At 63.1% G+C, this 56250-nt stretch carries 56 protein-coding genes and 3 pseudogenes (1 of these 59 only partly in view); 24 read left to right on the top strand and 35 right to left on the bottom strand.

What is annotated here, in order from left to right:
* The 6 genes and pseudogenes from arcC to ACTIF6_RS24285 form a co-directional block, all read right to left on the bottom strand.
* Positions 1-121: the 5' portion of a carbamate kinase gene (gene arcC / locus ACTIF6_RS24310; RefSeq protein WP_439590327.1), read on the bottom strand. The gene continues 818 nt to the left of window position 1, outside the view; 121 of the gene's 939 nt are visible here — the first part of the coding sequence; it begins with the start codon at positions 119-121; its stop codon lies beyond the left edge, outside the window.
* A 1-nt stretch (position 122) separates the two neighbouring features.
* The gene (gene argF, locus ACTIF6_RS24305; protein WP_439590326.1) at positions 123-1124 is read right to left on the bottom strand and encodes an ornithine carbamoyltransferase; all 1002 of its coding nucleotides are present in this window, start codon (positions 1122-1124) and stop codon (positions 123-125) included.
* Between the two features lie 36 nt (positions 1125-1160).
* On the bottom strand, positions 1161-2408 hold the full coding sequence (arcA, locus tag ACTIF6_RS24300; protein ID WP_439590325.1) for an arginine deiminase: 1248 nt from the start codon (positions 2406-2408) through the stop codon (positions 1161-1163).
* Entirely contained in the window at positions 2405-3856 is a 1452-nt protein-coding gene (locus ACTIF6_RS24295; protein WP_439590324.1) for a YfcC family protein, read from the bottom strand. The genes arcA and ACTIF6_RS24295 overlap by 4 nt, the downstream gene beginning before the upstream one ends.
* A gap of 155 nt (positions 3857-4011) precedes the next feature.
* Positions 4012-4536: pseudogene (locus tag ACTIF6_RS24290) on the bottom strand (MBL fold metallo-hydrolase); the annotation flags it as partial.
* Positions 4482-4763, bottom strand: a complete 282-nt coding sequence (locus ACTIF6_RS24285; protein WP_439590323.1) for a hypothetical protein — start codon at positions 4761-4763, stop codon at positions 4482-4484. The gene ACTIF6_RS24285 and the pseudogene ACTIF6_RS24290, both read right to left, overlap by 55 nt.
* A gap of 151 nt (positions 4764-4914) precedes the next feature.
* Here ACTIF6_RS24285 and ACTIF6_RS24280 point away from each other — a divergent pair, with 151 nt between their 5' ends.
* Both ACTIF6_RS24280 and ACTIF6_RS24275 read left to right on the top strand, forming a co-directional pair.
* Positions 4915-5499, top strand: coding sequence for a hemerythrin domain-containing protein (locus ACTIF6_RS24280; protein WP_439590322.1), 585 nt, complete (start codon positions 4915-4917; stop codon positions 5497-5499).
* A 100-nt stretch (positions 5500-5599) separates the two neighbouring features.
* The gene (locus ACTIF6_RS24275; protein ID WP_439590321.1) at positions 5600-6205 is read left to right on the top strand and encodes a hypothetical protein; all 606 of its coding nucleotides are present in this window, start codon (positions 5600-5602) and stop codon (positions 6203-6205) included.
* A 16-nt stretch (positions 6206-6221) separates the two neighbouring features.
* On the opposite strand, the gene ACTIF6_RS24270 is transcribed toward ACTIF6_RS24275, so the two are convergent.
* The 3 genes from ACTIF6_RS24270 to ACTIF6_RS24260 all read right to left on the bottom strand — a co-directional run bounded on the left by ACTIF6_RS24270 (position 6222) and on the right by ACTIF6_RS24260 (position 7447).
* Positions 6222-6713: a CDP-archaeol synthase gene (locus ACTIF6_RS24270; protein WP_439590320.1), complete on the bottom strand. Its 492-nt coding sequence runs from the start codon at positions 6711-6713 to the stop codon at positions 6222-6224.
* A 130-nt stretch (positions 6714-6843) separates the two neighbouring features.
* Positions 6844-7290, bottom strand: a complete 447-nt coding sequence (locus ACTIF6_RS24265) for a universal stress protein (RefSeq protein ID WP_439590319.1) — start codon at positions 7288-7290, stop codon at positions 6844-6846.
* A gap of 22 nt (positions 7291-7312) precedes the next feature.
* Positions 7313-7447, bottom strand: a complete 135-nt coding sequence (locus tag ACTIF6_RS24260; protein ID WP_439590318.1) for a hypothetical protein — start codon at positions 7445-7447, stop codon at positions 7313-7315.
* Between the two features lie 55 nt (positions 7448-7502).
* Here ACTIF6_RS24260 and ACTIF6_RS24255 point away from each other — a divergent pair, with 55 nt between their 5' ends.
* Positions 7503-7814 carry a hypothetical protein gene (locus ACTIF6_RS24255; protein ID WP_439590317.1) on the top strand — a complete coding sequence of 104 codons (312 nt, stop codon included), beginning with the start codon at positions 7503-7505 and terminating at the stop codon, positions 7812-7814.
* 37 nt (positions 7815-7851) lie between these two features.
* Here ACTIF6_RS24255 and ACTIF6_RS24250 read toward each other — a convergent pair whose 3' ends face one another.
* From ACTIF6_RS24250 to ACTIF6_RS24210, 9 genes are all read right to left on the bottom strand, one after another.
* A complete protein-coding gene (locus ACTIF6_RS24250; RefSeq protein WP_439590316.1) occupies positions 7852-9042 on the bottom strand; it encodes an efflux RND transporter periplasmic adaptor subunit in 1191 nt (396 codons plus the stop codon).
* Between the two features lie 5 nt (positions 9043-9047).
* On the bottom strand, positions 9048-11411 hold the full coding sequence (locus ACTIF6_RS24245) for an ABC transporter permease (protein ID WP_439590315.1): 2364 nt from the start codon (positions 11409-11411) through the stop codon (positions 9048-9050).
* Positions 11412-11416: 5 nt separating this feature from the next.
* Positions 11417-12157: an ABC transporter ATP-binding protein gene (locus ACTIF6_RS24240; RefSeq protein ID WP_439590314.1), complete on the bottom strand. Its 741-nt coding sequence runs from the start codon at positions 12155-12157 to the stop codon at positions 11417-11419.
* A complete protein-coding gene (locus tag ACTIF6_RS24235; protein ID WP_439590313.1) occupies positions 12154-12672 on the bottom strand; it encodes an Hsp20/alpha crystallin family protein in 519 nt (172 codons plus the stop codon). Before ACTIF6_RS24235 ends, ACTIF6_RS24240 begins: the two co-directional genes overlap by 4 nt.
* A 66-nt stretch (positions 12673-12738) precedes the next feature.
* Positions 12739-13131 (bottom strand): TraR/DksA family transcriptional regulator, encoded by a 393-nt coding sequence (locus tag ACTIF6_RS24230; RefSeq protein WP_439590312.1) that lies wholly within the window; start codon positions 13129-13131, stop codon positions 12739-12741.
* Positions 13132-13245: 114 nt separating this feature from the next.
* Positions 13246-13728 (bottom strand): universal stress protein, encoded by a 483-nt coding sequence (locus ACTIF6_RS24225; protein ID WP_439590311.1) that lies wholly within the window; start codon positions 13726-13728, stop codon positions 13246-13248.
* 46 nt (positions 13729-13774) lie between these two features.
* Entirely contained in the window at positions 13775-15130 is a 1356-nt protein-coding gene (locus tag ACTIF6_RS24220; protein WP_439590310.1) for an MBL fold metallo-hydrolase, read from the bottom strand.
* Positions 15131-15250: 120 nt separating this feature from the next.
* Positions 15251-15442 (bottom strand): YgaP family membrane protein, encoded by a 192-nt coding sequence (locus ACTIF6_RS24215; RefSeq protein WP_439590309.1) that lies wholly within the window; start codon positions 15440-15442, stop codon positions 15251-15253.
* A 50-nt stretch (positions 15443-15492) separates the two neighbouring features.
* Complete coding sequence (locus ACTIF6_RS24210) at positions 15493-16374, bottom strand: MBL fold metallo-hydrolase (protein ID WP_439590308.1); 882 nt, start codon at positions 16372-16374, stop codon at positions 15493-15495.
* Between the two features lie 118 nt (positions 16375-16492).
* Here ACTIF6_RS24210 and ACTIF6_RS24205 point away from each other — a divergent pair, with 118 nt between their 5' ends.
* The 10 genes from ACTIF6_RS24205 to ACTIF6_RS24160 all read left to right on the top strand — a co-directional run bounded on the left by ACTIF6_RS24205 (position 16493) and on the right by ACTIF6_RS24160 (position 26682).
* Positions 16493-16816 carry an ArsR/SmtB family transcription factor gene (locus tag ACTIF6_RS24205; protein WP_439590307.1) on the top strand — a complete coding sequence of 108 codons (324 nt, stop codon included), beginning with the start codon at positions 16493-16495 and terminating at the stop codon, positions 16814-16816.
* Between the two features lie 3 nt (positions 16817-16819).
* A complete protein-coding gene (locus tag ACTIF6_RS24200; RefSeq protein ID WP_439590306.1) occupies positions 16820-17257 on the top strand; it encodes a YeeE/YedE family protein in 438 nt (145 codons plus the stop codon).
* 11 nt (positions 17258-17268) lie between these two features.
* Complete coding sequence (locus tag ACTIF6_RS24195) at positions 17269-17703, top strand: DUF6691 family protein (RefSeq protein WP_439590305.1); 435 nt, start codon at positions 17269-17271, stop codon at positions 17701-17703.
* 1 nt (position 17704) lies between these two features.
* The gene (locus ACTIF6_RS24190) at positions 17705-18136 is read left to right on the top strand and encodes a TIGR01244 family sulfur transferase (RefSeq protein WP_439590304.1); all 432 of its coding nucleotides are present in this window, start codon (positions 17705-17707) and stop codon (positions 18134-18136) included.
* A 28-nt stretch (positions 18137-18164) separates the two neighbouring features.
* Positions 18165-19925 (top strand): SulP family inorganic anion transporter, encoded by a 1761-nt coding sequence (locus ACTIF6_RS24185; protein WP_439590303.1) that lies wholly within the window; start codon positions 18165-18167, stop codon positions 19923-19925.
* Between the two features lie 110 nt (positions 19926-20035).
* Positions 20036-20416: an alpha-hydroxy-acid oxidizing protein gene (locus ACTIF6_RS24180; protein WP_439590340.1), complete on the top strand. Its 381-nt coding sequence runs from the start codon at positions 20036-20038 to the stop codon at positions 20414-20416.
* 209 nt (positions 20417-20625) lie between these two features.
* On the top strand, positions 20626-21207 hold the full coding sequence (locus tag ACTIF6_RS24175; RefSeq protein WP_439590302.1) for a DoxX family protein: 582 nt from the start codon (positions 20626-20628) through the stop codon (positions 21205-21207).
* Positions 21208-21292: 85 nt separating this feature from the next.
* A complete protein-coding gene (locus tag ACTIF6_RS24170; protein WP_439590301.1) occupies positions 21293-24091 on the top strand; it encodes a cation-translocating P-type ATPase in 2799 nt (932 codons plus the stop codon).
* Between the two features lies 1 nt (position 24092).
* Positions 24093-25076, top strand: coding sequence for a calcium/sodium antiporter (locus ACTIF6_RS24165; protein WP_439590300.1), 984 nt, complete (start codon positions 24093-24095; stop codon positions 25074-25076).
* 94 nt (positions 25077-25170) lie between these two features.
* Positions 25171-26682 carry an SLC13 family permease gene (locus tag ACTIF6_RS24160; protein WP_439590299.1) on the top strand — a complete coding sequence of 504 codons (1512 nt, stop codon included), beginning with the start codon at positions 25171-25173 and terminating at the stop codon, positions 26680-26682.
* Between the two features lie 166 nt (positions 26683-26848).
* On the opposite strand, the gene ACTIF6_RS24155 is transcribed toward ACTIF6_RS24160, so the two are convergent.
* Positions 26849-27004 carry a hypothetical protein gene (locus tag ACTIF6_RS24155; RefSeq protein ID WP_439590298.1) on the bottom strand — a complete coding sequence of 52 codons (156 nt, stop codon included), beginning with the start codon at positions 27002-27004 and terminating at the stop codon, positions 26849-26851.
* A gap of 57 nt (positions 27005-27061) precedes the next feature.
* Positions 27062-27961 (bottom strand): universal stress protein, encoded by a 900-nt coding sequence (locus ACTIF6_RS24150; RefSeq protein ID WP_439590297.1) that lies wholly within the window; start codon positions 27959-27961, stop codon positions 27062-27064.
* Between the two features lie 169 nt (positions 27962-28130).
* On the opposite strand from ACTIF6_RS24150, the pseudogene ACTIF6_RS24145 reads away from it, so the two are divergent.
* From ACTIF6_RS24145 to ACTIF6_RS24125, 5 genes and pseudogenes are all read left to right on the top strand, one after another.
* Positions 28131-28688 (top strand): annotated as a pseudogene (locus ACTIF6_RS24145) (IS5 family transposase); the annotation flags it as partial.
* An 8-nt stretch (positions 28689-28696) separates the two neighbouring features.
* Entirely contained in the window at positions 28697-29152 is a 456-nt protein-coding gene (locus ACTIF6_RS24140) for a hypothetical protein (protein WP_439590339.1), read from the top strand.
* A gap of 23 nt (positions 29153-29175) precedes the next feature.
* Positions 29176-29409: a YdcH family protein gene (locus tag ACTIF6_RS24135; protein ID WP_439590296.1), complete on the top strand. Its 234-nt coding sequence runs from the start codon at positions 29176-29178 to the stop codon at positions 29407-29409.
* A 38-nt stretch (positions 29410-29447) separates the two neighbouring features.
* Positions 29448-30545, top strand: a complete 1098-nt coding sequence (locus ACTIF6_RS24130; RefSeq protein ID WP_439590295.1) for an NAD(P)-dependent alcohol dehydrogenase — start codon at positions 29448-29450, stop codon at positions 30543-30545.
* A gap of 184 nt (positions 30546-30729) precedes the next feature.
* Positions 30730-31106, top strand: a pseudogene (locus ACTIF6_RS24125) (Hsp20/alpha crystallin family protein); the annotation flags it as partial.
* Positions 31107-31457: 351 nt separating this feature from the next.
* Here the strand turns inward: ACTIF6_RS24125 and ACTIF6_RS24120 are convergent.
* The 3 genes from ACTIF6_RS24120 to ACTIF6_RS24110 form a co-directional block, all read right to left on the bottom strand.
* A complete protein-coding gene (locus tag ACTIF6_RS24120) occupies positions 31458-33827 on the bottom strand; it encodes a heavy metal translocating P-type ATPase (RefSeq protein WP_439590294.1) in 2370 nt (789 codons plus the stop codon).
* A gap of 49 nt (positions 33828-33876) precedes the next feature.
* A complete protein-coding gene (gene cueR, locus ACTIF6_RS24115) occupies positions 33877-34428 on the bottom strand; it encodes a Cu(I)-responsive transcriptional regulator (protein ID WP_439590293.1) in 552 nt (183 codons plus the stop codon).
* A gap of 99 nt (positions 34429-34527) precedes the next feature.
* Entirely contained in the window at positions 34528-34719 is a 192-nt protein-coding gene (locus tag ACTIF6_RS24110) for a heavy-metal-associated domain-containing protein (protein WP_439590292.1), read from the bottom strand.
* A gap of 155 nt (positions 34720-34874) precedes the next feature.
* On the opposite strand from ACTIF6_RS24110, the gene ACTIF6_RS24105 reads away from it, so the two are divergent.
* Positions 34875-37265: a heavy metal translocating P-type ATPase gene (locus ACTIF6_RS24105; RefSeq protein WP_439590291.1), complete on the top strand. Its 2391-nt coding sequence runs from the start codon at positions 34875-34877 to the stop codon at positions 37263-37265.
* A gap of 444 nt (positions 37266-37709) precedes the next feature.
* Here ACTIF6_RS24105 and ACTIF6_RS24100 read toward each other — a convergent pair whose 3' ends face one another.
* The 8 genes from ACTIF6_RS24100 to ACTIF6_RS24065 all read right to left on the bottom strand — a co-directional run bounded on the left by ACTIF6_RS24100 (position 37710) and on the right by ACTIF6_RS24065 (position 48724).
* A complete protein-coding gene (locus tag ACTIF6_RS24100; protein ID WP_439590290.1) occupies positions 37710-38048 on the bottom strand; it encodes a DUF6527 family protein in 339 nt (112 codons plus the stop codon).
* 2 nt (positions 38049-38050) lie between these two features.
* Complete coding sequence (locus tag ACTIF6_RS24095) at positions 38051-39457, bottom strand: ThiF family adenylyltransferase (RefSeq protein WP_439590289.1); 1407 nt, start codon at positions 39455-39457, stop codon at positions 38051-38053.
* The gene (locus ACTIF6_RS24090) at positions 39457-40278 is read right to left on the bottom strand and encodes a multiubiquitin domain-containing protein (RefSeq protein ID WP_439590288.1); all 822 of its coding nucleotides are present in this window, start codon (positions 40276-40278) and stop codon (positions 39457-39459) included. The genes ACTIF6_RS24095 and ACTIF6_RS24090 overlap by 1 nt, the downstream gene beginning before the upstream one ends.
* A 200-nt stretch (positions 40279-40478) precedes the next feature.
* On the bottom strand, positions 40479-43904 hold the full coding sequence (locus ACTIF6_RS24085) for a UvrD-helicase domain-containing protein (protein ID WP_439590287.1): 3426 nt from the start codon (positions 43902-43904) through the stop codon (positions 40479-40481).
* Positions 43905-43906: 2 nt separating this feature from the next.
* The gene (locus ACTIF6_RS24080) at positions 43907-44503 is read right to left on the bottom strand and encodes a hypothetical protein (RefSeq protein ID WP_439590286.1); all 597 of its coding nucleotides are present in this window, start codon (positions 44501-44503) and stop codon (positions 43907-43909) included.
* Positions 44500-45291, bottom strand: coding sequence for an RNA polymerase sigma factor (locus ACTIF6_RS24075; RefSeq protein WP_439590285.1), 792 nt, complete (start codon positions 45289-45291; stop codon positions 44500-44502). Before ACTIF6_RS24075 ends, ACTIF6_RS24080 begins: the two co-directional genes overlap by 4 nt.
* 50 nt (positions 45292-45341) lie before the next feature.
* The gene (locus ACTIF6_RS24070) at positions 45342-47561 is read right to left on the bottom strand and encodes a S8 family peptidase (RefSeq protein ID WP_439590284.1); all 2220 of its coding nucleotides are present in this window, start codon (positions 47559-47561) and stop codon (positions 45342-45344) included.
* Positions 47558-48724, bottom strand: coding sequence for an AAA family ATPase (locus tag ACTIF6_RS24065; RefSeq protein WP_439590283.1), 1167 nt, complete (start codon positions 48722-48724; stop codon positions 47558-47560). Before ACTIF6_RS24065 ends, ACTIF6_RS24070 begins: the two co-directional genes overlap by 4 nt.
* A gap of 252 nt (positions 48725-48976) precedes the next feature.
* On the opposite strand from ACTIF6_RS24065, the gene ACTIF6_RS24060 reads away from it, so the two are divergent.
* From ACTIF6_RS24060 to ACTIF6_RS24045, 4 genes are all read left to right on the top strand, one after another.
* Positions 48977-49669, top strand: coding sequence for a hypothetical protein (locus tag ACTIF6_RS24060; RefSeq protein WP_439590282.1), 693 nt, complete (start codon positions 48977-48979; stop codon positions 49667-49669).
* A gap of 29 nt (positions 49670-49698) precedes the next feature.
* On the top strand, positions 49699-50235 hold the full coding sequence (locus tag ACTIF6_RS24055) for a HEPN domain-containing protein (protein ID WP_439590281.1): 537 nt from the start codon (positions 49699-49701) through the stop codon (positions 50233-50235).
* Positions 50236-50293: 58 nt separating this feature from the next.
* Complete coding sequence (locus tag ACTIF6_RS24050) at positions 50294-51166, top strand: hypothetical protein (RefSeq protein ID WP_439590280.1); 873 nt, start codon at positions 50294-50296, stop codon at positions 51164-51166.
* 64 nt (positions 51167-51230) lie between these two features.
* The gene (locus ACTIF6_RS24045; RefSeq protein ID WP_439590338.1) at positions 51231-51467 is read left to right on the top strand and encodes a YagK/YfjJ domain-containing protein; all 237 of its coding nucleotides are present in this window, start codon (positions 51231-51233) and stop codon (positions 51465-51467) included.
* A 124-nt stretch (positions 51468-51591) separates the two neighbouring features.
* Here ACTIF6_RS24045 and ACTIF6_RS24040 read toward each other — a convergent pair whose 3' ends face one another.
* From ACTIF6_RS24040 to ACTIF6_RS24030, 3 genes are all read right to left on the bottom strand, one after another.
* Entirely contained in the window at positions 51592-53226 is a 1635-nt protein-coding gene (locus tag ACTIF6_RS24040) for a Na/Pi cotransporter family protein (RefSeq protein ID WP_439590279.1), read from the bottom strand.
* Between the two features lie 191 nt (positions 53227-53417).
* Complete coding sequence (locus tag ACTIF6_RS24035; protein ID WP_439590278.1) at positions 53418-54443, bottom strand: hypothetical protein; 1026 nt, start codon at positions 54441-54443, stop codon at positions 53418-53420.
* Positions 54444-54454: 11 nt separating this feature from the next.
* The gene (locus ACTIF6_RS24030; RefSeq protein ID WP_439590277.1) at positions 54455-54820 is read right to left on the bottom strand and encodes a hypothetical protein; all 366 of its coding nucleotides are present in this window, start codon (positions 54818-54820) and stop codon (positions 54455-54457) included.
* Between the two features lie 64 nt (positions 54821-54884).
* Between ACTIF6_RS24030 and ACTIF6_RS24025 the strand changes: the two genes are divergently transcribed.
* On the top strand, positions 54885-55142 hold the full coding sequence (locus ACTIF6_RS24025) for a helix-turn-helix domain-containing protein (protein ID WP_439590276.1): 258 nt from the start codon (positions 54885-54887) through the stop codon (positions 55140-55142).
* 52 nt (positions 55143-55194) lie between these two features.
* Here ACTIF6_RS24025 and ACTIF6_RS24020 read toward each other — a convergent pair whose 3' ends face one another.
* The gene (locus tag ACTIF6_RS24020) at positions 55195-56217 is read right to left on the bottom strand and encodes a recombination directionality factor (RefSeq protein ID WP_439590337.1); all 1023 of its coding nucleotides are present in this window, start codon (positions 56215-56217) and stop codon (positions 55195-55197) included.
* Positions 56218-56250: the final 33 nt, after the last annotated feature.

Below are 56250 nucleotides of genomic sequence, written 5' to 3'. Positions count from 1 at the left end.
CCATGAGTTGCGCCAGCGCTTTCGCGGCATGGCGGATATTGTTCCGCTGAGTCGCCGCGCTCACCGGCTCGCCACGGCGCAACAGCGCATTGCCCCCCAGCGCGACCACGATGCGCACCATGTCAGCCTCCCAGGGTGGCCACCAGCACGGCCTTGATGGTGTGCATGCGGTTCTCGGCCTGATCGAACACGATGGACGCCGGGCTCTCGAACACCTCGTCGGTCACTTCCATCGCACTGATGCCGTGCAGCTTCTCGATCTGCGCGCCTACCTCGGTCTCGGTGTTGTGAAAGGCGGGCAGGCAATGCATGAAGCGCACACGCGGGTTGCCCGTCAGTTCCATGGCCTGCGCGTTGACCTGGTAAGGCAGCAGCAGCCGGATGCGCTCGGCCCAGACCGATTCGGGCTCTCCCATCGAGACCCAGACGTCGGTGTAGAGGAAGTCGCAATCCTTCACGCCGGCGGCCACGTCTTCGGTCAGCAGGATGCGGGAGCCGCTTTCCCGGGCCAGCGCTTGCGCCTCGTCGACGATGGCCTGGTCCGGCCACAAGGATTTCGGGCCGCACAGGCGCACATCCATGCCGAGTTTGGCGGCGCCGATCAGCAGCGAGTCGCCCATGTTGTTTCCCGTGTCGCCGAGAAAGCAGAAGGCGATCTCGCGCAAGGGCTTCTCGCAATGCTCGCGCATGGTCAGCAGGTCGGCCAGGATCTGCGTCGGGTGGAACTGGTCGGTAAGCCCGTTGTAGACAGGCACGCCAGACCACTTGGCCAGTGTCTCGACCACGGCCTGGCCAAAGCCCCGGTATTCGATGGCGTCGTACACACGCCCCAGCACGCGCGCCGTGTCCTTGATGGACTCCTTGTGGCCGATGTGGCTGCCCGACGGGCCGAGGTAGGTGACGGTGGCGCCTTGATCGTGCGCTGCCACCTCGAAGCCGACACGGGTGCGGGTGGAGTCCTTCTCGAAGATCAACGCGATCTCCTTGCCGCGCAGCATCGGCTGCTCAGTGCCGGCGTACTTGGCCGATTTCAGATCGGCGGCGAGCTTGAGCAGGAATCCGATCTCGCCCGCCGAGTAATCTCGCAGGGTCAGGAAGCTGCGGTTGCGCAAGTTGAATGCCATGGTGTGTCTTTCGTTTGTCGGGTTCTTGCAAGGCCTTTAGGCCTCTCGCCACAGTGGGCAGGTCATGCAGTGCCCACCACCACGACCACGGCCGAGTTCGCTGCCGCGAATGGTGATGACCTCGATGCCAGCCTTGCGCAACAAGGTGTTGGTGTGGGTGTTTCGGTCGTAGCCAATCACCACGCCGGGTTCAATGGCGATCACGTTGTTGCCGTCGTCCCATTGTTCGCGCGCCTGCACGTAGCCATTGCCGCCGGTGGGAATGACGCGCAGTTGCTTCAGATCAAGGCATTCCGCCACCACCTCGAACAGCGGCCTGGTCTCGCGTCGGTAATCGATACCGCCCCGTTCGTTGGGGTAAAGGCTATGGCAGATGATCTGTTCTGCCACATCCACGAAACTGGTTACTGCGTCGCGGTCACAGAATGAGAACACCGTGTCCAGGTGCATGGCCGCACGGGACTGCGGCATCTGGCACGCGACCACGCGACGGGCAGCGCCTGCGGCAAACAGGGCCTGCGCCAGCTGCCCCACGGCCTGGGGGGTGCTGCGCTCGCCCATGCCCACCAGCACCACGCCGTTGCCGATCGGCATGATGTCGCCGCCCTCCAGCGTGGCAGGGCCGTGGTTCACATCGGGGTCGCCCCACCACACCGGGATGCCGGCCTGCGCAAAAGCTGGATGAAACCTGTACACGGCTGCAGTCAACAGGGTCTCTTGCCGCCGAGCCGGCCAATGCATGGGGTTGAGTGTGACCCCCCCGTAGATCCAGGCGCTGGTGTCGCGGGTGAACATCAAGTTGGGAAGCGGCGGCAACACGAACCCGTCTGCGCCGAGATAGGGGCCGAACATGCCCGCGGGTTTGAAGGGCAGGTCGTGCACCGCCACGCCTCCGATGAGGTAGCGCGCCAGAGTCTCGCTTGGCAGCTCCCACAACCAGCCCTTGAGCTCGTCGAGCATGCCCACACCCACGTGGTCCGGTGTGATCTTGCGTTGCAGCACCCAGTCGCGCGCGGCCGGAATGGCCAGGGTCTCGCCGAGCAGTTGGCCCATCTCCAGCACCTCGACGCCGCGGTCCTGCATCTTCGAGACGAAGTCGAAGTGGTCGGTGCGCGCCTGCTGGACCCAGAACACGTCGTCGAACAACATGGCGTCGCAGTTGGCTGGCGTGAGGCGCTCGTGGGCGAGGCCCGGCGCACTGACCAGCACGCGCCGCAGCTTGCCTACCTCGGAGTACACACCCAGGCGGTTGGTGCTCGCGGCCGATGCGGAAAGCGCGCTCATAGCAGAACCGCCGCGCTCAAGGACGCCATGCTCAGCAAGGCCAGCATCAACATGAGCGGCCAGATGAAGCGAACCCACCGTTGGTAGGGCACGCGCCCAATGGCCAGCGCGCCCACCACCACGGCATACGTGGGTGTGACCAGGTTGGTGATGCCGATCGCGGTCTGGAACGCCGTCACGGCGAGATGGCGAGGGACGCCGGCGAAATCCGACAGCGGGGCTAGGATGGGCATGCTCAGCACCGCCAGCCCGGACGTGGACGGAACCAGCAGGCTGAGAAGGCCTTCGGTGGCGAAGAGCGCGTTGACGAAGGCCACGTCGGACATTCCGCCAATCCACCCCTCGAACGCGTGCAAAACCGTGTCAGTGATCTTGCCCTGGTCCATGATGACCACGATGCCGCGCGCCAGGCCAATCACCAACGCCACGCCCAGAAGCTCACGTGATCCATCGACGAACGCGGTAGTGAAGGGCTTCTCACCCATCCAGTCCACCAACCCGACGGCGATGGCAGCAGCCAGGAAGAGGGCGGACATCTCGGCCATCCACCAGCCTTGCGACGCGACACCCCAGACCATAGCGGCAAACGTGGCCCCGAACATGAGCAGGATGAGCTTTTGCCGCCCGGTGAGCACCGCGTCGCGGTGGCTTTCGCGATGGCGCAGGAAATGGGCTTCGTTGGATGTCTTGAGATCGGCCACCAGCGACGACGACGGGTCTTTGCGAACGCGCTCGGCGTAACGCATGACGTAGGCCACGCAGATCAGCCAGCCCAGTGCCAGGATGGCCAGCCGCAAGGCCATGCCTTGTGTGAAGGGAATGCCGGCGGCGTTGGACGCAATGGCGGTGGAAAACGGATTGATGGTGGAGCCCAGCACCCCGATGCCCGCGCCCACCATGATCACGGCCACGCCGGTGAGCGCGTCGTATCCCACCGCGATCATCAGTGGCAGCAGCAACACGTAGAACGCCAGCGTTTCTTCCGCCATCCCGTAGGTCGTGCCACCGGCGGCAAACAGCAGCATCAAGGCGGGGATCATCCATTTTTCGCGGCCCTTGAGGCGCAGCATCACGCGCTCGATACCGGTGTTGATGGCGCCCGTGGCGTTTACCACGCCCAAGAAGCCGCCAATGATGAGCACGAAGAGCGACACATCGATGGCGTTGGCCATGCCCGTGGCCTGGTTGTAAAAGCCCGAGATGGGTGCCATCAACACGTCGAGAACCCCTTGGTGCGCGGCTTCCACCACCTTGTAGGTGCCCGGCACCGGCGCGTCCTTGCCCAGTGCCTGGTTGGCGACGCGTTCGTACTGGCCTGCCGGCAGGATCCAGGTGAGCGCCGCCATCAGGATGATGAGGACGAAGAGGATGGTGTACGCGGTGGGGAATCGGTCTTGAAACGCGGGCGTGGGTGTCAAACCCGCTGTCGCACGTGCCTGGTTTTCCATGGTGTATGCCTCCGGTGACACCGTCGCATCCACCTCAGGATGGCAAGGGGCTTGCGCAGCATCTTTGCCTATGTTGGTCCTGATGTCGCAGGTGCACCTTGACACGCATCAAGGATCTGTAGGGCAGGGAGGCGGAACGGCCTCTTTCGTGTCGATCAAAGTGCGTTGAGCGGCACTTTCAGGTAAGCCACCCCGTTGTTTTCCTTGGGTGGCAACTCGCCGGCGCGGATGTTGATCTGCACCGATGGCCGCATCAGCGAAGGCATTTCCAGCGTGGCATCCCTTCGCGTGCGCATGCTCACGAACCCCGCTTCTCCGATGCCTTCGCGCACATGAACGTTCTTCGCCCGTTTCTCGGCCACCGTGGTTTCGAAGGCCACGTGGCGATCGATGGGCGTGTAGTCGTGGCACATGAACAGGCAAATTTGTGCCGGCAGGCTCAACAACTTTCGGGTGGACGCATACATGGCATGGGCGTTTCCACCCGGCAAATCGCAGCGCGCCGTGCCCACATTGGGCATGAACAGCGTGTCACCGACGAAGACCGCATCGCCCACGCGATAGGCGACGCAAGCGGGCGTAGGACCTGGAACGAACATCACCTGGCCTTCCAGGTCCCCCAATGTCAGTGCTTCTCCATCCGTGAACAGATGAACGAACTGCGAGCCGTCCACCTTGAACTCGACAACGCCGGCGCAGCATCGACGAGATCGTTCGCCCGCACCGGGGCAAGGCCCACCTCCACCAGCGCGCAGAGCAGCACACCGTTCTCGCCAGCGCAGCGCCCATCCACCGGGAAGCGTTCCCGGAACCGTGCGAAGCGGGCGCTGTGCTTTTCAAAACAGTCTCCGATACGAATGGCATCGAAGATACGTGTCCCTACACGGCGCGCTTTGACATTGCTCAACGCATCGGCATGCCAGGAACCGTTTGCGCAAAATCAGAGAGGGAAATTTTGCGCTGCATCAATGTTCGACCCGATGGGAGGCTCTACAGTGACCAGCCACTTGCCGAGGGAGTTCGCCCGAACACGAACGGGAATCCAGGATGGGACAGCCATGCGCCAGACAATCCGTGTTATCACCTCCGAGCACGCTGCGCTGGCAACACTGCTGCGCTCGGTGCTGGAGCTTCTGGAGCAGCACCGTGAGGCCGAATCGATGCCCGACTTCGATACGTTGCGCGCCACGCTCTTCTACCTGGACGACTTTCCCGAGAAGCAGCACCATCGCAGGGAATCGGAGATTCTCTTCCCCAAGCTTCGTGCACGTGCGCCGCAGGAACGCGAGTTGCTCGACCGGCTCGACTATGAGCACGAGCGCGGTGGTCGGAAGATCCGCGACGTCGAGCACGCCCTGCTGGCTTTCGAGATGCTGGGAACGCGGCGGCGCCGCGCATTCGAGGCTGCGATGAAGGCTTACGCCGACTTCTATGTCGAGCACATGCGTCTGGAAGAGCAGATAGTGTTGCCGCTGGCCGAGCGCGTATTGACGGAAGAGGACTGGGCCGATCTGGACGAAGCCTTCGGCAGCATTGGGCAATCTCCGATGAACGCGGCGTTGGCTGAGGACTACGGCACGCTGCTCCGGCGCATGGGCACGCGTGTGGTCAACGGAGAAATAGACGCCGAGAAGCGGTCATAGCGTTGATTCCAATACCAAGGGCCGCGATGCAGGGCCCAAGTGGGTTGCCGGGAACGTGCTTTGGCCGGCCCGGACTTGATGCTTGTCAAGGCGTCGCGCGATGAAAGTGCCTATCGTTTTTCTTTTGATGCGGAGACTTCACCAGGACTTCAAGGCCTCACTGATCGCGTGCACCGTCCTCTTCCTGGCGGGCGCCGCCTATGCGGCGTCCGACCCGGCCGCTCAAACGCCACAGCCGTCGGCCGGGCAGGCGCCTACCGCAACGCAGCCCGCTGACTCCACGCCCGCAGACGCAGGCCGGTTGCGCAAGGCCGACCTGGCTGCACAACGGATGGCCGAACACGCCAAGGCGGTTGCCGAACGCGGCAAGGCCGCCGTGGGTGACTGGTCCCAACGCACCACGCAGATGATCGTTCGGCTCGCGCACATAGCGGACGAGGCCGACGCTGCGCGGGGCGACGCGCGAGAAGAGATCCGGCGCGCTCAACAGGAAGTGGCGAACGCGGCCCATGCCTCCGGCGAAGCCCTGACGCGCGCCAGGGAGCTGGCAAAAGCCGATGTACGGAAGGGCAAGGAAGAGCCTGAAAAGGCCGCTGTCGCTGCACGTAATGCCTTCGAGAAGGCCGAGAAAACAACACGCGACGCTGCCCAGTCCGCCAAAGACGCCGCGAGCAAGGCCCTGAAGCGTTCGGGAAAGAGCGCGTAGGGAACAACGAGGATTTTCAGTAAGGCTGGTCCCTGAAGCCGATCCGATGGCTGATGCGCGCCAAGGGCGGCTCCAGGACCAGAAACAGGATGGTGACGGCCAGCACCACGAACGGCGGAACAGGCATCAGCAGTTGCACCAGCAGCAGCGGCACAAGAGCCTCAGGAATCTGGTCCAGCGCATAGGCTTTTCCGCTCGACGGAATGGCGAGCCGGCGCTTGATGAAGCTGGAGAGCGCGTCGCCTGCCATGGCACCCAAGGCCAGCAAGGCGCCAGCGCTCGCGCCGAGGCCGAGGACAGGCGCGATCAACGAACACAAAAGCAGCGCGGCCAGCACACCCCGCCACGTTTTGGAAGGACCGAGCAGTGGGTGTCCGTCCACAAACGAGCCGCCGCCGTCCAGTGGCCAGGCCCAGCGTGGTCCCAACAGGCGCTTGGCCAACAGGGGCGCCGTGTTGGCCGCGGCAAGCAACAGCAGCAGTTGAAGGCCGAGGATGAAGTCGCTCACGGGTTCGCTTGTCGTGGCGCGTGGCGGCGACAGGCAGCGTGCTCAACCCATCCCTGCCGCGGCTCCTTCACTACACCGTGGAAGCCCCCTGGTGGCACGGCCGCGCTTGCGGAAACCACGTGAGAGCACATCAGGATTTCTCGTCCCCGCGGATCACAAGCACCGGTACGGTGGTTAAACGCAGCACGCTTTCCGCGCCACTGCCCAGCAGCACACGGCTCAGGCCGCGCCTGCCATGCGTGCCGACGACGACGAGGTCCGCCCGCCAGGCGGACGACTCATCCGCCACCGCCTCGCCGAGCCGCTTGCCGGGCGTTTCCATCAGATGGGTATCTCCCTCGACGCCCGAGGACTGAACGATTGCAAGGGCGTCGTCCAGTGCCTTCTGACCCTGCTCGCGGGCGGCTTTCATCAGCTCGCCCGAGTACTCGAATCCGCTGATCAGCGCGAGTTCATCCAGAACGTGCATCACCCGCACGTGGCCGCCATTTTCGCGGGCCAGTTCGAGTGCGGCGACCAACGCTTTGTTGGACGTTGGGCTGCCATCGATGGGAATCAGGATGCGTTTATAAGACATTGTGAGTCCTTTCTAGGGGTGATCAGGGTGTTGGGGGAATCAGGCTGCGCGCTGCACCGCCCTGGCGGTTACGCTTGGCCAGCGTTTCCTCGTAGTGCCGGATGACGAGCATCGCCTCGTACATCGACAGCATCATTTTGGGATCGGGTTGCGTCATGTGCGTCTCCTGATGTGGTCAAAGCCACAATCTATACCGCGTGCAGCGACGCGATTTGACATTTCTCAACCTGTGCGCACAGTCCCGTTTCCCTGGCCAGCGCCGCGATGGATGGCGCAGCCGTGGACGCGTGGTCTTTGCGTTAAATCAAATGCAGAAGACCTGCCGTGCGCAAAAGTTGCGCCATGAAACTTCCCACGATTTTCCGCGCGCCGCCTGCTGGCCAAAAAAGGTGTTTTCGAAGGAGACCTCCATGCATCCGTTCGCAGGCAGTTGGGTTCTCTGGGCGGTGGTTGCCCTGGCCGCCGTGGCGATCATCGCGCTGATCGGATGGGGCATCGTGTGGATGTTGGCGCTGTCGGATTGAACAGTTGGTGGCACGCCCCTCTTGCGTGCGGACCGTCCTAGGAACGCACACGGACCCGGCTGCCATCTGCCACGCCCGGGGGCGGATAAACCAGGACGCGCTGACCCTGGCTAAGACCGCTGCGAACCCAGCCTACATTGCTGTTGCGCGCCGTGATCTCCACCGGCTGAAGGCGGGCGTGGCTTCCATCGAGCACGTAGACCGCCATGCCGCCGTTGCCCCGCGGGAAGAGAGCGCCCACCGGAACGAGGACGGCATCGTCGGCGCTGATCGTGATCACGCGCACGGTGACACGAAACCCGTCGCCAACGGGTAGCCAGGCGGCGGGCGGCGTGAGGATGTCGACCAGTACGTTGACGCGCTGCTCCTCGATGCCCAACGCGGAAACTTTGGTGAAAGCCGAAGGTTCGACAAGGCGCACACGGCCTTCGAGGGGCGCGCCGCCCCATCGCTCGATGGACGCCGGTGTGCCTGGCTTTGCGTTGACGGCGTCCGTCGTGAGCAGCTCGGCAACCACTTCCATTTGCATGGGATCCCCGATGTCCATCAGCGCGGCGCCGGCGTTGACGGTGGCTTCGCTTCGAAGCGGCACGCGCAGCACCACGCCCGACAGCGGTGCACGGACAAACAGAGGCTGACCTGTTGACCCGCCGTTGCGGGGCGCCTGGACCGACGCTTGCGCCAGCTCACGCTCATGTACCGCAACTTCGCGCGCGGCCTGTGCGGCCTGGAGTTCGCGGCCAGTGCCATCGAGTGCGAGCCGAACACTGTCCAGGCGCGACATGGAAACGAATCCGTCGCGTGCGAGCTTGTCGGTGCGCTGATGTTCGAGGCGCGCTTCATCCTGCGCGACGCGCGCGCGCTCCACCCGTGCGTCAGCTCCCGAGACCGCCGCCTGCGCGGCCCGGGCGCGCGCGGCGACCTCGCGGCGGCTTCTCTCGTCGAACAAGGACGGCATGACCGGCGTGAGCACCGCCACGGTGTCACCGGCCTTCACCCGATCACCTTCGCGCAGCGTCATGCGGGAGAGATGGGCCATGACCGGCGCGGAAACCATGTAGCGGTCCCGAAGACGTGTGCGCCCATCCTCTTCGATGGCATGTTCAAAATGCCCTCGTTCCACGGTGACTGTCTCCACTTCCACCGGCTGTGGGGCAAAGGCCCACCCCAGCGCAGCGATAGCCGCCAGGCCGGCTGCCGCGTACAGGGCCATTCTGAATTTCGTCATCGTTGTCATTCCCTCGTCTTCAATGCGGCCACCATGTCCAGGCGGTCGATGCGGCGGCGCACGACCAATGCGCTTGCGACGCCTGCGGCGACGACGGCGAGGCAGGCCCAGGCGTACGTGCGTGGTTGGATCACCACGGGAAACAGGAACTGGTCGGAGCGCATCAGCTCGACGACGGCGTGTGTGAGACCCAAGCCAAGTCCCATACCCAACGGCAACGCCACGGCAATGCCCAAGGCCAATTCACCCAGCAGCATGAACGACACCTCGGTTCGCGTGAAGCCCAGCACGCGCAAGCTCGCCAGCTCCCACGTGCGCTCGGCCAGGGCAATGCGCGCACTGTTGTAGACCACGCCCACCGCGATCACCACGGCAAAGACGGTGAGGATGGAACTCATGATCAGAATGTTGCGCGCGCTCACCTCCTGCATGTTACGCAGCATCGTGGCCTTGCTGAAGGCGCCAGCGATGCGTGGAAATTCGCGCGTGGCTTCCAGCACGCGCGGCAGCGCGCCGCTTTCCACGCGCAAGCTGAAGTTGTTGGCGACGTTGCCTTCGCCCAGCAGGCGCAGGAGCTCGGTGCGTTCCATGAAGCTGTTGAGGCCCATCATGTCGCGCACCGTGCGTTCGACGACCACCTGACGTTCCTGCCGCCGTCCCTCGCGCACTTGCAAGGTGACGGTATCGCCGGGTGTGACGCCCAGCTTGTCCGCCAACCGGTCCGTCATCAGCACGCCATGCGTGCCGGCGAAGGCCACTTTTCGGTCCACGTCCACCACGCGCTGCAATTGCGGGGAAGAGGCCAGTCCGTCGAGAAGGCCGTTCTCGCTGCGCGAACCGTGGATGAAGCGCACGGCCACGCGGTAGCCGGATTCCACCTGCAACACGCCAGGCAGTCGGGCCAGTTCGCGAGCGGCACCTTCATCCACCTGGTCGTTGGCCCACACGATGAGGTCGCCCCGCATCGCCAGGTCAAACTGCGTGTGGATGATGGCCTCCATGGCATCGCGGAAGAAGTTGCCCATGATAACGATGGCCACCGCGGCGGCAATGCCGCCTGTTGTGACCGCTGCGCGCAGCGGTTTGCGTTCGATGTTGCGCAGCATCATGCGCAGGGCAGGGGTGAGTCGCATCCAGGGCATGCGCTCCAGCAACGCACGCCGATAGCGCCCCGGTGCGGGCGGCTGCATGGCTTCGGCCGGTGACAGGCGCACGGTGGCGGCGATCGCCGTGAGTGTGCCCAGCACGGCCGTCAACGCCACGATGGTCAGTGCACCCGCCGCCAGAGCGAGGGGGATCCGGTGCTCGAAGCTGGGGAAGTGGAAGAACTCCGCATACAGCTTGGTCAAACCCTCACCGAGCACGTAGCCGAGCAGCAGGCCCAGAAGATACCCACCACCCACCATCGGCGCGACCAGTTTGAGGTAGTGCAGGGCAATGCGCCGGTTGGGGTAGCCCAAGGCCTTCAGAGTAGCAACCTGTTCGCGTTGCGTCGCAACGAGGCGGGCCGTGACGACATGGAGCAAGAACCCGGCGACGGCCAGAAAGATCGCGGGAAGCACCGTCCCCAGCACGCGCTGCTCCCTGATTTCGTTGTCCAGCATGGCGTGGGAAGCCTGCTCGTCGCGTCCGTGCGCGGGCGAGCCACCGAGCGGCGCCAGTTGCCGCGTGACGGCGTCGATCACCGCAGAGGGTGATGCGTCGGGAGCGAGCTTGAGCGTCACGCGCGTGAAGGCGCCAGCCATATCGAGGGCAGCGGCCAATTCGTCACGGTTGAGCCAGAAAACGCCGAAAGAGCGCAAATCTGGCACCCCCATCATTCCGCCAAAGATGTATTCCGGGGACAGCGCTGTTCCCGTGATGCGCAGCGTCCGTCGTTTGCCGTTGACCAGTGCACTGACGGTGGCCCCATGGCCGAGCTTGTGCGCCTGCGCAAAGCTTTCGGTCACGACCGTTTCCAGTTCGCCTCCTCGGGAGCCACCTTCGGCCCACCGGCCGGAGCGCAGCAGCACACGATTGAGCCGTGGTGAGCGCTGCGGATCCAGTCCGATCAGTTGGCCCATCACGGGATCGATGCTGCCGGGCACGCTCACGCGCGCCATGGCTTCCACCGTGGTCTGAACGTCAATGACGCCCGGCAGCGCCACCAGGCGCGGTTCCATCGACTCGGGCGCGCGCCGAACGGCCGCAAAGACATCCCCGAAGCGACCTTCTCTGTAGAAGTCATCACGTGCCTTCGACAGGGAGTCGACGGCAGACAACATCGCGAGGAACCCGCCAATGCCGCTGGCCACAACGAGCGCGATCGTAAGAGCCTGGCTCCAGAGCAGGCGGAGATCGCGAAAAACTTTGCGGTCCAGGGCTTTCATCGCCATCACCAGGACAGTTCGGCCGGGGTCAGCCGCCGTTGGGGAACTTCGATGCTGGCGACGCGTCCGTCGGCCAGGCGCACCACGCGGTCCGCCATACCGGCTATGGCCGCGTTGTGCGTGATGACGATGGCCGTGGTGCCCAACTCTGAATTGATGCGGGCGATGACCTCGAGCACGAGTTTTCCCGTGGCATAGTCCAGCGCGCCTGTGGGCTCGTCGCACAACAGCAATTGGGGCCGCTTGGCGATGGCACGAGCGATCGCCACGCGCTGCTGTTCCCCGCCCGACAACTGCGAGGGGAAGTGGTTTCGCCGCGGCATCAGCGCGACCAGCGCGAGCGCTTCGTCGACCGGCATGGGGTCCAGCGAGATGTCGGTCACCAGCGCCACGTTCTCGGCCACCGTGAGGCTGGGAATGAGGTTGTAGAACTGAAAGACGAATCCGACATGTTCGCGCCGGTATCGCGTGAGCGCTTCATCGCTCGCACCCGTGAGGCGCTCTCCCAGGAATTCCACCTCGCCCGAGCTGGGAAGATCCAGCCCACCCAGAATGTTCAACAGCGTCGACTTGCCACTGCCCGATGCGCCGAGCAGCACGATGAACTCACCCTGGCGCACGTCGAGGTCCACGTCCTTTAGTGCTTGTACGGCCGTCTCGCCGCTGCCGTACGTCTTGGTGAGCGCGCGGGTGAGCAGGACCGAGTTGGCTGGTCCTGCTGTCCGCCGATCACCCACGGGGGTCATTGGATTTTGATCTTGGAGGAAGGTGCTGGTGCCTTCTTCGGCAGCTCGAGTGTCAAGACGCCGTCGGCGTATTTCGCCTGCACCTTGGCCTCGTCCACGTCCTGTCCCAGGCTGAAACTGCGCGAGATGCTGCCGTAGTGCCGTTCGCTGCGCAGAACCTTGTCGCCATTTCCCTTGGTTTCCTTTTCGGACTTGGTCTCGGCGTCGATCTGCACCAGATTGCCGTCGACGCGCACGTTGATGTCTTCTTTCTTCACACCGGGAATATCGGCTTTCACAGTGAAGGAGCCATCGTTCTCGCTCACATCGATGCGCATTTTCAAAGGCGTTAGCTCGGGCTCGAACGTGGTGGGAGAAAAAAAGCGGCGAATCGCGGTTTCGAAGTTGTCCCCGAAGGTGGGGTCCAGAAGTCTCAGGTTGCTCATGATGGGCTCCGCTTCAAATGTGTGGAGAACGGCATCGACCCAGTGGCGACGATGCCAGCACAACTGTAGGCATCCTGTGCTGACGGCCATTGACTTTTCGCAAACCGAGGACCGTAGAGCTCGGCCGGTCAGCCGTGCCTCATCTTCGCGACCATGTCAGGTGCGGGAGGCTGGCCCATGCCTCTCGTCGGAACTTTCACGGTATGACTGGCAGGCCATGCAATACGGCGCCTGTGGCATGACAAGCAGACGCTGCTCAGCGATCGGCTCGCCACAGGCAGCGCAGAACCCATAGGTGCCGTCGTCAAGACGTCGCTGTGCGGCGATGACCTGCGAGAGCTCAGCGGCCGCATGGGCCGCCTGCATGTCCTCGACAGCGGCGGCAACACCGTGAGCGGCGATCTCCTTGAAATCGGTGACTTCGGTATCACCGGTGGCCGAGTGCAGCGCGCGCGCATCATCGGTTTCCAGGATGGCACGCAGTTCCACTTCGCGCTGCTGCAGCAGCGCGAACAGTTGCTGATAGAGGGAGTGTCTTGTCGCGTTCATGGAGAGTCTCGCAAGTAATGAACCCATTGTTGTTGCGGCACCGACCCGGGACTTTGATCCTTGTCAATCGCCGCGCCGAGCGCAATGCCCACATCGCCGCTTGCAGGTGCCCAGTCATGGCAGTGCCTTGGAAACCTTGGCAAGGGAAGGGGCGCTCCCACGAATCACGAGGACGGGAACCGGTGCCTGGCGGATCACCTGCTCGGCGCCGCTGCCCATCACCAGCCGATGGAAACCTTTTCGGCCGTGCGACCCGACCACGACCAGGTCCGCGTCCCAGAGTTTGGCGGCGGTGGCGACGGCCTCTCCGAGGCGAAGTCCTGGTTTGTCGAACAGCATCATGTCGGTCTCGATACCCGCCGCGCGGGCTTTGTCCATGTTCTTGTGCAGCAATTCATCGGCACCGTTGCACATCGCCTCATGAAGGCCCGCCGCTGTTCGGCCATACATGCCATAAGCCGCCAACCACAGCGGTTCATCCAGCGCGTGAACCACTCGCAGTCGCCCGCGGCAGGTCAAAGCAAGGTCAATCGCGGCGTCCAGTGCCAGAGCCGAAGTGTCGCTGCCGTCCACGGGAACGAGGATGCGTTTGAACATGAAAGACTCCGTGGTACACAGCCCGAATCTCAAACCGTGGGCCGCGCTAAGCGGAGTACGTTTCGAGGTAATCAGGAACGCAGACGTTCCAGCCCAACCCGCGCTCGATGCGCAGGCGCATCGCGTCGGCGGCGGCTGGTTCTCCATGGGTGATGAACGTGGTGGTCGGGGCGGATTTCATCCCTCTCAGCCATGCTTCGATCTCCCCGGCATCGGCGTGCGCGGAGGCGCACCCAAGCTGGTCGACCTCGCAGCGGATCGGCACATCCTGTCCGTGGATTCGCACGTGATCCGCACCCGCCGCCAGAGAAGCACCGCGTGTGCCGCCGGCCTGAAAACCGCTCAACAGGATCGTGTTGCGTTTGTCTGGCGCAAACGCCTTGATGTGGTGCAGCACCCGGCCCCCCGTGGCCATGCCGCTGCCCGCGATGATCACCATGGGCCCTCGCCGTGCATTGAGTTCCTTCGATTCTTCTGCCGACCGAACCTGGACAGCGCTCAGCGGCAACGCCCGGCATTCTTCGGGCGAAATGCGCAGTTCTTGCGGGTGGCGCACGAACACGGCGGTGGCGTCTTCGGCCATGGGGCTGTTCAGGTACACAGGCAGATGGTGAATCGTGCCCCGCTGCATCAGCACTTGAATCATATGCAGCAGGGTCTGCGCGCGTCCCACGGCGAACGCGGGCACGATGATGGCGCCACCTCGGGCGGCTGTGCGATTGATGACCTCCGCCAACTGCGCCAACGGGTCGATGACAGGATGCAGGCGATCGCCGTAGGTGGATTCGACCACCACGCGATCCGCCTGGACGATGGGGTCCGGCGCCCGCATGAGGATGTCGACAGGGCGTCCAAGGTCGCCAGAGAAGAGCAGAGACGACACGCCGTTGTCCAGCCGAACCGAGGCGGCGCCGAGTATGTGGCCCGCGCGCGACAATCTCGCTTTTACGCCAGGAATCGGCTCCCACTGCGTTCCCCACGGAACGGTCTCTATGCGCTCAAGGCTTTGGACCGCGTCCTTGCGTGTGTACAGGGGCAGCGCAGGCGCATGCTTGCTAAGGCGATGGCGATTGAGGAAATCGGCTTCTTCTTCCTGGAGTCCACCGCTGTCGGGCAGCATGATGCGACAGAGGTCGCGCGTGGCGGGTGTGCAGTACACGACGCCGCGAAACCCTTGCTTGACCAGCAGGGGAAGGTATCCGCTGTGGTCAATGTGCGCATGCGTCAACACGACCGCGTCGATCTGGGAGGGCCGAACGGGTAGTTGAGCCCAGTTGCGCAAGCGCAGCTGTTTGTACCCTTGGAACAAGCCGCAATCAATCAGCAGCCTCGCCTTACCGTGTTGCACGAGGTACTTGGAACCTGTCACTGTGCCAGTGGCACCCAGGAATTGGAGTTGCATGCCCCAGTGTAGGAAAGCCGGCGCGGGTCGGTTTGCGTTTAATCAAACCAGCTACACATCGCACCCGCATTCACTGCTTCAAGCGCGGCTAGCAGCGAGCGAGCGAGAGTGCTGTCCCGCTCACTTCTTCAGGGAGCAGGTGTTGAAACCGAGAATGGCGTAGGGTGGGCACCAGCCCATCAAACCCGTGAGCAGAGGTAGAACGCCCAGGTAGCCCCACAGGCCAATGGTGCTGGTGGCGGCGCCTGCGATGAGCGCCAATCCGAGGACGATGCGCAGGGTGCGATCAATACCGCCGACGTTCTTTGTCATGGTGATTCTCCAAAAAGGGAAGGGTGGTGGGGAGAGGGCGATGCAATCGATCAGAGTGCATTCAAGGGGATCTTCAAGTAAGCCACGCCGTTGTCTTCCTTCGGGGGGAGCTCCCCGGCGCGGATATTGATCTGGACCGAGGGCAGGATGAGCGTGGGCATCTCCAGCGTGGCGTCGCGCCTCGTACGCATCTGCACGAATTGGTCTTCGCTCACCCCGTCGTGCACATGGATATTTTTCGCGCGTTGCTCGGCCACGGTGGTTTCGAAGGCGACGGGACGATCAAGCGGCGGATAGTCGTGGCACATGAACAGCCGGGTCTGCGGGGGCAGGCTGAGCAACCTGCGTGTGGATGAGTACAGCGCACGGGCATCACCTCCGGGAAAGTCGCAGCGCGCGGTGCCTACGTCGGGCATGAACAACGTGTCGCCCACGAATACCGCGTCGCCAAAGCGGTAGGCCGCGCAGGCCGGCGTGTGGCCGGGCACGAACATGACATCGCCGGTCAATGAGCCCAGTGGAATGGCTTCTCCTTCCTGGAAGAGATGGTCGAATTGCGAGCCGTCCTGCTGGAAGCCGGGCTCCAGGTTGAAGATGCCCTTGAACACCTTCTGCACTTGGGTGATGCGTCCGCCAATGCCGATTTTTCCGCCCAGCTTGGCGCGCAAGTAGGGCGCAGCCGAGAGGTGGTCGGCGTGGGCATGGGTTTCCAGAATCCACTGCACCTTCAAGTCATGGGCACGCACATAGTCCACCACCCTGTCGGCCGAAGCGTGTCTCGTGCGACCTGATTTGGGGTCGTAGTCGAGCACCGAGTCGATGATGGCGCAGTCGCTGCCTGGGCCGCTGTGAACGATGTAGGTCACCGTCCATGTGGCGGAATCGAACAGGCCGTGGACCTCGGGCTGTGCGTTGTCAGAGAGTGTGTTCATCGGATACTCCTTTCATAAGTCTATAACAATATATTGACAAGTATTATATTTGTCAATATATTATCGATTCGAACCCGCACCGCTTTGCGCTGCGTCAATGAACAGGAAGGAAGCTCCGATGAAAAAGAACGTCTCGATGGACATGGAAGACATGCACGCGGCAGCCAGCCGGGCCTGCCGCCTGATGAAGGTGCTGTCCAACCCGGATCGCTTGTTGATCCTGTGCCAGCTCTCGCAGGGCGAGCATCGCGTGGGCGAGTTGGAGGCGTTGCTGGGCGTCGTGCAACCGACCTTGTCGCAACAGCTCACCGTGCTGCGCGACGAGGAGCTGGTGAGCACGCGTCGGGAAGGCAAGAACATCCATTACGCGCTGTCCAGCCCCGAAGCGCTGGCGGTGATGCGGGTGATGTACGAACAATTCTGTGTGAGTGAAAAGGAGTGAGTCATGACGATTGATTGGGCCAATTTCACGCCGTGGGCTTCACTGTCCGGCGGCGTCTTGCTGGGCGTTGCCTCGGCCTTCTTCATCCTGGTCAACGGTCGGGTGTTGGGCATCAGCGGCATCCTGGGTGGCCTGTTGCCACCGAAATCAGGCGACGCCGGCTGGCGCATCGCCTTTCTGTTGGGCATGCTGGCTGCGCCGCTGGTGTATGGCCTCTTGGCGCCTGAAGGATTTGTGCAGGCTCCGCGCATCGATGCGGGCTTTGCCACCATCGCCGCCGCCGGGCTGCTGGTCGGCCTGGGCACGCGCTACGGTTCGGGCTGCACCAGCGGACACGGGGTGTGCGGTCTCTCGCGCCTGTCGCCCCGTTCGCTCATCGCCACGCTCGCCTTCATGGGCGCAGGCTTTGCCATGGTCTTCGTGGTTCGCCACGTTTTGTAAGGAGCACAAAAATGCACCGCCTCATCGAATTTTTTGTGGGCCTGCTGTTCGGCCTGGGCCTGTTGCTCTCCGGCATGACCAACCCTGCCAAGGTGCTCGGCTTCCTGGACCTGTTCGGCACCTGGGATCCGTCATTGGCCCTCGTCATGGGCGGCGCCATCGCCGTGGGCTTCTTCGCCTTTGCGCTGGCCCGCAAACGCACCACGAACTTTCTGGGCGGCGCTTTGCACCTGCCCAAGTCGAACCAGATCGACAAGCGCCTGGTGCTCGGCGGGCTGACCTTCGGCGCGGGCTGGGGTCTGGCGGGCTTCTGCCCGGGGCCTGGCATCGTGTCCATGGCCTCCGGCGAGGTGAAGGCTGCGGTGTTCGTGGCGGCCATGGTCGTTGGCATGGTGGTCTTCGAGATCGCCGAGCGCACTGGTTTGCGTCAGCGCATGGGTGCCTGACATGGCATCCTTGAACGTCGTCCCCCTGTCGGTAACGCTGTCGGTCGCGGGACAGATCGCACCGGCCGACTTGCTGGAAATCGCGCGCGCCGGCTTCAAGTCCGTCATCTGCAACCGCCCGGACGGTGAGGGCTCGAGGCAGTTCAGCTCGCAAGATATGGAGGCGGCTGCCCGCCAGGCCGGCTTGACGATGGCTTACCTGCCCGTGGTCTCGGGTCAGGTCACCGAGGATGACGGACGTGCATTCGGTAGCTTGCTGAAGCAGCTGCCCACTCCTGTGCTCGCGTATTGCCGAAGCGGCATGCGTTCAGCGACGCTGTGGGCGCTGTCGCAGGCTGATCGGCAGGCATGGCCCGAGCTCGTGCAGCGCGTTGCGCGAGCTGGCTTCAACCTGAGTGGCGTGACACCACCCACACCGAATTCATCTCGCTAACGTCTACAGCCTGAAGTCACCCGCACGCATGAACCCATCGTCCACCTGGCGCCAGCTGTTGCCTTCCTTGCCCGTGTTGCAGTGGGGTCGCGCGTACAACCGAGAGACGCTGGTCAGCGATGGCATGGCCGCGCTCATCGTCACCATCATGCTACTTCCCCAGAGCCTGGCCTACGCGATGCTTGCGGGTTTGCCGCCTGAAGTCGGCCTCTATGCAAGCGTTGCCCCGCTGTTGCTCTACGCCGTCTTCGGCACCAGCCGCGTGCTGGCCGTGGGGCCGGTGGCGGTGGTCTCACTCATGACGGCGGCGGCCATCGGCCAGTACGCCGTCGCAGGCACGCCCGAATACTGGGCGGTGGCGATCACGCTGGCTTTCCTCTCGGGTCTGCTCCTGCTGGCCATGGGGTTGCTGCGCCTGGGCTTTCTCGCCAACTTTCTCAGCCACCCGGTCATCTCCGGCTTCATCTCGGCCTCGGGCCTCCTGATCGCAGCGAGCCAGCTCAAGACGCTGATGGGTGTGAAGGCCGACGGGCACACGTTCGTCGAACTGAGCTTGTCGCTGCTGACGCAGATCGGGCAGGTGCACGCATTGACGTTCGCCATTGGCGCGGCGACGGTGGCGTTCCTGTTCTGGGTGCGCAGCGGTCTCAAGCCGCTGCTGCAGAGCGCTGGCATGACCCCGCGCGGCGCCGACGTGGTGGCCAAGACCGGTCCGGTCGCGGCGATTGTGGTGACGACACTGCTCACCTGGGGCCTGGACTGGCAAGGGCAGGGCGTGAAGATTGTGGGTGCCGTGCCCCAGGGGTTGCCGCCGTTCACGCTGCCTCTGTGGGATCTCGGCCTGTGGCAGCAACTGTTGGTGCCGGCGCTGCTCATCAGCGTGGTCGGTTTCGTCGAGTCGGTGTCGGTCGGCCAGACCCTCGCCGCCAAGCGGCGCCAACGCATCGAACCCGACCAGGAACTCGTGGCGCTGGGGTCCAGCAATCTGTCGGCAGCGTTCACCGGTGGCTTCCCGGTCACTGGCGGCTTTGCGCGCTCGGTGGTCAATTTCGATGCCGGTGCCCAGACGCCGGCGGCCGGCATTTTCACCGCTGCCGGCATCACGCTGGCCTCGCTGTTTCTCACGCCGGCGCTGTACTACCTGCCACAGGCCACGCTGGCCGCGACCATTGTGGTGGCGGTGCTGTCGCTGGTGGACTTCAGCATCCTGAGCAAGACCTGGCGCTACGCCAAGACGGATTTTGTCGCGGTGCTGGCCACGCTGGTGACGACTTTGACCGTGGGGGTGGAGACTGGGCTGGTCGTGGGCGTGGGTGTATCGCTGGCGTTGTATCTCTACCGCACGAGCCGCCCCCATATGGCCGAAGTGGGTCTGGTGGCGGGCACCGAGCATTTCCGCAACGTGCAGCGCCATGCTGTGGTCGTGAGTCCGCGGATCCTGAGCCTGCGGGTGGACGAAAGCCTGTACTTCGCCAACTCGCGTGCTTTGGAAGACCGCATCAACAATGTGGTGGCCAACCGTCCCGGCCTGGAGCACGTGGTGCTGCAGTGCTCGGCTATCAACGACATCGATGCCAGTGCATTGGAAAGTCTGGAAGCTATCGACTTGCGTTTGCGCGACGCTGGCTTGCGACTGCACCTGTCTGAGGTCAAGGGGCCCGTGATGGATCGGTTGACGGGCACCGAATTCCTGCACAACCTCAGCGGACGGGTGTTCCTTACCCACTATCAAGCCATTCGTGAATTTTCGCCGAGGCCCGCGGACGAATCGATTTCTATGCGACTGTGAGACTCTCGCAGCTGCAACAGCAGTGTGATCGTCGGCCCCTCAGGACGCACGGGTGCGTGTGACAGGCCGCTTATTTCCCGGCGTGCGGTGCGCCCGCCGGCGCTGCGGCGATCCAGGTCTCCAACCACGGCGGGCGGGCGCTCGACGGCACACCGGGCGCCATCACCGTGCTGCCTTCAATAGCGGAGGTGGTCAAGGGCGACGTTCCTCTGATCATGGACAGAGGTATTCGCCGAGGCACTGATGCCGTGAAGGCGCTGGCGCTGGGCGCCAACGCAGTAGCAATCGGCCGGCCGGTCATGTTCGGCCTGACCTTGGGCGGGGCGAGCGGCGTCGACTGCGTGATCGAGTACTTGCGCCGCGAAACCGTGAACACCGTCCTGCACCTGGGTGCCAACCGCCTCGGCGCGCTCGGCAGACAGCACGTGCGCCAGTCCGCTGCGCCAGGCACGCAAGTGCCGGTGCAAGTGGGCGCGGACCACTTGGCCTGACGACCTGGCTTACGCAGAGCCAAGCGCCCAGCGGCGTCTCCCTGACCAGTGGCGAGCACGGTGTGCGGGCCATCCTGTTCGCGGGAAAGCCACTGCGCGAGCCGGTCGCCGCATCCGCTTGCATCGCCATCACGGGCAGGGCAAGGCGTTGATTTGCGTCAAAGCGCTGACATCGGTTCCCGATAGACTGAACGGAACAAGGAGTACCCATGATGGACCATCAAGCGACCGGCGCTGCATCCGCAAGGCGCATTTTCCCGTCGTTGTCGGCCTTTTACGATCGGGTCGCACAACCCTTGAGCTGGCTCGTCCTGCGGGCGTTCGTGGGCGGAGCGCTGGTCCTCGAAGGCTGGCCGAAAATCATGGCGCCATTCGCGCAAACGGGATTCGTCGAGAGCATCGGCTTTTATCCAGGCTGGCTCTGGTCGCCCCTGCTCGCCGCGATGCAGTTCTTCGGCGGGATCGCTCTCGTGATCGGTTTGCTGACGCGCCCAGTCGCACTTGCCAATGCCGTCATGCTCGCGGTCACCTGGTGGTTTCACGCCACCCATCCCTATGGCGATGCTTTTCTCACGCCGGATGGCATCGCGGCATTGAAGAACAGCGGAGCAGCCATTTTCAGTCCCGAAGGCATCAGGCGCCTTGCGGATGGCGGGGCAGCATTCCTGCACCAGGTTCAGGCCAAGGCCGAATTTCTCTCTGCGATATGGGCTGCCGCGTGCCTGGTCTTTGCCGGCCATGGTGGTGGCCCGCTATCGGTGGATCGAATGCTCCTGAAGAAGGAATTCTGATGACCCCATGCAGATGGCAATCCTCGACGCGACGCGCCCTGGTGGTGCTTGTTGAAGGCCAGGAACCGAGGCGAAACCGGGGACTATGACCATCGACACGAACCTCGAAGACCCTTCACTCCTCGATGCCGAAGTGCTTGCCAGCGCGTTGGGCACCGACCTCGAAGGCGGGCTCAGCGCGCACGAGGCCGCCGCCCGACTGGCACGCGATGGCCCGAACGAACTGCGCGCCGCTGCGTCGATACCCACCTGGCGCCGCATCCTCGGCCAATTCCAGGATCCGTTGATCTACCTGCTGCTGGCGGCGGTGGCGATCGCGCTGGCGGCCTGGCTGGTCGAAGGCAGGCAGGGCTGGCCGGTGGACGCGATCGTGATCACATTGGTCATCCTCTTGAACGCTGCGCTGGGCTATGCGCAGGAAGCCAAGGCCGACAACGCGGTGGCTGCATTGGCCAGCATGACGAGCGCCACATGCGCGGTGCTGCGCGGCGGCAAGCCGCTGCGCATTGCGAGCACGGAACTCGTTGTCGGCGACCTGCTGGTGCTCGGCGAAGGAGACCTCGTCGGCGCCGATGCGCGGCTTCTGCGCACCGCCACGCTGCGGGTGCAGGAAGCCTCGCTCACCGGCGAAAGCGAGGCGGTGCTGAAGGACGTGGCCACGCTGGCGGCGCCGACGCCGCTCGGCGACCGGCTGAACATGGTGTTCAAGGGCACGGCGGTCGCGCAGGGCACGGGCCGGGCCGTCGTCACCGCGACCGGCATGGCCACCGAGATGGGCTCGATCGCCAGCATGCTCGATGCCACCATTGAAGAGGCCACGCCCTTGCAGAAGGAGGTCAGCCGCATCGGCCGCATGCTCGGCATCGCGGTCGTGATCATCGCCGTGGTGGTGGTCGCAACGATCCTGCTGATGTCCGACATCCGCGGCCCGTCTGACCTGATCACCGTGCTGCTGCTCGGTGTGTCGCTGGCGGTGGCCGCGGTGCCCGAGGGCCTGCCGGCGATCCTGTCGGTGGTGCTGGCGATGGGCGTGCAACGCATGGCCAAGCGCAAGGCTATCGTCAAGAAACTGTCGTCGGTGGAGACGCTGGGCTCCGCTTCCGTGATCTGCTCCGACAAAACCGGCACCCTGACACGGTCCGAGATGACGATCCAGCGCGTCATGACCGCCTCCGGCGACACGCTCGTCACCGGCGTGGGCTACGCGCCCGAGGGCCAGATCGAATTCGAGGGCGCGCAGATCGAGCCCGGCGCCTTGCTGAACGAGCAGATCGTGGTGCTCAGCGGCGGCAGCCTGGCGGGCGACGCCGACTTGCGCCAGGGCGACGACGGCCGATGGGAGATCCAGGGCGACCCCACCGAAGCCGCCTTCCTCGTCGCCGAGCGCAAGCTGGGTGCAACCGAGCGGCGCGAGCGCCGCTTCGAGCGCATCGGCGAGATCCCGTTCACCTCCGAGCGCAAGATGATGTCGAGCATCGAGCGCGACCTCGAGCACGGCGGCGAGATCGTCGTCATCACCAAGGGCGCACCTGACGTGCTGCTCGAACACTGCACGCGTGTACGCGTCGGCATGGACATCGTGACGCTCGACGACGCACTGCGGTCGCGCGCCCTTGCCGACGTGGCCCGGCTCACCGACGAAGCCTTGCGCACACTCGCCGTCGCCTACCGCCCGCTGGCCCCCGGCGAGCCGGCCGAGGCTTCGCCCGATCTGGAGCGCGAGCTGATCTTCGTCGGCACCGTCGGCATCATCGACCCGCCGCGACCCGAGGCAGCAGTGGCCATTCGCGAGGCGCGTCGCGCCGGCATCCGCGTGATCATGATCACCGGCGACCACCCGCGCACGGCGGCGCGCATCGCCGCCGACCTCGGTATCGTCGAGCTCGGCGCAAAGGCGCTGACCGGGGCCGAGCTCGATGAACTCGACGCTGCCGGCCTCGCCGCAGCGGTGCGCGTGACCTCGGTCTATGCCCGCGTGGCGCCGGTGCACAAGCTGCGCATCGTCGATGCGCTGCAGGCAGACGGCAACACCGTCGCGATGACCGGCGACGGCGTCAACGACGCGCCGGCGCTGAAGTCGGCCGACATCGGCGTGGCGATGGGCATCACCGGCACCGAGGTGACCAAGCAAGCGGCGAAGATGATCCTCGTCGACGACAACTTCGCGACCATCGTCGACGCGGTGCGCGAGGGCCGCGGCATCTTCGACAACATCCGCAAGTTCCTGCGTTACCTGCTGTCGTCCAACATGGGCGAGGTGCTGACCGTGTTCCTCGGCGTCGTCGGCGCCAGCGTGATCGGCCTCACCGGCGGTGGTGAAGCCGTCGTGTTGCCGCTGCTGGCGACGCAGATTCTCTGGATCAACCTGATCACCGATTCCGGCCCAGCGCTCGCCATGGGCGTGGACCCGGAGACCGACGACGTGATGGCCCGCAAGCCGCGCAAGCCCACCGAGCGCGCCATCGACGCGCGCATGTGGTGGGGCGTGGTCTGGATCGGTCTGGTGATGGCGCTGGCGACGCTGCTGACGATCGACTACTACCTGCCTGGCGGGCTGATCGAAGGGTCGCAAAGCCTGGCCAACGCCCGAACCGCCGGCTTCACGGTGCTGGTGTTCGCCCAGCTGTTCAACTGTTTCAATGCGCGCTCGGACACCACCAGCGCCTTCCACCACCTGTTCGTCAATCCGTGGTTGTGGGGCGCCATCGCACTGTCGGCCATCCTGCAGGTGGCGGTGGTGCACATCGGCTTCCTCAACGTGGCCTTCGGCACGGTGCCGCTGAGCTTTGAGCAGTGGGCCGTGTGCCTGGCCATGGGCAGCACCGTGCTGTGGTTCGGTGAGCTGCGCAAGCTGGCGCTGCGCGCGTGGGGCAACCGAAACTGAGATGGAGCCGCATCCGGCCATCGTCTTTCTCGGCGGCTTGGTGGTCATCATCGTCGGCGCCGAGATGCTGCTGCGCGGCGCGACACGCATGGCGGCGATGCTCAACATCCAGCCGATCCTCATCGGCTTGACCGTCGTCGCCATCGGCACCAGCATGCCCGAGCTGGCGGTGGGCATCACCGCCGCCTACGAGGGCAAGGGGCCGCTGTCCGTGGGCAACATCGCCGGCGGCAACCTCTTCATCCTGCTGTTCGTGCTCGGCCTGAGCGCGCTGTACCGCCCGTTGCCGCTGCGCTTGCAGAGTATCAAGTTCGACGTGCCGGTGATGATCGCCACGTCGCTCATGCTGATCGCCATGGCCTGGGACGGCGTGCTCAGCCGCACCGAGGGTGCGATCCTGGTGGGCACGGCCGTCGCCTACTTCACGGCGCTGGTGCGCCTGAGCCGGCGCGAAAGCTCGCGGATGAAGCTCGAATTCGCGCAGGAATACAGCCAGCATGCCCTGAAGACCCGGCCCAGCCCCCGGCAGTGGGCCTGGAACGGGCTGCTGCTGGCGGCCGGCATCGCACTGACGATCGTCGGCGCCGACCTTCTGGTGGCCGGGGCCGTCGACATCGCCACGAGCTTCGGTGTGTCCGATGCGGTGATCGGTCTGACCATCGTCGCCTTCGGCACGAATGCGCCGGAGTTGACGACCACCTTGGTGGCCACGCTGAAGGACGACCGCGACGTCGCCATCGGCAACCTCATCGGCAGCAGCATCACCAACATCCTGGTCATCCTCGGCCTGATCTGCCTGGCCGCGCCGGGGGGCATAGCGGTGAGCTCGGACGTGCTGCGCATCGACCTGCCGCTGGCCGCCCTGGTGGCCCTGGTGTGCCTGCCGGTCTTCAGGAGCGGTCAGATGGTCACGCGTCGGGAGGGCGGGTTCTTCGTTGCCGCCTACATCGCCTATCTGAGCTCGCTGCTGCTGTTGCGTGCCTGAACAGCCGGCGCGGCAAATGCCTTGTCGCTTGATTTTCATCAAACCCGGGACGGAACCGGCCTCGTAGATTTGCATGCTGCAACAGAAGGACCCCATGAACGCTCCAGCCGCCACCGCACCGCCTGCCGCGCCCGCTTCCCTCGTGAAGCGGGCGGGCCTCGTCGCCGCGTTCGTGGCGCTGCTCGTCATCACCTGGTTGCCGGGCGCAGCGGGCCTGCCGCCGGCGGGGCAGGTGATGCTCGCCATCCTCGCCTTCGCGGTGATCGTGTGGATGACCGAGGCGCTCGACTACGCGGTGAGCGCCGTGGTCATCGGCGCGCTGATGATCTTCCTGCTGGCCTTTGTGCCCGACGCCGCCAAGCCCGGCAGCGCCGACATGGGCACCGGCGCCGCGCTGGGGCTGGCGCTGTCGGGCTTTTCCAGCAGCGCCGTGGCGCTGGTGGCGGCGGCCTGCTTCATCGCCGCAGCGATGACGGCCACCGGGCTGGACCGGCGCATCGCGCTGGTGGTGCTGTCCAAGGTGCAGGCGCGCACCAACCACATCGTCATCGGCGCCATGGTGGTGGGTTTCCTGCTGTCGTTCATCGTGCCGAGCACCACCGCGCGGGTGGCCTGCCTGATGCCCATCATGATGGGCTTCATCCTGGCCTTCAAGGTCGACAAGCGCAGCCGCTTTGCCGCCTTGCTGGTCATCACCGCCGCGCAGACGGCGAGCGTGTGGAACGTGGGCATCAAGACGGCGGCGGCGCAGAACATGGTGGCCGTGGGCTTCCTGGAGAAGCAGTTCGGCACCACCATTACCTGGACCGAGTGGTTCATCGCCGGCGCACCCTTCTCGGCCCTGCTGAGTGTGGCGTTGTACTTCATCATGACGCGCATGTTGAAGCCAGAGATGAGCGAGATCGCCGGCGGGCGCGCCACCATCCGCGCGCAGCTGGAGGCGATCGGCCCCATGAGCGGCAGGGAGTGGAAGCTGCTGCTGCTGGTGCTCGCGCTGCTCGGCTTCTGGTCGACCGAAAAGGTGCTGCATGACTTCGATACCTCATCAACCACCATCGCGGCGATCGCGCTGATGCTGTTGCCGCGCGTCGGCGTGATGGACTGGAAGGAATCGCAGCGCGGCTTTCCGTGGGGCACGGTGGTGCTCTTCGCCGTCGGCATTAGCGTCGGAACCGCGCTGCTCAGAACCGAAGCCGCGCCCTGGCTGGCCCGCCTGATCGTCGAGAACCTCGGTCTGCAGAACGCCAGCGCCTTCGCGATTCTGATGATCCTGTCGCTGTTCCTGATCGTCATCCACCTTGGCTTCGCCAGCGCGACGGCGCTCGCTTCGACCATGATCCCGATCGTCATCAGCGTGCTGGGCGCCGTGAGCACGCCGGGCATCAACGTCATCGGCATGACCATGCTGCTGCAGTTCGTCATCAGCTTCGGCTTCATCCTGCCGGTGAACGCGCCACAGAACATGATCGCCTACGGCACCGACACCTTCGAGGCGCGCGACTTCGTGCGCACCGGGCTGGTCATCACACTGGTCGCCATGCTGCTGCTGGTGATCTTTGCGTTGACCTATTGGCCGTGGATGGGGTACATGACGAAGCCGATCTGAGGGGGGCGACCAGGATCGGGTCAGTGTCCCGCCTTGATTCAGATCAAGTTACGTTCACAGTTTTTAGCACGCTGATTCCGCGCCATTCCAGCATCATCAGCGGGCCAGCGAAAGCAGCATGCCGGCGATGCTGATCATGTGGCTCTCAACGTCTGGCCTGAACGTGCTACGCTGCCTTGAACTCCGCCGCGAGATAGCCCGACGACGATTCAGTTCTTGGCCAGCGCGGCAATGCGGCCGAAGGTGAAGTAAGCACCAGGCAATCGGGCATGTCGGTGTCCTGCCCCACCAGCAGCGCAAAGAACAGGCTGCTCCTCAGCAACGCCAGGTTCAATTCGCCGGAAGGCAGGTGGTGGACTGCGGTGGTGGTGCGGCACGCTCAAGGCACGACCAGCACGTCGGCGGGAACGAACTGCGTCACATGTAGCGCCATGCTACCCAGCTCGCTCTGTCCGATCGTCTCGGCGTCGTGATGCCCGACCACAATGCAATCAGCCTGCAGTGTCGCAGCACCTACCAGCAGAGCGCGGGCCGGCACGTCGTCCGCGACATCGGCGCTCACAGCATGCAAAGCCTTCGTTGAGAGGCCCTGCGCCAACAGTTGAAGTTCGCGCTCTGCGTTCTGGTACATGGTCTCGTGCAGCGACTGCACTTGCTCAGCACTGATGCCGCCGGCTTCCAGGCTGCTGTCCAAGGCTGGAGAGACTGCGTACAGCATGTGGTGATGGGCCTGAGGAAACAATGCCAGTGCGGCTACCACGGCGCGCACCGAGCCATCGCGCAGGTCCACGGCCGACATCACTTGTTGGTAGGGCTTGGCGTGAGATTTGCGCACAATCAGTACAGGACACCCGGGATCGCGCAGGAGCTTCAGCACTGTGCCACCTAGACCCACCGTTGCTGGATCGAAGCGCGAGCCGAGCACCACCAGCGTCGGCCTGCGCGACTGAATGTGTTCGTTGATCACGACATGGGCCGCGCCGAAACCCAGAACGATCTCAACCGTCAGGCCCAAGCGCAGCGCCAAGGTGCTTGCCGAGTCGGCCAGGCGCTGCTGCAGTTTCGAAGTCCTTGCTTGCAGGGCAGGAACCTGACCGGGCCGCTGTAGCGAGTCCGCCAGTGCCGGTGCGCCAGCGCCGTCCAAGGAACCTACCTCCCAGGCCTGCAATAAACACAAGGCAGCGCCGTGCTCCATGGCCAACTGTGCAGCGCGTTCGACTGCGGCCAAACCGCCGGGCGAAAAGTCGGTGCATACCGTGATCGTTGGGAACATCGACATAGTAGTGATTTGTCCATGCAGGTGTCTGCGGGCGACGGCTACCGGCACGACGCGTGCACAGCATGCCCACAGCTTAGCAGGCTGAATTACCTCCGAGGCAGGCCACGCGGACAGATTGGGCGTGGCAAAGTACCAGCACCGTACTCATCAACCCGAACAGACATCACTCATGCGCGGCGCCGACACATTCACAGAAGGCTTTTTCACCCTCAAGAAGCTGGACGACTTCGTGCCGGCCAATCATCCGCTGCAGGTCCTCCGCACGATGGACAACAGGGCGCTGGCGGAGTTTGCCCGGATGTATGAAGACGACGTCAAGGGCGGTCGTCCCAGCATTGCCCCTGAGAAGTTGCTGCGCGCCATGCTGCTGCAGGTTCTGTACTCCATTCGGTCCGAACGGCAGTTGATGGAGCAGACGCAATACAACCTGCTGTTTCGCGGGTTCATCGGCCTGTTAATGGACGACGCGATCTGGGTTCCCACGGTGTTCAGCAAGAACCGGGAGCGCCTGATCGAACACGATGCAGTGCTGGCCTTCTTCAACGAAGTGCTCAAGCAGGCCGACAAGAAGAGATGACTGTCCAAGGAGCACTTCAGCGTGGACGGCACCTTGATCCAGGCCTGGGCGGGGCACAAGAGCTTCGTGCGCAAGGACGGTGACGACGATGCTGATGGGGGCGACTTCCGAGGCAAGTCGCGCAGCAACGAGACCCAAGAAGCGACAACCCTTTGGAAGTGGAAGCGTTCTTCGAGAACAAGGACATCGGTTTCGTGAAGGCCGGGCAGGAGGCCGAGGTGAAGATCGAGACCTTCCAGTACACCAAGTACGGCACGCTCGATGCCGAGGTGTCGTCGGTATCGCACGACACGATCAACGACGAGAAGCGCGGGCTGATCTACTCCAGCCGCGTGCGCATGGCCAAGACCACACTGCTGGTGGATGGCACAGAGGTCAGCCTTTCACCGGGCATGGCGGTGACGGTGGAGGTCAAGACCGGACGGCGTCGGGTCATCCCGTGTCACCCAGGGCCTGCAGCGCTTGTGCTGCTTCCGCGATCCCGGATTTGCCGCAGAGTCGCCACTGGCCTGGGCGCTGGGGCAGTGCGGCCAACGCCATCGATGTATCGCAGTTCGTGCTCATCGAACATTGATCTGGGTCAAGTGATCAGAACCCATCGGCCTGGATACTGATCGGAATGGATGGCAGGCGCTCAATGAAAGGCAATCTGATGTTCCCCGAGTACCGACATCTCATCACAAGCCTCAAACAAACCGACCCCCTTTTCGCGCGTCTGTTCGACAGGCACAACGAACTCGATCAGAAGGTCAAGAATATGGAGGACCGGATTGAGCGGGGAACCCCGACGCAAATCGAAACCCTCAAGAAGAAGAAGCTGCTGCTCAAGGATGAGCTGTACGTTCTCCTCAAGAAGGCTGGCGGCCACTGACGCCGCGAGCCTATCGTTCAACCATTCCAGGAGTTCACATGGCCGCCATGATGAAAGCTGCGGTGTTCGTCGAAAAGAACCGCATCGAAGTGGTCGACAAACGCATTCCCGATTTGGGTCCCAACGACGCGCTGATCCGCATCACCACCACGACGATCTGCGGAACCGATGTGCACATCCTCAAGGGTGAGTACCCGGTGGCCAAGGGCCTGACCATCGGCCATGAGCCGGTTGGCGTGATCGAGAAACTGGGCAGTGCAGTGCAGGGCTATGCTGAAGGTCAACGTGTCATCGCGGGAGCAATCTGTCCCAACTTCAACTCCTATGCCGCCCAAGATGGCTTCCCCTCGCAAGATGGCAGCTACCTGGTTCCCCAGGGCCTGTGCGGTTGCCACGGCTTCAAGGCCACCGCGGGCTGGCGCTTTGGCAACCTGATCGATGGTACCCAGGCCGAGTACGTGTTGGTGCCGGATGCGCAAGCCAACCTGGCACCCATCCCCGATGGCCTGACCGATGAACAGGTGCTGATGTGCCCCGACATCATGTCCACCGGTTTCAAGGGGGCAGAGAACGCCAATATCCGCATCGGCGATACGGTGGTCGTTTTCGCCCAAGGACCCATCGGCTTGTGCGCCACCGCTGGCGCGCGCTTGCTGGGCGCGTCCACCATCATCGCGGTGGACGGCAACGACCACCGCCTAGCGATCGCGAAGAAGATGGGCGCCGATCTCACGCTCAACTTCAGCCAGTGCGACGTCGTAGACGAGATCATGAAGATCACCGGTGGGCGCGGTGTGGATTCATCAATCGAGGCACTGGGCATCCAGGCCACGTTCGAGTCGGCCCTGCGCGTGCTCAAACCAGGAGGCACCCTGTCCAGCCTGGGTGTCTATTCGAGCGATCTGACCATTCCCATGTCGGCCTTTGCGGCCGGTCTGGGCGACCACAGAATCGTCACGGCGCTCTGCCCGGGTGGCAAGGAGCGCATGCGCCGGCTGATGAACGTGCTGGCCTCGGGCCGGATCGACCTCGGCCTGATGGTGACGCACCAGTACAAGCTGCAGGACATCGTTGCCGCGTACGACCTGTTTGCCCATCAGCGCGACGGCGTGCTCAAAGTCGCCATCAAGCCGTGAGCCAGATCGGGCCGCGCCTGCGCCGTAGCTCTGGGCCTGGCGTTGCGAAGCGGGCAGGCGGGATCCGTCGGTCGTCTTCGGCAGAGCACCTCTTGAAACTTCACGCTCCCGGCCTTAATTTCTCGGCCGGAAGCGCTGGAGATGCCTCCGGCGCTCTGTTCAACCCTTGAATGGAGGTTTCGCCATGTACCGATCCTTGTTCCCACGCGATCTGTCTCCCTCTATCCCCGGTTTCGCCCGCAATGGCTTTTCCGCCCTGAACGTGGGCGGCACGCCAAAACCATCGAAATCTACGTCTTTGCGCCTGGCGTCGATCCGGCCACTCTTGAGGTGCAACTGGAGCGTGGCCTTCTGAGCGTGGCGAGTGAGCGCAAGAGTTCCCTGCCCGAATCGGACGCCAAGACAGCCGTGCACATCAACGAGCGATTTGAAGGCCGCTTTCGCCGGGTGATCACGCTTCCTGAGGATGCCGATCCAGAGCAGGTCGAGGCGAAGCTGCACGACGGCGTGCTGCGCATCACCGTTCAGCGCCGAGCTTCGGCCCAGCCCCGGCGCATCGCCACCGCGCGCAAGATTGCCGTGCTGTTCTACAACGCCATGCGTTTCGGTATGAAATACGTCGATCCCGGCGTGAACTTCTACGAGGCGTGCTATCGAGAGCGGGTGGTCAAGCAACTGCATCGACGTGCTGCAAGGTTCGGCATCACACTTCAGCCGACCGAGGCCGTTTCTTAGGAAAGTCGTCCTTCGCGCGACGGGCATCCCAAACCAGCTGTATCAGCCGAGCATCACGACGAAGAACTGAGGCTGGGCCTCCTGCGGTCAACGCTTCGTTGCATTCGAGCCAGACCTTCAAGACCTTCTCTCCAGTGTTGGAGAGAAGGTCTTTTCAGTTGGATGTCTGCGCCTTTATCACTCTTCCCGGATGACAGCACCGCGCAGCCGCAGCGCGTTGCCGATCACCGAGGCCGAACTCAGGCTCATGGCCAGCGCGGCGATCATGGGTGACAGCAGCCATCCCGTGAACGGGTAGAGCAGGCCGGCAGCCAGTGGAATGCCGAGGGCGTTGTAGACGAAGGCGAAAGCCAGGTTCTGCTTCATGTTGGCCACCGTGGCCACAGAGAGCGCGCGGGCCGTGGCAATGCCACGCAGGTCGCCTTTGACGAGTGTGAGCTGGGCGCTGTTCATCGCCACGTCGGTGCCCGTGCCCATGGCAATGCCCACATCGGCGCGGGCCAGTGCCGGCGCGTCGTTGATGCCATCGCCCGCCATGGCCACCACGCGGCCTTCTGCCTGGAGTTTCTCCACGAGTTTGAGTTTGTCGGCTGGTTTCACTTCGCCGTGAATCTCGTCAATGCCCAGGCGCTGGCCGACCGAGCGCGCGGTGGTCAGGCCGTCGCCGGTGGCCATGATCACGAGGATGTTCGCCTGGCGCAGCGACGCCAGCGCATCGGCCGTGGTGGCTTTGACCGGGTCGGACACGGCCAGCAGACCGGCCAGAACCTTGTCCACCGCGAGATACATGACGCTGGCGCCCTGTGTACGCAAAGCTTCGGCCTCTGTCGCCAGAGGTGACGCGTCCACACCCAGCTGTTGCATCAGCGCCGTATTGCCCAAGGCCAGGTCCTTGCCGCTCACCACGCCCTTCACCCCGATGCCGGACTCGGAGTCGAACTGCTCGGGCTTGTCCAGCGCGAGCCCCTGTTGCTTCGCTGCAGCCACGATGGCGGCGGCCAGCGGGTGTTCGCTGCCCTGGTCCAGGCTGGCGGCGAGGCGCAAGACCTCGTCTTCGGGGAAGCTCCCGTGCCCGACGGCGCGTTCGAACGTGGGGCGGCCTTCCGTGAGCGTGCCGGTTTTGTCGACGATCAGCGTGTCGACCTTGCGCAGGTTCTCGATGGCGGCGGCATCCCGAAACAGGACCCCGTTGGTGGCACCGCGCCCGGTGGCCACCATGATGGACATGGGTGTGGCCAGGCCCAGGGCACACGGACAGGCAATGATCAACACGGCCACCGCATTGATGAGCGCATAGACCCAGCTCGGCTCGGGCCCGAACAAGCCCCAGCCAAAGAAGGTGAGCAGCGCCACCGCCACGACACCCATCACAAAGTAGCCCGCCACCTGGTCGGCCATGCGCTGCATGGGTGCGCGCGAGCGCTGTGCCATGGCGACCATCTGCACGATCTGCGAGAGCACGGTGTCCGAGCCCACGTGCTCGGAGCGCATCACCAATGCACCGCTGGTGTTGAGCGTGGCGCCGATCAGCTTGTCACCGACCCGCTTGGTCACCGGCAACGGCTCGCCCGTGAGCATGGATTCATCGAGCGCGCTGCTGCCCTCGACCACGGTGCCGTCGGTGGGCACCTTCTCGCCGGGGCGCACGCGCAGCAGATCGCCCACATGCACGTGGGCCAGTGGCACATCTTCTTCCTGGCCGTCGGCCGAGATGCGCCGCGCGGTCTTGGGCGCCAGACCCAGCAGCGAGCGGATCGCCGCCGAGGTTTGTGATCGTGCCTTGAGCTCCAGCAGTTGCCCCAGCAAGGTCAGCGAGATGATCACCGCCGCCGCTTCGAAGTACACCGACACCCGCCCCATCGAGACAAAGGAGTCGGGGAACACCTGCGGCGCCACCGTGGCCACCACGCTGTACACAAACGCCGCCCCGGTTCCCAGGCTGATCAGCGTCCACATGTTGGGGCTGCGGTTCACGATCGATTGCGCGCCGCGCACAAAGAACGGCCAGCCGGCCCACAGCACGATCGGCACGGTCAGCACCAGCTCGATCCAGCTCTGTGTGGCCATGTCGAACCAGCCGAAGTTGTGGCCGAACATCGCCAGCACGGTGACCACCACCGAGAGCGGCAAGGTCCACCAGAAGCGCCGCTGGAAATCCACCAGTTCCGGGTTCTCGTCGGCGTCCAGATCGGGCATGACCGGCTCCAGCGACATGCCGCATTTGGGACAGTTGCCCGGATGGTCCTGCTGGATCTCCGGGTGCATGGGACAGGTGTAGACCGTGCCGGGCTTGGCCTCTGGAGCGGGTGCGGGGGCCGCATGACTCCCCGCCTCGGTTTGAATAAACCGGGCCGGCTCGGCAGCAAACCGGGCCTGGCACTTCGCACTGCAGAAATAGTGGTGCCGCCCCGCGTGCTCCAGGTGGTGCGGCGACTTCTCGGTGACCGCCATCCCGCACACGGGGTCGTTCAGTCCGGCTGCGGGGTGAAGGGGTTTGGACGCACCGTGGTGGTGGCCCGCATGGTCGTGTTGTGCTTGCGTGTCCATATCTTTCCCTTCCTGGAAGTTTCGCGCCATTGGGTGGTCAGAGCGGCAATCAGCTGGTGAGTATGGGCGCTTGGTGCACGTGAACGCCGCGCATCCACGCCATGAGGTCGATGTGGTTGGACCCACCGTTGTTGGCCCCGTTGTTTTTGTGGTTGCCCTTCTTGAGCTGCGACTTGTGGTCCGGCTGGTGCTGGGCGTGGCTATGCAACGAGAGCTTGTCCAGAATGGCGCAGTGGGGCTGGTCATCGCCGTGGCAGGCATGCACCAGCACCGACAAGCCGTCCATCATCTGCTTGATCTCGCGCCGCTTCTCCTCCAGGTCCGCCAGGTGGCGCTGGGCCACGGCCTTCACTTCGCGGCTGCTGCGCTGCGAGTCGCTCCACAGGCCGACGAGCTCGGCGATCTGCGCGACCGAAAAGCCCAGGCGGCGCGACTGGCGGATAAAGCGCAGCACCGAGACCTCGCGCTCGCCATACAGGCGGTAGCCCGATTCGCTGCGCTCGGCCGCAGGCAGCAGGCCGATCTGTTCGTAGTGGCGGACCATCTTGGCCGATACGCCAGCGGCAGCAGCCGCTTCGCCGATGTTCATGAGGGGGGGCATGGTGTGCTCCGTGAGGGCAGGGATCTGAATAGGGCCAAGGATGAGTCTTGACACCGTGGGAAGGTCAAGACCCCGGGTGGGGGTCTTGACGAACGGTCGTCAGGCCGGTGGGTAGCCGGCTTCGCTGAGCGCTTCGACCAGTGCGGCGCGGTCTTCGTCGCTGCGCACGTTGACCTTGCGTTGCGACACATCGACCTGGATATCACAGGCCGGGTCGACCCGTTTGAGGGAGGCATTGACCTTGGAAGCGCAGTGGCCGCAAGTCATGGCGGGGATGAGGAACTCGTGCATGGATGACTCCAAAAAAAGTTGAGGGAGTCCGCACTTTGGGCATTGCCACGGGGGCAAGGTCAAGCGGTGCCGGTAGGTGCGATCCGCATCGGGCCTTGACCTGACCACCGTGTCAAGGCCGAGCATCCGTTGTCTCAACCCATCGGAGACCCCTCATGAACACCGCCACCCTCTCGCTCACCGAGCACCAGTTGCCCATCGAGGGTATGACCTGTGCCTCGTGCGTGGGCCGCGTCGAGAAGGCCTTGAAGGCCGTCGCCGGCGTCAGCGACGTCAGCGTGAACCTGGCCACGGAACGGGCCACCGTGAACGCAGCCGCCACCACCACGGGCGCCAGCCTGGCGGCTGCGGTGCAGAAAGCCGGTTACAGCGTGGGCGCTGAAACTTTTGAATTCGCCATCGCAGGCATGACCTGCGCTTCGTGTGTGGGCCGCGTCGAAAAGGCGCTGAAGGCCGTGCCCGGCGTGCAGGCGGCCGAGGTCAACCTGGCGACCGAACGTGCCACCGTGCGCGCGGCGGGGACGGCGCCGGGAGCCCTGGTGGCCGCGGTGGACGGGGCCGGTTACAGCGCCACGCCTTTCGAAGACGGTGGCGCGACACAGCCCGCCGCCAGCAAGGGCGAGCCCTGGTGGCCGGTGGCGCTGGCTGCCGCGCTCTCGTTGCCTCTCGTCCTTCCCATGATCGGCATGCTGTTCGGCGCCGACTGGATGATCAATGCCTGGCTGCAACTCGCGCTGGCCACGCCAGTGCAGTTCTGGCTCGGCGCACGCTTCTACAAGGCGGGCTGGAAAGCCGTGCGTGCCGGCGCCGGCAACATGGACCTGCTGGTGGCCATGGGCACGAGTGCGGGCTACGGGTTGAGCGTCTACCTGCTGTTCAAGCACGCCGAGCACGGCACGCCGCACCTGTACTTCGAGGCCTCGGCCGTGATCATCACGCTGGTGCTGCTGGGCAAGTGGCTGGAGTCGCGCGCCAAGCGCCAGACCACCGCCGCCATTGCGGCCCTCAATGCCCTCAAGCCCGAGGTGGCGCGGGTGCGCATGCCCTACGGCGATGTGGACGTGCCCGTGGCGCGCGTGAAGCTGGGTGACATCGTGGTCATCCGCCCCGGTGAGCGCATTCCGGTAGACGGAGTGGTCACCATCGGCTCCAGCCAGGTGGACGAATCGCTGATCACCGGCGAGAGCCTGCCGGTGGCCAAACACGCCGGCGACAAGGTCACCGGGGGTGCCGTCAATGCCGAGGGTTTGTTGCTGGTGGAGACCACGGCCGTGGGCGCCGAGTCCACGCTCTCGCGCATCGTGCGCATGGTCGAGTCGGCGCAGGCGAAGAAGGCCCCGATCCAGCGTGTCGTGGACCGCGTGAGCGCGGTCTTCGTGCCGGTGGTGCTGGTGATCGCGGCGATCACCTTGTTGGGTTGGGGCCTGACCACCGGCAACTGGGAGCAGGCCATCCTCAATGCTGTCGCGGTGCTGGTGATTGCGTGTCCGTGTGCCCTGGGCTTGGCGACTCCCACTGCCATCATGGCCGGCACCGGGGTGGCCGCGCGCCACGGCATCCTGATCAAGGACGCCGAAGCGCTGGAGGTGGCGCACCGCATCGACACGGTGGCCTTCGACAAGACCGGCACGCTGACCGAAGGCAAGCCACAGTTGGTGTCGGCCGTGCCAGCGGCGGGCCATGAGGCGGACCTGCTGTCGTGGAGCGCGGCCATCCAGGCTGGCAGCGAACACCCGCTGGCGCGCGCCGTGATGGACGCCGCGAAAGAGGCCAACGTGCCCACGCTCTCGGCCGCCAAGGTGAGTGCCGTGCCTGGGCGCGGCGTGTCGGCCGAGGTGCAGGGCCGCGCACTGCGCCTGGGCAGCCCGCGCTACATGCAGGAGCTGGGTGTGGACATGTCCGCACTGGCCGAGCCATCGCGCCAACTCCAGGATGAAGGGCGCACGGTGTCCTGGCTGGCCGACGTGACGGACGCCCCCGTGCTGGTGGGTATGCTCGCTTTTGGCGATGCGCCCAAGGCCAGCGCCATCACCGCGGTGAAGAGCCTGCAGGCCCTGGGTATTCGCACGGTGATGCTCACGGGTGACAACCGGGGCAGTGCTGCGGCGGTGGGCCGGGTGCTCGGCATCGACCACATCGAAGCCGAGGTGCTGCCTGCGGACAAGGCGGCGATCGTGAACCGGCTCAAAGAGGGTGACCGCTCGGTCGCCATGGTGGGCGACGGCATCAACGACGCGCCGGCCCTGGCGGCGGCCGACGTGGGCATCGCCATGTCCACCGGCACCGACGTGGCCATGCACGCCGCCGGCATCACGCTCATGCGCGGCGACCCCGCGCTGGTGGCCGACGCGATCGACATCTCGCGCCGCACCTACCGCAAGATCCGCCAGAACCTGTTCTGGGCCTTCGCGTACAACGTGATCGGTATCCCGCTGGCGGCAGCGGGTTTGCTCAACCCGGTGGTGGCTGGCGCGGCCATGGCGTTGAGCAGTGTGAGCGTGGTGAGCAATGCGCTGCTGCTGCGGGGTTGGAAAAAGAGAAGCTGAGTCCAGATGGGCGCTGCAACGAAGACCTCAGCGCCCTTTATTCACATTCTTTTGACGTCGGTGTACTCCACGCGCGCAAGATCACCGTAACATTGGACTTGCCCCATTTTTCGCCGGTACCAGCCGTGTTTGCCCGTGAGCGCTGCTTCGCACACACCCTCGCCGGAGGAGCCCCCGACCTTTTTCGTAGCGGGTCGACTAAACCAGCGCATTGCCGGATTCACGACTTGACAAAAGCCACGGTCCCGTGAGCGCTGCGCATCAGTCTTTGCCTTCGAGTTGTCGACCGACTGCATTGGGCTCTATGTACTTATGCGGTGCAGGGCGACTCGGTGACGCGATTCGCCGGTCTGCGCGTCGTGTGCTCACTTCTGGGGGTATCGTAGTGGCGCCCACGGCGCTGTGCCGTAATTTCTATGGGCGAGCTTTACCTTTTCCAAGTGCTCAAGTCTTGCACCACTCGATCAGTCCTTTCCGAATCCAAAAATGACATCGGCACATTTTCTGCTGATGGATCGAGGGTGAGACCGTGGGGCGCTGCCAAAAGTCTTTTTCAACTTCCCAACGTGGACGACGTTCGGGATTCAGCGACAGCGATATCTGCACACCGCACCCGCCTGGGCAACTTAAGCAGGCCCATTTCTTGACACGGCCGTCCACAACCAACCACAGCTCACCCGCCGGGATCTCGGCCTTGCCCGGATGTCGAGCCACTCGTTTCACGAGAAAGTTGAAGTCCAGAAGACCGAGGCGGCGCAGCATCATTGCAAAAAAGCGCGTCATAGTCACCCGATCACGCCGAGAAAGGGGTTCACGTCACCGCGGCCCCAGGTGGCCTCGGCTCCACAAACGGGGCATGTCGGAACGGGTCGACACGTCATGGAGCGATCCTCCACACGGTCGAATCGGCGAATGCGGTTATGCGCCATACCGCCTTGGCCGCGAAAGCCTGTCAACCCCTGGATCAGTTCATCCACCGCGGCGCAAGCAATGCTGGTGGTGAACGTGACCACTGCCGGGGCTGGGTCGCCGCCGCCCTCCACATACGCTTCAGCCTTGCGGCGTTCAAACTCCGCGGGATCATTGCGCTGCAGACCTTCGGCTGCAGCACGCTGGGCGTTGACGACGCCAAGACACATCAGGCAAGGGTTGCCTGGTCTGATCGTCGTGACGCGGCCCGTCATGTCGTAGTCCACCCCGCTTTTCGCCGACCGCATGCGCAATCCCACGTCGATCACGGGAATCCCGTAGTAGTGGGCAAGCCGGTTCAGCGTCAGACGGCCCTGGTTGTCATCGGTACAGTCGAAAATCACGTCGCAAGACCGTAGAACGTCACGTAGCGATGGATCGCCCACCCACGCCCGCCGGGTGACTACGTGGTTGCCCAGCCCGCACGCCTCGATTTCGCGTGCGAGGATGTCCACTTTGGTCAGCTTGGCAGGCACGTCCGCGGCGCGTGAACCGTGAACACGATTGAGGTTGGTCGTGTCGATCGTGTCGTTGTCCATCAACGCCAGGTGGCCGACACCCAGCCGGGTCAGCAGGGAAACCACTGCACTGCCGGTACCACCGCAACCGATCACGCCTACGCGCAGTGTCCTCACGATGGGGTTGAATCCTTTGCCGAACAGCGCTGCCTGCCGAGCCAGAAACTCCGTGTCTTTGCACTCAGCATCCGCGCGCCAGATCTTGATCTGGCTTCCGACCATGGAGATGGACGACGCTTGCGTGGATGCCTTGGTCGAGGTCCAGAGGCGCCCCACGATGGCATCGTGCTGACCGAAGACCATGCTGACAAGTCCCTGTGCGCCCTTGTTGAAGGTGGTGCGCGCAAGCTCAGCTTCGTTGCGATCGTCCTGGTCGGAGAAGAACGCGTTCGCGCCAGGATGCGTGTGAACCAGCCCAGGAACGAGGTTGCGGTGCTGTGCCAGGCCCAGCAGTCGCATGAATCCCTGCGTCGACCACGTCACATGCGTCGAGGAGGACGAAACCATCTCGTCTGACGTGATCGGTACCACCTCGTGAGAGATCAGGCGGATGCGCGGCTGGTTGGACCATGGGTCTGCTGCGATTTCGGCCTTGCCGAACAGCACATAGGCCGCTGCCTCCGAGCCGTTCTCCCGATGAAGCAGCGCACGCAGCGCCACTTCATGGGATTCCAGCAAGATGATGTCCATCGCTGCGGCCGACATCACTTGGCCTCCGCCAGTGCGTGCTCGATGCGCTTGATCATCGTGTGCAAGCCATCGACACCCGGCCGCCAGTTGGTGTTGTGGCGAGACCAGCGTTGCCAGTTGCGGCTCATGAAGGCGTGCGGCTGATCCGCACATGTCGGGTAGCGACCAGCGGACACCAGCGTCAACCAGGGGTCGCAGAAGAACATGTCCGGCGCCACGTCGGGATAGCCGGGCGGCAGAATCACCAGCACGTCGGCAGCCGGGTGGTTGAACTTGCCCTGCGGCAGCTGCATCTGCTTCAGCACAACGCCCGTGTGCGTGCCGTCACCAACCACTTCCACGGCGAAGCCGTGGCTGTCCAGATAGCGCTGATCGGCCTCCGGCAGCGCCGCCAGTCCTTCCGTCGTGTCGCGGATGAGCGTGATGAAGCGCTCGATGCCCGGCTTGCTGAGGTCGATCAAGTCGGCGTCACGGATGAGAACATCCTGGCCGCCGCCACGCACTTCGAGGTAGACGTCATAGGTGTCGGTCGGAACGCCGGCCAACGCCTTCAAGATATTGCCGCTGATCGAGGGCTTGCCCCATTCCATTTGGCGATCGTCGATCGTGAACTTGAATGCGCGGTCCGTCTGGAAGATGACGAAACGCTCTGCGCCGCGTTCACGCAGGTCGTAGGTCTCGTCGAGACGCAGATCTTCGAATTCGCCGGATGGCCGGATCGCGTAGATGCTGTAGTCAGCCACCGGGCGAACTCCAGAAGCCTGCAGGATCTGGCGGCCGGTGGGGACCGGATCGCTCAAATCCAGGTGGCGCTCGTTGAGCTGTTCATCGGCCACCACGATGCGATAGAGGTGTGCCAGGCGAAGACCACGGCCTTCGCGGATGGCTGCGCCTACGTCTTCGAGTGGAATACGGCTGTCATCGCCAGGATTTTGAGTCTGCATTTGATTGACTTTCTGTTGGCCATCTGCGGGATTGCAGTTTTCTTGGCCTCCACTAAGTCAATCGCGGCTAATCTCCGAACCGGAAAGCTGGATCAAGCTTTTTTTATGGTGATTGCGCCAACCGGGAGGTCACCGCAGATGAAAAAGCTGGGGCATCTCGGGCAAGTGCGCGCTTCTTCCTTCACGGGGAAGTCGCCAGCGCGGACACGCCTGACAAAATCCTGGACCTTCTCGCTGCGCGTCTTGAGCTTTCGCTCGGTGATCTCCATCGGCTGCGTTGTCTCGCTGGTCAAGTAGGTCACCTCGACCTGGGCCGATCCACCGTAAGCTTGCGTGGTCGCGAGGTGGAGCAAGGTGTACTCGATGTCATCGAAGGCATTGGATCGCGGCTTCCCGGTCTTGACCCGCCGAACGACGATTTGCCCCTTGTCGCCCCGGGCGACACTGTCCGGCTGGACAAGTATTTCGCCTTCCGCCCACCCGAGAGAGATTGGAGTCGCGGGAGCCGGTACGCCGCGGCTGCGGGTCTCGATGACAACGTCCACCAGCCGCCGAGCGATGCGGCGGTAGTCTTCTGCATAGCCATGATCGACCGATCCCTTGGCTTGCCATGCTTCGTCAAAGCGCGCGCCGAGTTCGGCTTCGGTCGGCGCCGTCACTGTATGCGCGGCCTTCAACCAATCCAACACGTCCCCGACCACGTTGTGCATCTTCATGAAAGCCGTCTCGGTACGGCGGCCCCCGAGTTTCATTACATGGGTATAGAGAAACCGGCGTGGACATCGTTCGAACAGGTTGACCTGACTGTCTGTCCAGACCGGTTTTTGCTCCCAAACAATCTGCAGGGCCGACGTCGGTCGCAATCCTGCATGCCGCTGCTCGGGAGCCGGCGGTTGGACCAGGTGCTGCAAGATGGAGGGTATGAACTTGGAAGGGTTGCGCGTTTTGCCATCCGACTGAACTGACGACGCATAGAGAAACAACCGATCACGCGCGCGGGACAGGGCAACGAAGAACAGGCATTCCTCTTCCTCGTCGTGCCCGGCCTTCACCGCTTCCAGCCCGGTCATTCCGTCGGAGCCGTGAATGAGCCCGTCAGGTGGTACACAGCGCGGTGCCATGTTGTTGCGTGGCAAGCCCGAGGTCACCATGCCAAGAATATGCACGGTGTGGAACTCAAGGCCCTTGCTGGCATGGATCGTCATCAGGCGAACGGCATCGATGCCGTCGGCACCACCTGGCAAATGGCGCAATCCGCGATCTTCCGAAAGCAGGACGAGTCGGCGAATACGATCAAGGAGTCGCACACAAGGCGCACCGGTGCCGGAGGGTTGTTGATGGCAGAAGTTGAGGAACTGCCACAGTGCCAAGCCCTTCATCCTGCTTCGCGCATCGCCTGCCAGATACAGCGACTTGGCGAGGCCGAGACGATCTATCACCCAAGTGGCCAAGATGCCCCAAGGATTACCTGTCGGGCTTATCCCGTCGAAAAGCATGGCCGCACGGGTCAGTGCCGTCTTGCTCGCTTCCGTGAGTTCCGGTGGCCAATTTTTATTCAGGCGCCACTCGAGAGGCGCCACTTTGCTTTCGCGCAGACGTTCAACGATCTGCACGAGATCTTGCAGCGGCAGTTCGTACGTCGACATCGTGGACACGCGCACCAGTCCAACGGCATAGGGGTCGCTCAACATCGAGAGCATGGCGAGGAGAGCCTTGATCTCCGGTCGCTCGAACAGGCTCCCAAGGTGAAGCACCGGAATGCCTCTGGCTTCGAGGCCCTCGGCAATTTCGCTCAGGCGGGCATTGGATGCGCAAAGAAGCGCTTGTTGACGAAATGCAGTGCCGGTTTCCTGCCGATGCTTGATCGTGGCAGCCACCGCCGAAATCTCGTCATCCGTTGAGCGCACAACTTTGTATTCCGGTCTTGCGCCCGAAGCCCCGCGGCTTGAATTCAGGTGCAATGGCATGGAGCCAGTCGATGCCTTCATCGTGCCGGAGAAGGCGGTAAAGACATCGATGACCTCTTGTCGAGAGCGATAGTTGACGCCGAGTTGGGCGATCTTCGCTCCAGGAAAATCCAAAGTGAATTGGGCCATGTTGGTGGCCGATGCGCCACGGAAGCGGTAGATGGATTGCCGCGCGTCTCCGACAACCCAAAGGTTTCGCCCGTCACCAACAATGGCTTTGAGAAGGCGCACAGACGAGCGGTTGACGTCCTGGTATTCGTCCACCAGCACATGGTTGTGCCGCGCGCGCAAAGCACTTCTCACCTCGGTATCGGTTTCTACCAGTCGCACTGGTTGGGCAACCAGGTCGCCAAAGTCGATCAGTTGCCTCGCCTTCATCAGGCGCTCGTAAGTCTCGTAGACCAAGGCAACTTCCATGCACTTCTCGGCGCTCTTCATCGCCTCGGCATCCGTACCGCAACTCTGTGCCATGGCCACGGCCAATGCCCGGTAGCCGGAGGCATCGACCACTTCGTCCTTGGCGCGTGAAATCGCACTGAGCATGTCACTGAGATCAAGCGCCGGATCCCACAAGTTCCGGAAGTGGCGCAGCGATAGCCGCGGCAGCTCGTCCTCAAGTAGTTCGATGCCTTCGGATCGATCAATGAGACGGGGGTTGGCGGGGAGTCCAAGCTTGTCGTGAAAACGGCGCACGATATCCAGGCCGAATGCGTGAAACGTACCGATCCACATCGCTGCGGCAGCCTGCGGATTCCGGGCGGCCAGCCGCTCGCATAACTCGTTCGCCGCCTTGTTGGAGAACGTGAGAACAAGAATGGACATCGGGTCCGTTCCCTCAGCCAGAAGACTCTCGATGCGCTGCACCAGTGTGCGGGTCTTGCCCGTTCCGGGGCCTGCCTGCAACTGAAATGCCGTGTTGCGATGGTTGGCCGCCTCCATCTGGGTCGGGTCGGGAGTGGGCACAGGAACTGCTGCGATAGGTTTCGCCCCGACCGGTGGCTCGCTCGGCAAGAGCAGCGCATCCAGCAGTTGCTGCTGGACCACTTGCAAGGGTGCGCCAAGACGCGTAGCAATGTTGGCGGACGAGCAGCCGCTGTTGATGTGGTGGTGCCGCACCACTGAACGCGGCAGCAGGAGTTCGCGTGCGAACAGATCCATCCGGATCTCACGACGTTCCCTTGCACCGTAGTCGAGCACGCGTTCCACGCCGACCGGCGCCTCTTCGGCCGAACGGTCGGGTTCGACTTCGCCTGTCACCACGTTCTGAGCATCGCCCTCCAAGACGAAATGTCCCAGTTCGTGCGCTATCAGAAAAGCGCGGTCGAATGCCGAACCGATGTCTTCATACAGGATGCACTCGGCTTCACGGTCGAGCACTGCTCGCCCGCCTTTCAGTGCCGAGTCCCCAGTCGCTAATGCATACACATCGAGATCTCGACGAGCCGCTTCACGGCTGACGAGTTCGAGCAGGTTCCATGGATCATCACCGTCCGCGACCGCGGCGTGGTGGATGCGTTCCGCCTCGCGCCGTGCAGCCTCGGTTGCATCCATGATCAGTCTCGCAGTGCCTGCAGAGCTTCCTTCTGGGCGGGCTTTAGCTGGGACGTCTCTACCGCTTGATCGAACGATATCTGGGCGGCCACTTCGGGCTTAACGTTTGATCGAAAACTCAGGCTGGTCGTCATGGTGGGCGGGCTACGCAGATAGGCTGAAACGGCATCAGTGGTCGCGCCAAGTTCGGCTGCGAGCTTTTGAACGAAGCGTCGGGGAATGGTGGAGGCATCGATTGCCCGTTCGCGTACACGGATCAAGAAAAGATTGCTGATGTCCAGCTTCCTGGCCACCGACTTGAACGCTGTAGGTTGCAACTGCGCAAAGGGATTGGCCAGAGCAGCAGTGCCTTGTGCCGACCCTATTGCTGCCTGGAATTGCTGCCAAGCCTGATCGACAACCTGATCAGATGAAATTTGAACTTCCTCGCCCGAGTGGGAGGCATCCATCATCAGTTCAATCGAGCAGTCCACGAGGGCTAGCGCATGTTCCGGGTACTGGTTCAGGTAGCGCTCCAACGTTGCGCGGTCATGCGTGGGCTCAACGGAAAACGCAAGGAGAACCTCTTCTTCGTCAAGTCTGGGATGTTCGGCGCTCATAGTTCAGCCTCCTTTTCAAGAACGGCCTTGAGAGCTTTGCAGGCGCGATCACGGCGGTTGCGAACCGTCCGTTCGTCGCACTGCAGAATGCGGGCAATTGTCATGACATCTTTTTCCTTGGCATCGATCGGGACTCCCTGCAGGAGGAGGCCGATGACCTGCTTCTGATCCTGGGGTAGACGGTCAATCGCAGCGAAAAGTACGGACCGGAAAGCGGGATCGTCAATTTTTTGCGGATCACCGCTCAAAAATGTCTCCAATGCGACTTCGACTTCTGGTGAGACTTCGGGGCCGTTAGGCTCTTGCGAGCCTAGGGAAACAGTCGTGACGTCGCCAGCTATCGTCTTGAACTTGCGCAACACGGACGTTCGAAGAGCAACCATCGCTTGGTCGAAGTGGATTTCGTAGAAGTCCAGTAGGTCGGCTTGCGACGTGCAATCTTTGGTGACCAACACGACAAAACGGTTAATGATCTCGTCGCGGATATCCGTTGCACTGCCGATGCGAGAGTTCCAGATCGTCGAACGCAGTGACAGCTCAACACGCTTCAGCAGGATGCGAAAAATCTGCTCGAACTGTCCCTTTTCGCCGTCGATCCAGGCTCGCCGCAGAAAGTGAAGCACGACTTCTGTCGGCACGTACCCCGGATGCTTCCGTGACGCACCATCGAACTGCGGAAGCCGCGATGCCGCATCAACCACCTCAAGCTTTTCGATCCAAGCCTGAATTTGAGGTGGCCGCCGGTAGGGCGTACCGTCCATTTCCTTGCGTTTGAGTGCTGCCGGCATTCCTTGCCTCCAGTATTCTTGTCTATTGGGTCAACAGTGACTTTGGTCATTCATCGAATGCGGATTGGCAGCGACACCTGCGGCTGGATCGGCACCAGCGTCTTTGCATAGGCGCGCAGGATCTCGTTGTAGAGATCGGCATGCTTGGGGGCTTCGACGGTGATGATCAGCGCGTAGCGGATCTTCTCGGCGCCGTTCGCCTTGTGACCAGCTTCGCGCGCGTTGTAATGGATGTCGAAAACCGGATTCTTGAGAGTGCTGCCGCGCATGTTTTTCGCGCTGTGCAAGACCGTTTCCCATTTGCCCATGTCGGAGCGCCGTTCTTCCTCGGTGGCGTATTTCTTCATGTCGAAGAAGCTCTTGGTGTCGGCGTTGGCCTTTCCGTCCTTTATCTTCTCGTCGCTTGGACGGAAAACTACCTCTAAACCGGCGCGGGTGTATGCGGCGGCGTCCTGCGGATCGGTCGGCGAGGCATAACAGAACGTCGCCTTGAGGCGGATGCTGCCTTTCAAGCCACCGACGGGCAGTGGCAACGAGGCGCGCAGGTATTTGCCCGGTTTCAGCTCGCCCTGGTAGACCACGCGCGCGACCCCTTCAGGGCAGGTGATGATGCTCATCAGGTCTTCGGGCACCTTGCCCCAGCCGACTTCGAGCTTGTCGTGCGTTGCAGCGTCTGCGGCGTGGACCAGCAGCGCCTTGATCGCCAGCGGCGACAACTCGGCTCCCAAGATGGCGCGAATGCCGACCGCGCTGCGCAACAGATACGGAGAAGCGAAGCTGGTGCCCAGCTGCGGCGAGAGCGCCGCTTTCTTTCCTGGTGACAGCACATGGAAGTAGTTGCCGGCATTGCCGCCGAACGCCATCAGGTCCGGCTTGATGACGCCCGGGCTGCGGCCTGGGCCGACCGCGCTGTACGGCGCGCGTGCCCAGGTCGCTTCGGTGTCGTTGGCGGCGCCGACGGCCAACGCATTGACGCAATCGGAGGGCACCTGCACGCGGGCGTTGCCAGAGGCGCGGTCCATCTGACCGTTGTTCCCAATGGCCACGGTCATCAAGGTGTCGCCATCGCTCAGCAGGTCGTCGATTACCGACGTCCAGGCGTGTACGTCGGTGTCTTCGATCGGCAGGTCAGGGCCGAGACTGAGATTGATGAACTGGTACTGCCGCGAGAGCAGGACCTGCTCGACAAATCCCAAGGTGCGGTACAGCTCCAGCGGGTCTTCCGTGTCGGCGTCTTTGTCGAGCACGCGCAGGTGATCGACATAGGCGAAAGGACGGGCGGCGGTGCCGTTCGGCTGGATAGGGCCGAACAGGAAGGCGGAGCTGACGGCCAAGCCATGCTCCAGGCCCGCTGGATCGTCCTGAGCGTCTTCGTCCAGGACACGGTAAGAGCGCAGCCACGGGCCGATGGCGTGTTGTTTGGGCAGACCGCCGTCGAGGATGGCGACCTTGGGCTCTGAAGACAGCGGCTGTTCGGTCGGCAGGCTACATCCAACCGTCACCTCGCCCGTTCGGTGAACGGGCCGCATGCCTCGCAGCTTCGGCACCGGACGGATGACGCGCACGAAGACGAATTCGGCAAGCCGCTCGATGTGGTCGTGCTTGCCTTCGACGGGCACGAACCACAGGTTGCCTGCCGTGAAGCCAAGGTCGCTGTGGACCTTGACGCTCACCTCCTTGGCGAACTTCACGAAGGCTTGCTGGACGAACAGGCGGCTTTCATCTGGCAGCAGGTGAATGCCGACCTCAAAGAAGCGATCTTTGGCGCTGCCGTAGTCGGCGATGCGCTCGCGAGGCGTGAAGGCGGAAAACTGCTCGATGTGTGCCAGGTCCAACGCTTCGTCTGACTCGGGTTCGATCTGCCGAGTCCATTCATTGAGATGGCGAAATGCCTGGCGCTTGCCGGCGACGAACAGTTCTGTCGTCGTGCACTCCTGGGGCTCGCCCTTTTTGGTCCAGCCGCCAGGTGTCACCTTCACGGTTCGGCTACCGATCGATTCCAAGCCGACGGTACGAAGCATCGCCGTTGGGAAGAACGACCGGGCGATGTAGCTGGGGTTCATCGTCAGCCGGGCGACCCCGAAGTCGCCAGGACAAGCGTGCGGGGGCAAGGCGTCGAGGGCCGTCGCGGTCGCCGAGAATTGCGGGGTGAGTCGCTGTGCGGCCTGCGCGAAGGAGTAAACCTCCGCCTTGCCCGGCATGCGCTTCGGCCCTTTGATGTCATGCGTCAGCAGCTCGCCGCGCCCGATCAAAAAATTGGTTTGGCTCATGCGTCAGGCTTTCCTTTCGAGGTTTTCTTCGCTGCTACCGGTTGCTCGCTGGTGTACTTTCGGATGGTGTCGCGACTTACACCCGTGATGTCGGAGATGGCGTGCTGCGACAGGCGGGTCTGCTTGGCCAGCAGGACAGCCAGGTCAATGCGGCCCTGGCGTTCCAAGACGAGTGCGCGCGATTTGACGAACTCCTCGATCAGGTCGGAGTCCGAGGCCGTGCCCAAGGCAACAGCGCGCCGGAAACGCTGAAGATCCCGCTCGATGTCGCTGAACGACTCGCCGTTGAAGGCGAAGGTCAGGATGTCGATCCAGCGGCCGAACAACGCATAGTCCGGTCCGAGAAAGCGCTTGATGGCCTGTTTGACGGCGGGCATTTCCGGCGCCTTGAAGTTGATCACCAAGTCGAAGCGACGCCATAGCGCCGGGTCGATCAATTCCGCGTGATTGGTAGCCGCTAGCAATAGGCCGGTGGCAGGCCATTCATCGACTTCCTGCAGGATGACCGTGACCAGGCGCTTCAATTCGCCAATGTCGGTGTCGTCGCTGCGGCGTTTGGCGATGGCATCGATTTCATCGAGCAGCAGCACGCAGGGGCTGCGTTTGGCGAAGTCGAGTGCGGCGCGCAGGTTGTTCCCACTTCGCCCGAGCAGGCTGCTCATGACGGCGGTCAGGTCGAGTACATACAGCGGCACACCCAGTTGAGATGCCAGCCAGCGTGCGGTCAGCGTCTTGCCGACGCCGGGTGGGCCGACGAAGATGGCCGAACGCGTGGGATTCAGGCCCATTGATGCCAAGCGCTTGGTCTGCCGGCGTTCTTGGATCAACTGGCTCAAGGCTTCTTCCAAGTCCAGAGACAGCAGCGGTTGTTCACGATCGGGATCGTCCTTGAAGACCTTCAGCAGCGACAACCTCGATTCGTCATCGACCGGAAGTGGTTGCGCCGAGGAGGCGGGCGGCGCGACCTTACGCATTGGAGCGCTTGCGCGGGGTGCCTTTGCGCGGAGGTACAAGTCCATCTGCTCAGCTAGTTCCGGGTCAGTGTTGCGGTACTTGCGCACGAGCCGGGCCACGAACAGCCGCACATCCTCCGTCTGCTCTGCAAGTGCAAGCCGGATCAGCTGGGCTAAATCTGACTGAACATCATTCATTTCGTCCAACATTTGTGTAACTTGTTGATATACAAGGAAAATTAATAATGTCTAAGTGGAATAGAAGTATTTTCGCACGTTTTTTGAGGTACGGGTGCGAACGGAGAAAGGTGCGGGCCATTGGGTGGCACGGCAGGCTGGGCTGAATGGCGTTTGGCGGGTGTGACTAAAGCTAGGCCCGGTAGCCGGAGCTACAGCTGCAGCGGATAAAGTATCCATATGTCACAAACCGAAGATATTCCTCGGACCCGGAGACTGCCTTCCTTGAATTGGCCCACGGCGCTCAGTCTGTTTACCGCTCTCGTTGCGGCAGGCACGGTCACCCTTCACCTCATTGGCGACGTCCGTCATCGTCAATATCTCAAGCATTGGGGCATCGACGCGGGCTTGTTTCCCAAAACGGCAGACTGGATCTTGATCAACGGGTACTACGGGGTGGTCGACCGATTCGTCGCCATCCTGATTGCTATGTTGGGCAACCTGCATTGGTTGGCCGCTGCCGCTGTCATCCTCGGCGTGTATGTCTTCATACTGCTGTCGCCTGCGAGTGGCGCGTTGGGCGAAGCGCCAGCATGGCTGTTGCGACAGCCTGAGTGGCGACGACGCCTCATCCGTCAGATGCTGCTCATGGCGATGTTCGTGAGCGTGGTTCCGTGCGCGCTCTTCCTGCTGACAGCTTTCATGGCGGTTCCTGCCGCTCTCGGAGAGACGGCTGGCAAGTCAGCAGCGGAGAACGAGGCTTCCGAACACCGGAAAGGCTGCCAGCTCTCGATGATTTCCTGCGTCGAGCTGAAGCACGAGGGCGAAGTCATCGCCACAGGCTTTGTGCTCGACAGCTCCCCGTCGCGCATCGCGATCTTCGACACTCAGGCCCAGCGCGGTCGCGTTCTCGCTCTGGACAACCTTGAAGTAATGTCGAATCGCACGCCAAAGCTCAAAGAGAGCGTTGCGCCCTGAATCCTTCCGCCATCCAAGATGGGTCCCGCATGCCAACAGCCAGAGAGACGTTCGACAGTTCCATCAAGGATGCGGTGGAACTACTCGATCACTTCAACGCCATTAACGTACTTCCCCCACCGCCGAATGCTGAAGTGTTGAAGCGCGCAGGGCTCATCATGGCGTGCACCGCATGGGAGACCTACGTGGAAGACCGTGTGCAGGAGGCCGTGCAGCAACGGCTGGGCGAAGGCAACGACAGCTTCCAGAATCGATTCGTGCTGCGGCATCTGCAGACGACGCTCAAGCAGTTCAACAATCCCAGCGCCGAGAAGACCTGCAAGTTGTTCTCCGACTTTCTGGGTGTCGATGTGGCGGCAGGCTGGCAGTGGAACAACTACGACAGCGCCCGCGCTCGTCTGGAACTCGACGCGTTGATCAAGAAGCGTGGCGAGGCGGTGCATCGCTCAAAAGCGCCGAGCGCCGGGGTGCCTGCGGCTCACCTCGTACGCAAGGACGAACTGGAGAAGGCCATCAGGTTCCTGAAAAGCTTGGTGGAGGCGACGGAGAAGGCAACGCATGCTTGACTTGGGCGCGCGTGCGCCATTCTGACAATCCAATATGCCCACTTACGCGAACACCCGCATGCCGCCCCCGAAGTCCTGGGACGAATTCGAAGCCATCGTATGCTCTGCCGCGAAGAATCGCTGGAGGAGCCCGGACTTCACTCTGCATGGAAGACAAGGCCAACGACAGGACGGTGTTGACGTCTATGGCAGAGATGAGAAGGGGTGCCTGGTCGGCGTGCAGTGCAAGAACACATGGTCTGGTCTGTCTACGGCGACCGTCGAGGACGAAGTGGACAAGGCGGAGTCTTTCAAGCCGCCGTTGGCGCACCTGTACATTGCGACGACAGCCGACACGGACAAGAATCTCCAGGCATTTGTGCGTGAGCTGTCCGTGAAGCGCATGGGGTCAGGAAAGTTCGAGGTCTCAATCCTCTTCTGGACCGATATTTGGCACGACCTTTCGCTTGACGACTCCAGGCTGTTTCAACACTACCCGCAGTTCAAGCCGGAAGCGGCAGTTGAAAAGGCTCCCACGCATGACCAGCGTCTGTATGAGGAACTGAAGACGGCGTTTGGGTTCGATCCCGCAGTGCGGTTACTCCGTGATCACGACTTCGGCGGACCGTTTTCACGTAAGGCCATTCGGCCACTGTTCGATTTTTACGAGACATGGGACCAGCCAGAAAAGGAGTTCATCGACAAGGAGCTTCAGGCGGGCCTCGTGGTCCTGTATCAGGCGGCGCAGGAACTGTCTAACCATCTGACGGGGAAGACGGTTCCTGTTGGAAATGGCGACCATGTCTGTGTATTCCCCGATAACCTGCGCGCCGTGGGTCCTCGGCCTGAATGGGTTCGTGAGGATGCTCGCGTGCTGAATGCACAGGCCCACTCATTCGTTCCGATCTACGAGAAGTTCATGCGTCTGTGCCGCGAGAAGTTGGTCAGCTAGCGGTTGACTTCTAGCGCTTTCGCGTCAGCAGCATAGGTCCGCTACGTGACGGGAGTGCAAGCTCATCTCAGATCAGCAGAACATGGCGAACCGTATCCAAGAAGCATGGGCCAGTGCTTTGGGCCTGCCACTGGAACTGACTAAAGGTCTGGTTCACTTCCCCGAAAACGCCGTATATCGTTTTGACCCAGAATCGCCGCCGGAAGCTGCCGCTTTCTTCCGTAGAGCCAGTTACCTTTGCAAGGCGACCACCAAGCAGTTTGGCCTTGGTCACCACGGCTTTGGCGCCAGCCGCCACTGAAAAGCAGTTTGCGGTAGTCCCCATGAAACGATAGGGTAGAGGTCGAGTGCTACCACTGGCTGCACGAGGAGTACTGCACGGGCTGGCGTGCTTCCGTCTGCATGTCTGGAACAGTGTCGCGGACTTACAGCCCTCCGGGTGGAGGCGCGGTTTCCTGGACCTCGCGTTGTGAACCCTCAGAGGAGCGGCCCTGAGACAGATAGTGGCAGATGCGCCAGATGTGGTTCGCGGTGCGCTCCAGCCAGCGAAAGCTGTCGGTGCGCTGCAGTGCGATGTGGGCCTCGCTGTCCGGACCCGACACCGCCGCTTTCAAAACGTCGTGACGCACTTCGCGCGACAGTTTGGAGAGCGCCATGGCGTTGAGAACCAGCGACTCCATGCTGCTCTGGACATCCTGTCGCTCCAGTCCGCTCCGCGCCAGGTTCAGGATCTGCCTGCTGTTCTGCATGGCCCAGTGATAGCCCGGTTCGGTCAGGTCGACGCGGGCCTGCGTGAGTTCCTGGAGGCGGGAGCGAAACCGCAGCAGGTGGTCGATGGCGTGCAATTGCGCGATGCGCTGGGCAGCGGCCACCGTGTCGTCTGCGGGCGACTCGATGCGGCTGACGAAGTCATAGATCTCGTTCAATGAGGGGGCCGCCTGCTGCAACCGGGCCTCGTGTGTGGTGGTGGCCGTGCCGGATAGCATCTCGCCATAAACGTCCAGCAAACCCAAGGAGGCGACCTCCAGCGCACGCTGAGAGGCCTCGAGAGCCACAGCCGGAAGGGACAGCAGCGAGGCGTCGAGCCGCTGCGTGGTGGCCTCGCCCCGATCGGGCAGGAAGCGCTCGACCAGCCGGGCGAATCGCGGCACGAAGGGCAGGAACAGCAACACGCCCACAGCAATGAAGAGGGTGTGGAAAGCCGCGAGGCTGGTGGCACCCGCGTCCAGCCCAGCGTGGGAGCCCAGCCAGGCAATGGCCCACAGAAAGACCGGTAGCAGGGCAATGGCGATGGCACCGACGACCGCGTTGAACAGGATGTAAGCCAGGGCGGTGCGCTTGGCGTGGATCGTTCCACCCACGGTCACGAGGGCACCAGTCAAGGTCGTGCCGATCGCCGCACCCACCACCACGGCCGCGGCCTGGTCAAAGTTGATGGCCTGGGTGTGCAAGGCGGTCAAGGTGGTGGCAATGGCCGCGGTGGAGGATTGAAGGACAGCGGTCAAAACCAGGCCGATGAGCATGGTGAGAACGGGGGCCCAGAAGCCGCCGCTCGGCAATGCTGCGAGGTCGAACACCTGGGCCAGTCCGCGCATGCCTTGCTGGAGAGTGTCGAGCCCGAGAAACATCAGCCCGAAGCCTGCCATGGCCATGCCCAACTCGGTCACACGGCCCCTGGCGAGCAGCTTGAGCAGAGCCCCGATGCCGATCAGCGGCAGGGTGTAGAAACCCAGGCTGACCTTCAGACCCAGGGTGGCCACGATCCAGCCCGTGGCGGTGTTGCCCAGGCTCGCGCCGATGAGCACGCCGATAGCCTGCGAGAAGCTGATCAGGCCAGCGCTGACGAAACCGATCAGCGTGACGGTGGTGGCGGTGGAAGACTGCAGCGCCATGGTCGCCAGCGTGCCCGATACGAAGGCCTTGGTCGGTGTGCCGGTGAAATGTGCCAGCGCCTGCTTCATCGTGGACCCACCAAAGGCCACCAGCCCTTGCGAGAGCAACATCATGCCGATCAGAAAAAGGCCTAGACCACCTGCGAAGGGAAAAACAATGTCGTGCATAACTCCGAGTCAGGGAGCAAAAAAAGCGGCGTTGGGTGGATCTGCGGACGCCGCACTGTAACCGACGGATGATCGTGGGCTGGGTCCACCACGTGGTCATTTGCGCAAAAAAATAGCCAACCGGACTTCTCCGATTGGCTGCCGAGACCGACGGCTCGACGTGCGCGAATACACGCCATGAACCCTACGAATCAATCGAACGTGATGATCCCCTTGTACGTCGTCAGTGCGAGAGCATTTCCCGGTGCGCTCGGATCAATCAGGACACGCTTGATGTAGCGAACCTTCTGGGTTCCCGGCGTATGCCAGCTCAATTCGATCACGGTGCGGTTGTCTGGGTCCAGGCCATATCCGACGAAGTTCACATCCTTGTAGTCGCAATTGGGCAGGCAGGACAAGAAGCTTCCAGCCGGGAAGAAGTGCGAGTTGTATTCAAGGACCTCGGTGGCATCAGGCCTGATGGTGCAGTTGCCGCCGTTGTTGATGAATCCATCCGAGCCACTCAGCGTGACCGAAGTCGCGCCAAAGGCATAACGCTGCTGGGCCTGGATGTTGTTGATGCACGCCGTGTTGGTGATCGCGCTGGTGGCCGTGCGGCCCGCGAAACTCACCACGTTGTCAGCCGACACGGTGCCAATGCTCTGGCTGAAATGCGCGATGGCATCCTGCACCGTCACCAAAGGCCGGCCGCCCGCGTGAGCTGTCAGAAACGCTTGCACGTCCAGGTCGCTCTCGAACTCCTCGATGCGTTGCGCGAAATCGATGTTGAATGCCCCGTTGTAGGCAGGCAGGCGGATGCCGTTGGACGGATTGTTGTCAGCATCCACCGTTTGGAGAAAGCGCAGCTGGTTGACGATGCGGTCCAGATCGGTTTCCTCCACGCCCGTGTCTCCCGGGGTGAGCGTGCTGAACCCGACGGAAGATGACAGAGCCTGTCCGTAGAGCTTGAAGTTCACGATCTCACCAGCCAAGTACTTGAACTGCCCATCGGCGTCGGTCGTTCCTGACTGCGTGGGTGTGTCATAGCTCAGGCCTTCGACGGCCGCGTCCAGAAACCGCCCCGTCAGTACGGTGCTGCCACCGCCTGTGCCATCGGCGGCGCCACTGCCGCCACTGCCGCCACAAGCGGAAAGCGCGATCACGGCGGCCGTGGCCAGCACCGCCCGTGTTTTCCTCCACGTGGGGTTCGGATTCTTGGCAGTCAGTTTCTTTTTCATTGCGTTCTCTTTCATTTGCTTCGCTCCTCCTTCGAGCGGTTGATAACCAATCCTTGCCGCAGTTCGCGCAGGCAGGATCTGAAAATGGTGGGTCCAACAATCCCCATCCGGTTCAGGGCTTCCAAGCGTGCGAGGCGCACAGACGCGGGGTGTGATGCGTCGCCGACAAGCCGCCAGACGGCACCGATCAACTGCCGACGCATTGCCGGCCGCTTGAACAGATAGACACCCACGGCCAATGGGCCGAAGACGATCGAGGCACCTGTCCAAATTCGGGTCGAAACACCGTCTCGGGAGACCCCAAGACGGCGCATGTCGATCACGATCCCCAATGCCGAGAGCAGCGCTGCCAGCGACCACAAAACGAAAATCCACATCTTCTTTCTCCTTAAATATCATATGCGCATTTGGCTTATGTCATGCGCGCCTAGAATTTTTTGAATGCCCGCCCCCACCCTGGACTCTCGTCACCAAGAAATTGCCGCACTGCTGATCCAGTTGCGCAAGGAGCGTGACTGGCTGCAGAAGGACCTGGCTGAGCGGATGCGTCGGACACAGACCTTCGTCTCGAAGTACGAGACCGGTCTGCGCCGCCTGGATGTGATTGAGCTGCTGGACATCCTTCGCGCGCTGGATGCCGACCCTCACGAGTTCGTTGACCAGGTCCTGGCCATGCCCAAGCGCAACGTCAAACGTTGACGACCTGGGCGTCTCTCGTTTTCTCCTGCTTCTTCGCTCTCTTCGGCTTCACCTATGCTGGTGTTCTGCTGCGCGCAGCCGCTTTGCGCTCCAGCTTGGACAGCAACGTGGGTGGTGGTGAGTCTTCAATCGAACCCGAGCCGGTGACACCATCACTTGCTATCGGTGGTGGATAAAACTCCTCCACAACAGCCGGGCCTTCCTCCGCCGACTCCTCGAACGCACCCTGGGCCAACCCGGCGCGAGCCGCGTTGTCCAGTTCGGCCTGGCTGAAGCCGGCTTCCGTTCGGGCTCGGGCTTCTGCCTTTGCGAGACTGATGGCTTCCGTCAAATTGCTACCCGTGCGCACCGTCAGGTCCACGTAGTAGATCGGCGTGCCGTGAGACTGTTGGGTGGACTTGCCGCGCAAGCGCAGCTCCAGCGGCAAGGTGGAGAGGTGCCCGCCACTGACCGCCTGGAAGTACTTGAGCCGGGTCGCCAGCGTGCGGATGCTGTTGAAGCCAGTGGTGCGAAACACGAAGCTGCTCAGTTCTTCTTCGTCGCCGATGCGCACGTTCAGACGGCCCAACGGTTTGCAACCGCGATCGGCCAGCTCACAAGCTTCCGGAGATCGGCACTCCAGCGTTTGCATGCCAGTAACCGTCGCGCGGCGGCAGGTCTGCCCGTCACCCACACATTGCGGGCGCCCGGTGGTCCGATCGAACAGGCAGTAGCTGGCGCGCAGGTTCAGGTCGGGGTCGTCAAACAGCAACCGCACCGGGATGCTGCGCAACTTCACGCGGGCATCCGGGGTCTTGGCCCCAGACGTCGTGCTCGCCTTCGTTCCCACCTTGTCGTCGGCACGATCTCTTGCCTTGTCTCCCGCCTGCGCTTTGCGCAACTGCACATCGAGCGGGTGCAGCATCCAGCCCTCCCGGGTCTGGACCTGGGTGGTCAGGGTGAATTCATCGTCTTTCTCGGGCAAGCGTTTGCCACCACGTTCGACGACGCGACCAATCGAAATGCGCCCCACCACCGGGGGCGTGAGGGCGAGTGTTGATTCATCAGCACAACTGAGCCAGTGATCACGTCGAATATTGAGCCACTGGGTTGATGGGTTTTCTGGCTA

This window comes from Hydrogenophaga sp., from assembly GCF_051860785.1.
Lineage (GTDB): Bacteria > Pseudomonadota > Gammaproteobacteria > Burkholderiales > Burkholderiaceae_C > Hydrogenophaga.
The sequence above is the reverse complement of the archived record's forward strand: the minus strand, read 5'-3'. Positions and strand labels throughout refer to the sequence as shown.

Excerpts from the sequence above, each read along its gene's own strand:
- ACTIF6_RS24110 (WP_439590292.1), bottom strand. The coding sequence starts at position 34,719 with ATGCACGAGTTCCTCATCCCCGCCATGACTTGCGGCCACTGCGCTTCC.
- ACTIF6_RS24205 (WP_439590307.1), top strand. The coding sequence starts at position 16,493 with ATGAAAAAGAACGTCTCGATGGACATGGAAGACATGCACGCGGCAGCC.
- ACTIF6_RS24095 (WP_439590289.1), bottom strand. The coding sequence starts at position 39,457 with ATGTCGGCCGCAGCGATGGACATCATCTTGCTGGAATCCCATGAAGTG.
- ACTIF6_RS24040 (WP_439590279.1), bottom strand. The coding sequence starts at position 53,226 with ATGCACGACATTGTTTTTCCCTTCGCAGGTGGTCTAGGCCTTTTTCTG.
- ACTIF6_RS24235 (WP_439590313.1), bottom strand. The coding sequence starts at position 12,672 with ATGGCCGTCAGCACAGGATGCCTACAGTTGTGCTGGCATCGTCGCCAC.
- ACTIF6_RS24225 (WP_439590311.1), bottom strand. The coding sequence starts at position 13,728 with ATGTTCAAACGCATCCTCGTTCCCGTGGACGGCAGCGACACTTCGGCT.
- ACTIF6_RS24100 (WP_439590290.1), bottom strand. The coding sequence starts at position 38,048 with ATGACGCGCTTTTTTGCAATGATGCTGCGCCGCCTCGGTCTTCTGGAC.
- ACTIF6_RS24035 (WP_439590278.1), bottom strand. The coding sequence starts at position 54,443 with ATGAAAAAGAAACTGACTGCCAAGAATCCGAACCCCACGTGGAGGAAA.
- ACTIF6_RS24220 (WP_439590310.1), bottom strand. The coding sequence starts at position 15,130 with ATGCAACTCCAATTCCTGGGTGCCACTGGCACAGTGACAGGTTCCAAG.
- ACTIF6_RS24245 (WP_439590315.1), bottom strand. The coding sequence starts at position 11,411 with ATGAAAGCCCTGGACCGCAAAGTTTTTCGCGATCTCCGCCTGCTCTGG.
- ACTIF6_RS24175 (WP_439590302.1), top strand. The coding sequence starts at position 20,626 with ATGATGGACCATCAAGCGACCGGCGCTGCATCCGCAAGGCGCATTTTC.
- ACTIF6_RS24025 (WP_439590276.1), top strand. The coding sequence starts at position 54,885 with ATGCCCGCCCCCACCCTGGACTCTCGTCACCAAGAAATTGCCGCACTG.
- ACTIF6_RS24120 (WP_439590294.1), bottom strand. The coding sequence starts at position 33,827 with ATGGACACGCAAGCACAACACGACCATGCGGGCCACCACCACGGTGCG.
- ACTIF6_RS24075 (WP_439590285.1), bottom strand. The coding sequence starts at position 45,291 with ATGCCGGCAGCACTCAAACGCAAGGAAATGGACGGTACGCCCTACCGG.
- ACTIF6_RS24280 (WP_439590322.1), top strand. The coding sequence starts at position 4,915 with ATGCGCCAGACAATCCGTGTTATCACCTCCGAGCACGCTGCGCTGGCA.
- ACTIF6_RS24185 (WP_439590303.1), top strand. The coding sequence starts at position 18,165 with ATGAACCCATCGTCCACCTGGCGCCAGCTGTTGCCTTCCTTGCCCGTG.
- ACTIF6_RS24050 (WP_439590280.1), top strand. The coding sequence starts at position 50,294 with ATGCCGCCCCCGAAGTCCTGGGACGAATTCGAAGCCATCGTATGCTCT.
- ACTIF6_RS24130 (WP_439590295.1), top strand. The coding sequence starts at position 29,448 with ATGGCCGCCATGATGAAAGCTGCGGTGTTCGTCGAAAAGAACCGCATC.
- ACTIF6_RS24170 (WP_439590301.1), top strand. The coding sequence starts at position 21,293 with ATGACCATCGACACGAACCTCGAAGACCCTTCACTCCTCGATGCCGAA.
- ACTIF6_RS24055 (WP_439590281.1), top strand. The coding sequence starts at position 49,699 with ATGCCAACAGCCAGAGAGACGTTCGACAGTTCCATCAAGGATGCGGTG.
- ACTIF6_RS24295 (WP_439590324.1), bottom strand. The coding sequence starts at position 3,856 with ATGGAAAACCAGGCACGTGCGACAGCGGGTTTGACACCCACGCCCGCG.
- ACTIF6_RS24260 (WP_439590318.1), bottom strand. The coding sequence starts at position 7,447 with ATGACGCAACCCGATCCCAAAATGATGCTGTCGATGTACGAGGCGATG.
- ACTIF6_RS24265 (WP_439590319.1), bottom strand. The coding sequence starts at position 7,290 with ATGTCTTATAAACGCATCCTGATTCCCATCGATGGCAGCCCAACGTCC.
- ACTIF6_RS24200 (WP_439590306.1), top strand. The coding sequence starts at position 16,820 with ATGACGATTGATTGGGCCAATTTCACGCCGTGGGCTTCACTGTCCGGC.
- ACTIF6_RS24030 (WP_439590277.1), bottom strand. The coding sequence starts at position 54,820 with ATGTGGATTTTCGTTTTGTGGTCGCTGGCAGCGCTGCTCTCGGCATTG.
- ACTIF6_RS24195 (WP_439590305.1), top strand. The coding sequence starts at position 17,269 with ATGCACCGCCTCATCGAATTTTTTGTGGGCCTGCTGTTCGGCCTGGGC.
- ACTIF6_RS24210 (WP_439590308.1), bottom strand. The coding sequence starts at position 16,374 with ATGAACACACTCTCTGACAACGCACAGCCCGAGGTCCACGGCCTGTTC.
- arcA (WP_439590325.1), bottom strand. The coding sequence starts at position 2,408 with ATGAGCGCGCTTTCCGCATCGGCCGCGAGCACCAACCGCCTGGGTGTG.
- ACTIF6_RS24065 (WP_439590283.1), bottom strand. The coding sequence starts at position 48,724 with ATGTTGGACGAAATGAATGATGTTCAGTCAGATTTAGCCCAGCTGATC.
- ACTIF6_RS24190 (WP_439590304.1), top strand. The coding sequence starts at position 17,705 with ATGGCATCCTTGAACGTCGTCCCCCTGTCGGTAACGCTGTCGGTCGCG.
- ACTIF6_RS24080 (WP_439590286.1), bottom strand. The coding sequence starts at position 44,503 with ATGAGCGCCGAACATCCCAGACTTGACGAAGAAGAGGTTCTCCTTGCG.
- ACTIF6_RS24250 (WP_439590316.1), bottom strand. The coding sequence starts at position 9,042 with ATGACGAAATTCAGAATGGCCCTGTACGCGGCAGCCGGCCTGGCGGCT.
- ACTIF6_RS24240 (WP_439590314.1), bottom strand. The coding sequence starts at position 12,157 with ATGACCCCCGTGGGTGATCGGCGGACAGCAGGACCAGCCAACTCGGTC.
- ACTIF6_RS24230 (WP_439590312.1), bottom strand. The coding sequence starts at position 13,131 with ATGAACGCGACAAGACACTCCCTCTATCAGCAACTGTTCGCGCTGCTG.
- ACTIF6_RS24105 (WP_439590291.1), top strand. The coding sequence starts at position 34,875 with ATGAACACCGCCACCCTCTCGCTCACCGAGCACCAGTTGCCCATCGAG.
- ACTIF6_RS24165 (WP_439590300.1), top strand. The coding sequence starts at position 24,093 with ATGGAGCCGCATCCGGCCATCGTCTTTCTCGGCGGCTTGGTGGTCATC.
- argF (WP_439590326.1), bottom strand. The coding sequence starts at position 1,124 with ATGGCATTCAACTTGCGCAACCGCAGCTTCCTGACCCTGCGAGATTAC.
- ACTIF6_RS24275 (WP_439590321.1), top strand. The coding sequence starts at position 5,600 with ATGAAAGTGCCTATCGTTTTTCTTTTGATGCGGAGACTTCACCAGGAC.
- ACTIF6_RS24150 (WP_439590297.1), bottom strand. The coding sequence starts at position 27,961 with ATGTCGATGTTCCCAACGATCACGGTATGCACCGACTTTTCGCCCGGC.
- cueR (WP_439590293.1), bottom strand. The coding sequence starts at position 34,428 with ATGCCCCCCCTCATGAACATCGGCGAAGCGGCTGCTGCCGCTGGCGTA.
- ACTIF6_RS24215 (WP_439590309.1), bottom strand. The coding sequence starts at position 15,442 with ATGACAAAGAACGTCGGCGGTATTGATCGCACCCTGCGCATCGTCCTC.
- ACTIF6_RS24160 (WP_439590299.1), top strand. The coding sequence starts at position 25,171 with ATGAACGCTCCAGCCGCCACCGCACCGCCTGCCGCGCCCGCTTCCCTC.
- ACTIF6_RS24070 (WP_439590284.1), bottom strand. The coding sequence starts at position 47,561 with ATGAGCCAAACCAATTTTTTGATCGGGCGCGGCGAGCTGCTGACGCAT.
- ACTIF6_RS24135 (WP_439590296.1), top strand. The coding sequence starts at position 29,176 with ATGAAAGGCAATCTGATGTTCCCCGAGTACCGACATCTCATCACAAGC.
- ACTIF6_RS24085 (WP_439590287.1), bottom strand. The coding sequence starts at position 43,904 with ATGGATGCAACCGAGGCTGCACGGCGCGAGGCGGAACGCATCCACCAC.